Source organism: Citrobacter sp. Cm046, from assembly GCF_030333065.1.
Lineage (GTDB): Bacteria > Pseudomonadota > Gammaproteobacteria > Enterobacterales > Enterobacteriaceae > Citrobacter > Citrobacter murliniae.
The window spans coordinates 230,686-288,356 of record NZ_JAOWGP010000034.1; the positions used below are offsets into that span (position 1 = coordinate 230,686).

At 47.9% G+C, this 57,671-nt stretch carries 49 protein-coding genes, 1 tRNA gene and 5 pseudogenes (2 of these 55 only partly in view); 34 read left to right on the forward strand and 21 right to left on the reverse strand.

Going from position 1 to position 57,671, the window contains the following annotated elements; genetic code table 11:
• On the reverse strand, positions 1-253 hold the beginning of the coding sequence (gene yccS / locus OGX98_RS05870; RefSeq protein ID WP_200013100.1) for a YccS family putative transporter. It extends 1,901 nt beyond the left edge of the window; only the first 253 of its 2,154 coding nucleotides appear in the window; its start codon is at positions 251-253; the stop codon falls past the left edge of the window.
• Positions 254-271: 18 nt separating this feature from the next.
• Entirely contained in the window at positions 272-718 is a 447-nt protein-coding gene (locus OGX98_RS05875) for a YccF domain-containing protein (protein ID WP_045449541.1), read from the reverse strand.
• A 125-nt stretch (positions 719-843) separates the two neighbouring features.
• Between OGX98_RS05875 and helD the strand changes: the two genes are divergently transcribed.
• A complete protein-coding gene (gene helD / locus OGX98_RS05880; RefSeq protein WP_286594959.1) occupies positions 844-2,898 on the forward strand; it encodes a DNA helicase IV in 2,055 nt (684 codons plus the stop codon).
• 32 nt (positions 2,899-2,930) lie between these two features.
• On the opposite strand, the gene mgsA is transcribed toward helD, so the two are convergent.
• Positions 2,931-3,389, reverse strand: coding sequence for a methylglyoxal synthase (mgsA, locus tag OGX98_RS05885; protein ID WP_045441354.1), 459 nt, complete (start codon positions 3,387-3,389; stop codon positions 2,931-2,933).
• 93 nt (positions 3,390-3,482) lie between these two features.
• Positions 3,483-4,145 (reverse strand): curli synthesis inhibitor, encoded by a 663-nt coding sequence (gene csgI / locus OGX98_RS05890; protein ID WP_045441355.1) that lies wholly within the window; start codon positions 4,143-4,145, stop codon positions 3,483-3,485.
• Positions 4,146-4,317: 172 nt separating this feature from the next.
• Here csgI and OGX98_RS05895 point away from each other — a divergent pair, with 172 nt between their 5' ends.
• The gene (locus OGX98_RS05895) at positions 4,318-4,731 is read left to right on the forward strand and encodes a CoA-binding protein (RefSeq protein ID WP_045441356.1); all 414 of its coding nucleotides are present in this window, start codon (positions 4,318-4,320) and stop codon (positions 4,729-4,731) included.
• Positions 4,732-4,836: 105 nt separating this feature from the next.
• Here OGX98_RS05895 and hspQ read toward each other — a convergent pair whose 3' ends face one another.
• Together hspQ and rlmI are read right to left on the reverse strand one after the other, a co-directional pair.
• Positions 4,837-5,154: a heat shock protein HspQ gene (gene hspQ / locus OGX98_RS05900; RefSeq protein WP_045441357.1), complete on the reverse strand. Its 318-nt coding sequence runs from the start codon at positions 5,152-5,154 to the stop codon at positions 4,837-4,839.
• A 57-nt stretch (positions 5,155-5,211) separates the two neighbouring features.
• Positions 5,212-6,423, reverse strand: a complete 1,212-nt coding sequence (gene rlmI, locus OGX98_RS05905) for a 23S rRNA (cytosine(1962)-C(5))-methyltransferase RlmI (RefSeq protein ID WP_284096512.1) — start codon at positions 6,421-6,423, stop codon at positions 5,212-5,214.
• Between the two features lie 212 nt (positions 6,424-6,635).
• Between rlmI and OGX98_RS05910 the strand changes: the two genes are divergently transcribed.
• The 3 genes from OGX98_RS05910 to yccX are packed head-to-tail and all read left to right on the forward strand — an operon-like array spanning position 6,636 to position 8,328.
• Entirely contained in the window at positions 6,636-7,184 is a 549-nt protein-coding gene (locus OGX98_RS05910) for a kinase inhibitor (RefSeq protein WP_286594960.1), read from the forward strand.
• 15 nt (positions 7,185-7,199) lie between these two features.
• Positions 7,200-7,988 carry a helix-turn-helix transcriptional regulator gene (locus OGX98_RS05915; protein ID WP_136345459.1) on the forward strand — a complete coding sequence of 263 codons (789 nt, stop codon included), beginning with the start codon at positions 7,200-7,202 and terminating at the stop codon, positions 7,986-7,988.
• A 58-nt stretch (positions 7,989-8,046) separates the two neighbouring features.
• A complete protein-coding gene (gene yccX, locus OGX98_RS05920; protein WP_045441361.1) occupies positions 8,047-8,328 on the forward strand; it encodes an acylphosphatase in 282 nt (93 codons plus the stop codon).
• Here yccX and tusE read toward each other — a convergent pair.
• Positions 8,325-8,654, reverse strand: coding sequence for a sulfurtransferase TusE (gene tusE, locus OGX98_RS05925; protein WP_045441362.1), 330 nt, complete (start codon positions 8,652-8,654; stop codon positions 8,325-8,327). The two genes, yccX and tusE, sit on opposite strands and share 4 nt — an antisense overlap.
• 88 nt (positions 8,655-8,742) lie before the next feature.
• On the reverse strand, positions 8,743-9,402 hold the full coding sequence (gene yccA / locus OGX98_RS05930; RefSeq protein ID WP_043015806.1) for an FtsH protease modulator YccA: 660 nt from the start codon (positions 9,400-9,402) through the stop codon (positions 8,743-8,745).
• Positions 9,403-9,672: 270 nt separating this feature from the next.
• On the opposite strand from yccA, the gene OGX98_RS05935 reads away from it, so the two are divergent.
• From OGX98_RS05935 to OGX98_RS05980, 10 genes and pseudogenes are all read left to right on the forward strand, one after another.
• A complete protein-coding gene (locus OGX98_RS05935) occupies positions 9,673-11,301 on the forward strand; it encodes an ABC transporter substrate-binding protein (RefSeq protein WP_286594962.1) in 1,629 nt (542 codons plus the stop codon).
• A 143-nt stretch (positions 11,302-11,444) separates the two neighbouring features.
• Positions 11,445-11,532, forward strand: a tRNA-Ser gene (locus OGX98_RS05940).
• Positions 11,533-11,683: 151 nt separating this feature from the next.
• A protein-coding gene (locus tag OGX98_RS05945; RefSeq protein WP_286594963.1) for an IS3 family transposase occupies positions 11,684-12,939 on the forward strand; the annotation gives its coding sequence in 2 pieces (ribosomal slippage) (positions 11,684-12,035 and positions 12,035-12,939; 1,257 coding nt in all).
• A gap of 259 nt (positions 12,940-13,198) precedes the next feature.
• On the forward strand, positions 13,199-14,044 hold the full coding sequence (locus OGX98_RS05950; RefSeq protein WP_286594964.1) for a DUF6387 family protein: 846 nt from the start codon (positions 13,199-13,201) through the stop codon (positions 14,042-14,044).
• A 207-nt stretch (positions 14,045-14,251) separates the two neighbouring features.
• Entirely contained in the window at positions 14,252-14,458 is a 207-nt protein-coding gene (locus tag OGX98_RS05955; RefSeq protein ID WP_286594965.1) for a helix-turn-helix transcriptional regulator, read from the forward strand.
• Positions 14,459-14,880: 422 nt separating this feature from the next.
• Positions 14,881-15,177: a hypothetical protein gene (locus OGX98_RS05960; RefSeq protein WP_200012058.1), complete on the forward strand. Its 297-nt coding sequence runs from the start codon at positions 14,881-14,883 to the stop codon at positions 15,175-15,177.
• Between the two features lie 101 nt (positions 15,178-15,278).
• Positions 15,279-15,516, forward strand: a pseudogene (locus OGX98_RS05965) (H-NS family histone-like protein).
• A 221-nt stretch (positions 15,517-15,737) separates the two neighbouring features.
• Positions 15,738-16,544, forward strand: coding sequence for a class I SAM-dependent methyltransferase (locus tag OGX98_RS05970; RefSeq protein ID WP_200012055.1), 807 nt, complete (start codon positions 15,738-15,740; stop codon positions 16,542-16,544).
• Between the two features lie 78 nt (positions 16,545-16,622).
• Positions 16,623-16,973, forward strand: a complete 351-nt coding sequence (locus tag OGX98_RS05975; protein WP_200012052.1) for a DUF6404 family protein — start codon at positions 16,623-16,625, stop codon at positions 16,971-16,973.
• Between the two features lie 44 nt (positions 16,974-17,017).
• A complete protein-coding gene (locus OGX98_RS05980; protein ID WP_200012049.1) occupies positions 17,018-18,145 on the forward strand; it encodes a tetratricopeptide repeat protein in 1,128 nt (375 codons plus the stop codon).
• A gap of 553 nt (positions 18,146-18,698) precedes the next feature.
• Here OGX98_RS05980 and OGX98_RS05985 read toward each other — a convergent pair.
• Together OGX98_RS05985 and OGX98_RS05990 are read right to left on the reverse strand one after the other, a co-directional pair.
• Positions 18,699-19,103 (reverse strand): H-NS family histone-like protein, encoded by a 405-nt coding sequence (locus OGX98_RS05985; RefSeq protein ID WP_001621674.1) that lies wholly within the window; start codon positions 19,101-19,103, stop codon positions 18,699-18,701.
• 160 nt (positions 19,104-19,263) lie between these two features.
• Positions 19,264-19,743: a DUF4756 family protein gene (locus OGX98_RS05990; RefSeq protein ID WP_286594966.1), complete on the reverse strand. Its 480-nt coding sequence runs from the start codon at positions 19,741-19,743 to the stop codon at positions 19,264-19,266.
• Positions 19,744-20,020: 277 nt separating this feature from the next.
• Here OGX98_RS05990 and OGX98_RS06000 point away from each other — a divergent pair.
• Together OGX98_RS06000 and OGX98_RS06005 are read left to right on the forward strand one after the other, a co-directional pair.
• Positions 20,021-20,266: pseudogene (locus OGX98_RS06000) on the forward strand (hypothetical protein).
• A 141-nt stretch (positions 20,267-20,407) separates the two neighbouring features.
• Positions 20,408-21,148 (forward strand): hypothetical protein, encoded by a 741-nt coding sequence (locus OGX98_RS06005; protein ID WP_286594967.1) that lies wholly within the window; start codon positions 20,408-20,410, stop codon positions 21,146-21,148.
• Between the two features lie 204 nt (positions 21,149-21,352).
• Here the strand turns inward: OGX98_RS06005 and OGX98_RS06010 are convergent, their stop codons facing one another.
• The 5 genes and pseudogenes from OGX98_RS06010 to mobQ all read right to left on the reverse strand — a co-directional run bounded on the left by OGX98_RS06010 (position 21,353) and on the right by mobQ (position 25,917).
• Positions 21,353-21,919 (reverse strand): DUF8453 domain-containing protein, encoded by a 567-nt coding sequence (locus OGX98_RS06010; RefSeq protein ID WP_286594968.1) that lies wholly within the window; start codon positions 21,917-21,919, stop codon positions 21,353-21,355.
• Between the two features lie 46 nt (positions 21,920-21,965).
• Positions 21,966-22,460 carry a hypothetical protein gene (locus OGX98_RS06015; RefSeq protein WP_200012041.1) on the reverse strand — a complete coding sequence of 165 codons (495 nt, stop codon included), beginning with the start codon at positions 22,458-22,460 and terminating at the stop codon, positions 21,966-21,968.
• A 78-nt stretch (positions 22,461-22,538) separates the two neighbouring features.
• Positions 22,539-23,425 (reverse strand): annotated as a pseudogene (locus tag OGX98_RS06020) (MobQ family relaxase); the annotation flags it as partial.
• A 413-nt stretch (positions 23,426-23,838) separates the two neighbouring features.
• Positions 23,839-24,342: a hypothetical protein gene (locus tag OGX98_RS06025; RefSeq protein WP_286594969.1), complete on the reverse strand. Its 504-nt coding sequence runs from the start codon at positions 24,340-24,342 to the stop codon at positions 23,839-23,841.
• 79 nt (positions 24,343-24,421) lie between these two features.
• A pseudogene (gene mobQ / locus OGX98_RS06030) lies at positions 24,422-25,917 on the reverse strand (MobQ family relaxase).
• Positions 25,918-26,562: 645 nt separating this feature from the next.
• Between mobQ and OGX98_RS06035 the strand changes: the two are divergent.
• From OGX98_RS06035 to OGX98_RS06050, 4 genes are all read left to right on the forward strand, one after another.
• Entirely contained in the window at positions 26,563-26,868 is a 306-nt protein-coding gene (locus OGX98_RS06035; RefSeq protein ID WP_284096494.1) for a conjugal transfer protein TraD, read from the forward strand.
• Between the two features lie 391 nt (positions 26,869-27,259).
• Positions 27,260-27,817 (forward strand): type 4 pilus major pilin, encoded by a 558-nt coding sequence (locus OGX98_RS06040; protein WP_286594979.1) that lies wholly within the window; start codon positions 27,260-27,262, stop codon positions 27,815-27,817.
• Between the two features lie 359 nt (positions 27,818-28,176).
• Positions 28,177-28,416 (forward strand): transcriptional regulator, encoded by a 240-nt coding sequence (locus OGX98_RS06045; RefSeq protein ID WP_502873560.1) that lies wholly within the window; start codon positions 28,177-28,179, stop codon positions 28,414-28,416.
• A gap of 48 nt (positions 28,417-28,464) precedes the next feature.
• Complete coding sequence (locus OGX98_RS06050) at positions 28,465-28,620, forward strand: glutathione S-transferase N-terminal domain-containing protein (protein ID WP_284096505.1); 156 nt, start codon at positions 28,465-28,467, stop codon at positions 28,618-28,620.
• 176 nt (positions 28,621-28,796) lie between these two features.
• On the opposite strand, the gene OGX98_RS06055 is transcribed toward OGX98_RS06050, so the two are convergent.
• Together OGX98_RS06055 and OGX98_RS06060 are read right to left on the reverse strand one after the other, a co-directional pair.
• Positions 28,797-28,994, reverse strand: coding sequence for a hypothetical protein (locus OGX98_RS06055; RefSeq protein WP_286594970.1), 198 nt, complete (start codon positions 28,992-28,994; stop codon positions 28,797-28,799).
• A gap of 158 nt (positions 28,995-29,152) precedes the next feature.
• Positions 29,153-30,378: pseudogene (locus tag OGX98_RS06060) on the reverse strand (tyrosine-type recombinase/integrase).
• A gap of 638 nt (positions 30,379-31,016) precedes the next feature.
• Between OGX98_RS06060 and iroN the strand changes: the two are divergent.
• Positions 31,017-33,191 carry a siderophore salmochelin receptor IroN gene (gene iroN / locus OGX98_RS06065; protein ID WP_156184447.1) on the forward strand — a complete coding sequence of 725 codons (2,175 nt, stop codon included), beginning with the start codon at positions 31,017-31,019 and terminating at the stop codon, positions 33,189-33,191.
• 56 nt (positions 33,192-33,247) lie between these two features.
• On the opposite strand, the gene OGX98_RS06070 is transcribed toward iroN, so the two are convergent.
• From OGX98_RS06070 to iroB, 4 genes are all read right to left on the reverse strand, one after another.
• Positions 33,248-34,195, reverse strand: coding sequence for an alpha/beta hydrolase (locus OGX98_RS06070; RefSeq protein ID WP_225760728.1), 948 nt, complete (start codon positions 34,193-34,195; stop codon positions 33,248-33,250).
• A gap of 82 nt (positions 34,196-34,277) precedes the next feature.
• Complete coding sequence (locus OGX98_RS06075) at positions 34,278-35,519, reverse strand: alpha/beta hydrolase-fold protein (protein ID WP_286594971.1); 1,242 nt, start codon at positions 35,517-35,519, stop codon at positions 34,278-34,280.
• A 104-nt stretch (positions 35,520-35,623) separates the two neighbouring features.
• Positions 35,624-39,280, reverse strand: coding sequence for a salmochelin/enterobactin export ABC transporter IroC (gene iroC, locus OGX98_RS06080; RefSeq protein ID WP_286594972.1), 3,657 nt, complete (start codon positions 39,278-39,280; stop codon positions 35,624-35,626).
• Between the two features lie 145 nt (positions 39,281-39,425).
• Positions 39,426-40,541, reverse strand: coding sequence for a salmochelin biosynthesis C-glycosyltransferase IroB (iroB, locus tag OGX98_RS06085; RefSeq protein ID WP_045441427.1), 1,116 nt, complete (start codon positions 40,539-40,541; stop codon positions 39,426-39,428).
• Positions 40,542-42,086: 1,545 nt separating this feature from the next.
• On the opposite strand from iroB, the gene OGX98_RS06090 reads away from it, so the two are divergent.
• From OGX98_RS06090 to OGX98_RS06145, 12 genes are all read left to right on the forward strand, one after another.
• Complete coding sequence (locus OGX98_RS06090; RefSeq protein WP_284096488.1) at positions 42,087-42,923, forward strand: alpha/beta fold hydrolase; 837 nt, start codon at positions 42,087-42,089, stop codon at positions 42,921-42,923.
• Between the two features lie 214 nt (positions 42,924-43,137).
• On the forward strand, positions 43,138-44,148 hold the full coding sequence (locus OGX98_RS06095) for a LacI family DNA-binding transcriptional regulator (protein WP_048221711.1): 1,011 nt from the start codon (positions 43,138-43,140) through the stop codon (positions 44,146-44,148).
• Between the two features lie 140 nt (positions 44,149-44,288).
• Positions 44,289-45,740 carry a Na+/H+ antiporter NhaC gene (gene nhaC, locus OGX98_RS06100; RefSeq protein WP_045441430.1) on the forward strand — a complete coding sequence of 484 codons (1,452 nt, stop codon included), beginning with the start codon at positions 44,289-44,291 and terminating at the stop codon, positions 45,738-45,740.
• Between the two features lie 12 nt (positions 45,741-45,752).
• Positions 45,753-46,955 carry a MalY/PatB family protein gene (locus OGX98_RS06105; protein ID WP_045441431.1) on the forward strand — a complete coding sequence of 401 codons (1,203 nt, stop codon included), beginning with the start codon at positions 45,753-45,755 and terminating at the stop codon, positions 46,953-46,955.
• A 726-nt stretch (positions 46,956-47,681) separates the two neighbouring features.
• Entirely contained in the window at positions 47,682-48,179 is a 498-nt protein-coding gene (tssB, locus tag OGX98_RS06110; protein WP_045441433.1) for a type VI secretion system contractile sheath small subunit, read from the forward strand.
• A 32-nt stretch (positions 48,180-48,211) separates the two neighbouring features.
• Positions 48,212-49,759, forward strand: coding sequence for a type VI secretion system contractile sheath large subunit (tssC, locus tag OGX98_RS06115; RefSeq protein ID WP_045441434.1), 1,548 nt, complete (start codon positions 48,212-48,214; stop codon positions 49,757-49,759).
• Positions 49,760-49,776: 17 nt separating this feature from the next.
• Positions 49,777-51,117, forward strand: a complete 1,341-nt coding sequence (gene tssK / locus OGX98_RS06120; protein WP_286594973.1) for a type VI secretion system baseplate subunit TssK — start codon at positions 49,777-49,779, stop codon at positions 51,115-51,117.
• Positions 51,114-51,803: a type VI secretion system protein TssL, short form gene (tssL, locus tag OGX98_RS06125; protein ID WP_045441437.1), complete on the forward strand. Its 690-nt coding sequence runs from the start codon at positions 51,114-51,116 to the stop codon at positions 51,801-51,803. The genes tssK and tssL overlap by 4 nt, the downstream gene beginning before the upstream one ends.
• Positions 51,800-53,509 carry an OmpA family protein gene (locus tag OGX98_RS06130; protein WP_284096485.1) on the forward strand — a complete coding sequence of 570 codons (1,710 nt, stop codon included), beginning with the start codon at positions 51,800-51,802 and terminating at the stop codon, positions 53,507-53,509. Before tssL ends, OGX98_RS06130 begins: the two co-directional genes overlap by 4 nt.
• Positions 53,510-53,513: 4 nt before the next feature.
• The gene (hcp, locus tag OGX98_RS06135) at positions 53,514-54,005 is read left to right on the forward strand and encodes a type VI secretion system effector Hcp (protein ID WP_045441440.1); all 492 of its coding nucleotides are present in this window, start codon (positions 53,514-53,516) and stop codon (positions 54,003-54,005) included.
• Between the two features lie 301 nt (positions 54,006-54,306).
• On the forward strand, positions 54,307-56,961 hold the full coding sequence (gene tssH / locus OGX98_RS06140) for a type VI secretion system ATPase TssH (protein WP_045441441.1): 2,655 nt from the start codon (positions 54,307-54,309) through the stop codon (positions 56,959-56,961).
• Positions 56,958-57,671: the 5' end (the start) of a DUF2345 domain-containing protein gene (locus OGX98_RS06145; RefSeq protein WP_286594974.1), read on the forward strand. It continues 1,788 nt past the right edge of the window; only the first 714 of its 2,502 coding nucleotides appear in the window; its start codon is at positions 56,958-56,960; its stop codon lies off the right edge, out of view. The genes tssH and OGX98_RS06145 overlap by 4 nt, the downstream gene beginning before the upstream one ends.

Here is a 57,671-nt window from a genome sequence, read left to right on the forward strand (position 1 = left end):
AGAGCAGTTCGACGGAGGCAGAGGCAATAAAGAAGCAGATCAGCGTAATGATCAAATTGCGTAGTCGTCCCGCAAGACGATCGTCCAGATCGGTAAGCGCAGCAGCAACCATGCCCAGTGTGAGTGGGATAGTGAGTTTTACGTCGCCCAACCACCAGGGCAGAGCCGTTGTGCCGCAAAGCGCGATGAATATCCGCACGTAATACAGCCAGGTGCTGTTCCAGGTATAGCGTTTGAGCAGAGGACTTAACATAAAGACCATGCGTCCTGATTATTCAAAGCGGCGACGCGCATTGGCTTCGCGAGCTGCGCGGGCAGTTTCTACTGACACCACGCGACGTCCGACGGGCCAGAGTGCAATCGCGGCGATCTTAAAGTTCGCAATGCCTACAGGAATACCAATAATCGTAATGCACTGGGCAATACCGGAGACAATATGCATCAGGCACAACCACCAGCCGAAGAAAATCAGCCAAAAAATATTGAGTAATGTCCCGCCGGTATTCATCAGTACACTTTGACCTGCTGGGTTGAGTTCATCAACATGAATCGCTTCGTTGCCAAAAGGGAACAATGAGAGGCGAGTTATCTCCCAGCACGAACGGGTCAAGGGCAGGGTGAAAATAAGCACGATACTGACCAGCGTAGCCAGTAACCAGGCTAAGGTAGTGGCGAACCCGCCCAGCACAAAATTTAAAATATTCAGAACAGTACGCATAAACTCTCGGTTAACTCTGGTTTTCAGTGAATTTGGCAATTGTAACGTTTTTTTGGGCTGGAGCACGTTTTCTCTGGCGGTTACACTGATAAGTAAACCTCTTCGTGTGGATCCGCGTAAGTCTTATGGAACTGAAAGCAACTTCTCTTGGAAAACGTCTGGCGCAACACCCTTACGATCGAGCCGTTATTCTCAATGCCGGGATAAAGGTTTCCGGCGATCGTCATGAGTATCTTATTCCATTCAATCAGTTACTGGCTATACATTGCAAACGAGGCCTTGTCTGGGGGGAGTTGGAGTTTGTGCTTCCGGAAGATAAGGTTGTACGCCTGCACGGTACAGAGTGGGCTGAAACTCAGCGTTTCCATCACCATTTGAATACACTCTGGCAGCAGTGGAGCCAGGAGATGAGCGAAGTGGCAGCCGGTGTTTTGCAGGAGCAACTGCAGGCGATAGCCGTTCGTACCGGGGAGAATAAATGGCTGACGCGTGATCAAACCTCTGGGTTACAACAGCAGATCCGCCGCGCCTTTGCCGCGTTGCCTCTACCGGTTAATCGATTAGAAGAATTTGATAATTGTCGTGAGGCATTACGACAATGTCAGGCCTGGTTGAAGGACATTGAAGTGTGTCGTTTACAACATAATCAGGCGTATACCGACGCAATGTTGGCGGAGCATGCTGAGTTCTTTTCACATATCGAATCCTCGCCGCTGAATGCGGCCCAGGCGCGAGCGGTAGTAAATGGTGAGAAATCACTGTTAGTGCTCGCGGGAGCCGGAAGCGGCAAGACCTCTGTTTTGGTGGCTCGCGCTGGGTGGCTGTTGATGCAGGGGGAAGCCGTTGCTGAACAGATTCTGCTGTTAGCCTTTGGTCGCAAAGCAGCCCAGGAGATGGATGATCGTATCCGCGAGCGACTGCATACAGAAGAGATCAGCGCACGGACGTTTCACTCGCTGGCGCTACATATCATTCAGCAGGGCAGTAAAAAAGTTCCAACGGTAAGTAAGCTTGAAAACGATACTGCCGCGCGGCATAAACTCTTTATCACCACCTGGCGTCAGCAGTGCAGCGAGAAAAAGGCGCAGGCCAAAGGCTGGCGGCAGTGGTTAGAAGAGGAGATGCAGTGGACTGTGCCTGAGGGCAATTTTTGGGACGACGAAAAGTTGCAGCGTCGTTTGGCCACAAGATTAGATCGTTGGGTTGGACTTATGCGCATGCATGGCGGAGCGCAGGCTGAAATGATTGCCAATGCCCCGGAGGAAATTCGCGATCTGTTCAGTAAACGCATTAAACTGATGGCGCCGCTGCTTAAGGCCTGGAAGGGAGCTCTGAAGGAAGAAAATGCTGTCGATTTTTCCGGGTTGATCCATCAAGCAATTGTCATTCTGGAAAAGGGGCGCTTTATCAGCCCCTGGAAACATATTCTGGTCGATGAATTTCAGGATATTTCCCCACAGCGTGCCGCTCTGGTGGCTGCATTACGTAAGCAAAACTCGCAGACCACTTTGTTTGCGGTGGGGGATGACTGGCAGGCGATTTATCGTTTTAGCGGCGCGCAGCTTTCGTTGACTACCGCATTCCATCATACCTTTGGCGAGGGTGATCGCTGTGACCTGGATACTACATACCGTTTTAATAGCCGCATTGGCGAGGTCGCAAACCGGTTTATCCAAAAAAACCCACATCAGCTTGCGAAACCGCTCAACAGCCTGACGTCAGGGGATAAAAAAGCGGTGACGCTGTTGGAGGAAAGTCAGCTGGATTTATTGCTGGATAAGCTTTCTGGATTTGCGAAAGCTGAAGAGCGAATTCTGGTGTTGGCGCGTTACCATCATCTAAAACCCGCCAGTCTGGAAAAAGCGGCTACTCGCTGGCCCAGGCTACAGCTTGAATTTATGACTATCCATGCCAGTAAAGGGCAGCAGGCAGATTACGTTATTGTCGTCGGGCTGCATGAAGGAAATGATGGTTTTCCGGCGCCGGCCCGCGAGTCAATTATGGAAGAGGCGTTGCTTCCTGTTGTTGAAGACTTCCCTGATGCAGAAGAGAGAAGGTTACTGTACGTGGCGCTAACACGTGCGCGGCATCGGGTATGGTTACTGTTTAACAAAGACGCGCCGTCGTGTTTTGTCGATGAACTTAAACAACTGGATGTACCGGTAAGCAGAAAACCCTGATAAGCAGGCGGCATGTACCGCCTGCCTGACGATTATTTGAGGCGCTCTGCCAGGTAACGGGCGTAATCCGGGATCAGGATTTCTGTCGCATCGCTGAAGTTTGGCGACTGGATGATAAAATCGGCGGTAGAAACGTTGGTCGCGACCGGAATGTTCCAGACTGTGGCCAGGCGCAATAGGGCTTTTACATCAGGATCGTGAGGGACGGCATTGAGCGGATCCCAGAAGAAGATCAGCACATCGATTTTCCCTTCAGAGATCAGCGCGCCCACCTGCTGGTCGCCGCCCATTGGGCCGCTCAGCATAGCATTTACATCCATACCAGTAGCGCGTTGAATTAAGTTTCCTGTCGTTCCTGTCGCGTAGAGAACGTGTTTTTCCAGCAACGGTTGGTGGCGTTCTACCCAGCTCATCAACATCTGTTTACAGTGATCATGTGCAACCAGCGCAATATGCTTGCGCGCTGGCAAAGTGCGAGTCGTCAATTCCATAGTACAGCTCCCAAGTTAACCTCGTTACAGAGTACTGGAAGCACTTGACGCTGCAAGAGAAAGACAAAAAAAATGCGTATATGAACATAAATGTCATGAAGGTGGCTGTTTTTGCGCCCATTGCAAAAAGTTACTTCGCGTTTGTGAGTCGGCTTGCTGAAACCAATATTTTAAACGCTGCTCGGTGAGTGTCTGCGACTGAGGCGGAACCCGGTCCAGTTCAGAAACTCCGGAGAGCAATGAGCTGTCATCTGCCATCATGGGGGCAAATTGCGGTAACGAGGCATGCCTGGCGGCTTTGTTATAGCGCTCAGTCTCAATTTCATAATCCACGATTTTTGCCTTTGAAGTGATCGCCATAATATCCAGTTTCACTGGAATGGGCATGGAGTCCCCGTCAAGCAATTCGACGCGCGGGGCGCTATCAAAATGTGTTGCGTCACGCTCGTTGCTCAGGCGCGGAAGATGAAAATTAACCTGACTGACCATTTGAGTATTAAAGCTGATGACCAGTGGTGGGGAAATATAGAGGCGTTCTTCATGGCTGGACAGGCGGATAGTTTTCTCTACGCGAAAAACAAGCTGATGGGGGCCATTCTCAAGCTCAATACTGTCGGCACCACGCAGTAATGAGCTTGAGACCTTTTTTCCGTCCAGTACCAGTAGATCAATATCATTAGACAAACGTAGTGAGGTGGCCAAAACGGTTACCGGCAAACACAGGGCAATCAAGACTGTCACAATGCCGGCTCTCATAGGTTTCTCCTGTCCAGAAAATGCCTGAGTAAGATGTATCAAAATTTTTCGGTAATCATGTTTACTAACATATAGACATATTTGTCAGTTTAGCTCTCATGCGCCAGTATGGGATGAATGGTTGCAACGTCAGGTTTGTCGTAAACTTTGCAAAACAGCCTGGAGGAAGATAATGAAAGAGACCGATATTGCTGGCATTTTGACATCCACCCGTACGATTGCGCTGGTGGGCGCGAGTGATAAACCCGAGCGCCCTAGCTACCGGGTGATGAAATATTTGCTCGATCAGGGCTATCACGTTATCCCCGTTTCACCCAAGGTTGCCGGGAAAACGCTGCTGGGACAGCAGGGCTATGCGACCCTTGCAGATGTTCCTGAGAAAGTGGATATGGTGGATGTCTTCCGTAATTCAGAAGCAGCCTGGGGCGTTGCGCAGGAGGCAATTGCCATTGGGGCGAAAACTTTATGGATGCAGCTAGGGGTGATCAATGAACAGGCGGCTGTGCTGGCACGTGATGCCGGTATGGCGGTGGTGATGGATCGTTGTCCGGCAATTGAGATCCCTCGACTCGGGCTGGCGAAGTAAGCCTGTGTTATTGCCGAATGGCGCGTTACTTATCCGGCCTGCGGTTCGTGGCCGGATAAGACGCGTAAGCCCGATAAACGAAGCGTCATCGGGCAAGTGCTAAAATCAGTTGCGCAGGCGTGGAGCCTGAAGCTGTTTGCGGATTGTTCGCGCCAGTTCATCCATTGAGGGTTGCTCCGGATGCTCTTCCTGTAGCTCACTGCTCAACTGTGCTTCCGCCAGATACGTATGTACTGGCAGGCCATTATCATCTTCCATCACCACGTGATACCAGGGAGCGGCGCGAAGTTCGTCGTTAACCGCCAACTCATCGGGTGACGGTTCATCAAGCGAATATTCCGGGTCGATATCCACGACCACTCCGAGGTAACCTAACAGGGAATGGCGGACCTGCTGGCCGATACCGAATTTGCTGGCAATCATAGTCACCTCCCGGGAAATAGATACCCTTTATGTAAGGGTAATATTCCACTTTTCAAGTTACATGATGCGACAGGCAAACCCTTTCAGATACAGCCCTTCCGGGTAGGTAGCGATCACCGGATGATCGGCGGCCTGACGGAACTGCTCTATAAATTGTATATCACGACCAGCATCTATTGCGGCATCAGCGATGATTTTCTGAAATAAATCGGTGGTCATCAGGCCGGAGCAGGAGAATGTCAGCAGCACACCGCCAGGATTCAGAAGCTGAATAGCCAGCATATTGATGTCCTTATAGCCACGACAGGCGCCCATCAGCTGGTTTTTGTTTTCGACAAACTTCGGCGGATCCATCACGATGACATCAAATTTCTCTCCGCGATCGCGATAGGCTCGCAGTAGTTTGAACACATCATCACGCACAAACTCGGCTTTAGTCAGATCCAGTTTATTCAGTTCAACGTTTTGTCTGGCGATGTCGAGCGCTTCCTGGGAGGTGTCAACGCTCACGACCTGGCTGCATCCCCCCATTAATGCCGACACGGCAAAACCGCCGGTATAAGAGAAACAGTTCAGAACGCGCTGATTTTCGACGTAGCGACGCGTCGCCAGACGGCTGTCACGTTGATCCAGGTAATAACCTGTTTTGTGACCGCGCTGAATATCAACCAGCAACTTCATACCGTGTTCTTCGATTGGCAGCAGAGCAGGGGGCAGTTCGCCGGTAACAGGTCCCTGCGTAAGCTCCATACCTTCTTTCTTACGTACGGCAACGTCGCTACGGTCATAAATGGCGCATTCAGGGAAAACTATCTGCAGGGCGCTAATCAGTGCGGCACGTTGATATTCGGCCCCTGCGCTGAGCAGTTGCAGAACCAGGAAGTTAGCGAAGCGATCAATGGTGACACCGGGCAGCCCATCAGATTCACCGGCAATCAGACGGTAGCTGTCCAGCCCGTCTTTCTTCGCCAGCCAGTCGCGCCACTTCTGCGCTTGTTGCAGACGACGGACAAAGAAATCAGTATCAATGGATTCAGATTTGTCGAATGTCCAGACACGCGCACGGATCTGTGATGCAGGAGAATATGCACCGCGTGCTAACCATTTACTCTGATGGTCAACAATATCGATGGTCTCACCAAGGTTGGCTTTGCCTTCAATACGTGCGACGGCACCGGAGAATACCCATGGATGGCGGCGAAGTAATGATTTTTCGCGCCCTTTAGCTAACACCATACGGGGATATTGCGGAAATTTAGATTCAGTCATGCGGAGCAACCTCTCACAAACAGCGATGCGGGTTGGATGAGAACCAACCTGATACCGTTAAAACAAAATGGCGCGTAGGGTAGCACAGATGAAGGGGGCAATCATCAGAGTATGGTTGCGAGCATTTCAGCACAAAATGGAATCACAGCAGCACAGTTTCCTTAAAGCATAACCATTACATTGATATTTCTTCATATGGTTAAGGAAACACAATGAAAACAGTCTCTTCTCTGCTAGCCATGACGATAACGGCGATAAGTTTTAATGTAACTGCGGCATCAGCGTTCCGTATTAGCAGTACGGATATTACAGATAACCTTCAATTAACACAGAAACAGATTTTTAATGGTTTTGGCTGTAATGGTGAGAATATCTCGCCGCAACTGAGCTGGCAAAACCCGCCAGCCGGGACCAAAAGTTATGCCATTACGTTATTTGATCCAGATGCCCCAACAGGAAGTGGTTGGTGGCACTGGACGGTGGTGAATATTCCAGCACACGTTCAGACTCTTCCATCTGGCGTTGGAAAAGATAAGTTACCCGCAGGGGCTATTCAGGGGAGGAATGATTTCGGTTATTCTGGATTTGGCGGTGCCTGTCCACCAGCAGGCGATAAACCTCATCGTTACCAGTTCACCGTGTGGGCGCTGAATACGGAAATGTTGCCCATCGATAGTAATGCGAGCGGTGCGCTGGTGGGTTTTATGCTTAACGGCCATGTCATCGCTAAAGCTGAATTAACGGCCACATACGGAAGATAAACTGAGGGACACACGGTGCAGGACGTATATTTCAAACATAATGTGCTTACCGCGGCAGAGGTAAACTCCAGCCAACTGCACCGCTTGCATCGTGTTAAGCTTTTTTCTGCGGCGATATGTCACATCACTCACGGTAGTAAAGTCATCATCCAGGATGATAACCGTCTGGTTGCCGGCACAGGCGAATTGCTTATTATCCCTGCAGATTCCTGTCTTGAGATTATCAATCAACCCGCACAGGGTGCTTTTCGTTCAGATTTGTTGCTACTCTCGCCTGAGATCATTACGCGATTTAAAAGTTCGTATGTGCAGGATTATCCCCCCGCGAAGCTAAGATCGTTATGTACACCAATGAGCCATAGCCTGGCGTTTATGTGGGCGAGTTTGCTGGATGCTGTGCGTCAGGGCCTGCCGGTAAAACTACAGGAACATCAGGCGATGGGATTACTTCTGGCTCTCTTACATGAAGGAGCTGCCGGACCACTTCTGATTGAGCGCAGTTTTAAGCTGGCGGAACAGGTGAGGCAACTCATTATGTTGTCGCCTGCTAAGCTATGGACAGCAGATGAAATTGCCGGTCGTTTAGCGATGGGCACCTCTACATTACGTCGAAGGCTACAGCAGGAATCACAGAGCTATAGACAAATTGTCGAGGAAGTACGTATGTCATACGCTCTTTCTCAGTTGCAGTCGACGAAATTACCGATTGGTGAGATTGCAATACGCTGTGGCTATATGTCTGGTTCGAGATTTACGGCAAGATTCCGCCAGCATTACGGGTGTCTGCCGAAGCAGGTACGTTAATGGTATTCACATTTACAGTGTGAAAGTATGCCCATTTACAATAAGAGGGAGAACCTCCATGTCGAAAGTCTGCATCATTGCCTGGGTACACGGTCGGGTACAGGGAGTGGGATTTCGCTATACGACGCAGCATGAAGCGCAGCGACTCGGATTAACCGGGTATGCGAAGAATATGGATGATGGCAGCGTAGAGATTGTCGCCTGTGGTGAAAGCCAGCAGGTGGAACAACTGATGAAGTGGTTAAAAGCCGGTGGGCCACGCAGTGCCAGGGTAGACAGGGTTCTCAGTGAACCGCATCGCCCTGGCGACGAACTAAAGGGATTTAGTATTCGTTATTAAATACATTTTACCGGTTTTGGCAGGCCTGCGATTTTTGTCGCCTGTTTTGCCGGACCTTTGGGAAACAGGCGATAGAGATAACGACTGTTGCCTTTCTCTTCGCCAAACTTATTAGCCATCGCTTTTACCAGCATGCGGATTGCTGGAGAAGTATTAAACTCCAGATAGAAATCGCGCACAAAACGCACCACTTCCCAGTGTTCAGCCGAAAGGGTGATGCCTTCATTCTCAGCAATGACAACTGCCAGCGGTTCGCTCCATTCTGTAGTGTCTTTTAAATAGCCTTCGCTATCGGTACTGATTTCTTTACCTTCAAAGATCAACATATTTCTTCACTACGTTAGTCAGACTGGCGGCAGTTTACCAAAAAAGAAAGCCCCGCATAAGCGGGGCCTGGTAATACGTTTTGACGTCTTAGTCGCGGCTGGCGAAGCCCAGAATGCTCAGCAGGCTGACGAAGATGTTGTACAGCGATACATACAGGCTGACTGTCGCACGGATGTAGTTGGTTTCACCACCACGGATGATGTTGCTGGTTTCGAACAGGATTGCACCTGAGGAAATCAGAATAAACACCGCACTGATGGCCAGATGAAGAGCTGGCAGTTGCAGGAAAATATTCGCAACCATACCGATCAGCACCACCACAATACCAGCCATCAGCATACCGCCGAGGAAGGACATGTCTTTACGGGTGGTCAGCACATACGCAGAGCAACTGAAGAAGACCAGTGCAGTACCGCCCAGGGCCATAGCGATAACATCACCCATGCCTGCCGACAGGTAGGTGTTCAGAATTGGCCCCAAAATGTAGCCGAGGAAACCGGTGAAAGCGAAAGCTGACAGAATGCCAACCGGTTTATCTGCCGTTTTATACGTCAGGAACATCAGCCCGTACATACCTACCAGCGTCAGGATAAGACCTGGAGATGGCAGCATCAGTACCGTACTGGCGGTCGCCGTGATCGCTGAAAATGCCAGCGTCAGGCTCAACAGGAAATAGGTATTGCGCAGCACTTTATGCGTGCTGAGTAGCGATGTACGGTCGCGCGAAGAACTAATAATACGATCCATGAGTCACTCTCTTATGACAGATGTAATTAATGAAGGAGGATAATTAAATCGCTGGAAATGACACAGCGGTTTTACCCATCTTTACGCATTTTAACCCGCCAGGCTTAAGCATTTTATTTCAGCAAAAGCTCCTGAATTAGATGTTATCACTTATTGTCTGCAAATGTCAGATCGACATCTTATAGGTGGCTGAAAAATATTGCGTTATCACCTGAATCCTTTAAGAGTTACAGCGGTGTCATCATATAACAGAACAATAAGGTGAAGGGAATGGCTCAACATAGACCGAAGGTATTGACGTTTACGCTGTTGGCTGTCTGTTTGATGTCTATAAACGGTGTGGCATGGGCAGCAAATGTTCCTACAGGGACACCGCTGGCAGAACAACAGGAACTGGTCAGAAATAACGGCAGCGAGCCTGCATCGCTGGATCCACATAAAGTCGAAAGCAACGTTGAGTTTAATTTAATCAGTGATATGTTCGATGGGCTGGTTTCTGTCAATCTGCAAGGGGAGATTGAGCCGCGCCTGGCGTCATCGTGGGAGAATAAAGACAATACCGTCTGGACCTTTCATTTACGTCCAGGTATTACCTGGTCAGATGGTTCAGCCATTACCGCACAGGATGTTGTCTGGAGCTGGCAGCGTCTTGTTTCACCACAAACTGCTTCGCCGTATGCCTCTTATCTCGGCAACATGCACGTCGCGAATGCACTCGACATTGCGCTTGGGAAAAAGGAGCCCGCTACACTGGGTGTAAAAGCACTCAATGACACCACCCTGGAGATTACCCTGACGCAGCCAACGGCTGCATTTCTGGCTATGTTGGCTCACCCGTCGCTGGTGCCACTGGATAAAGTGCTGATTAGCCGCTTTGGTGATAAGTGGACCAGGCCAGAGCATTTTGTCAGTAGCGGTGCATACAAGCTTTCTCAGTGGGTGGTCAATGAGCGGATTGTTGCCGTACGTAATACGCACTACTGGGATGATCAGCATACGGTAATTGATAAAGTCACTTATCTGCCCATCAGCTCAGAAGCAGCTGACGTTAACCGCTACAAGGCCGGGGAAATTGATATTGTCTTTAGCGTGCCGGTAAACCAGTTCGCGCAGTTGAAAAAGACGATGGGAGATGAGCTGCGCGTTTCACCTCTGCTTTCAACCTATTACTACCAGTTCAATACGACTCGCGCGCCGTTTAATGACCGGCGTGTGCGCCGGGCGCTGAATATGGCGCTGGATAAAGAGATCATTGCCCAAAAGGTCATGGCGCAGGGGCAGCGTGAAGCGTGGGTAATCAGCCAGCCTGAAATTGGCGGTGTCAAACTGCACGCACCGGAGTATGCCGCGTGGCCGCGCGATAAACGCATTGCTGAAGCGAAAAAACTGTTAGCCGCAGCCGGTTTCGGTCCGGAGCATCCGCTCTCGTTAAATTTGCTCTACAACACTTTCGAAACGCATCAACGTATTGCGATTGCCGCATCGTCGATGTGGAAGAAAAACCTCGGCGTCGAGGTAAAGCTGCAGAATCAGGAATGGAAAACCATGCTGGACACCATGCACACCGGCAATTTTGATGTCGTGCGCTATGCGTGGATAGCCGATTATGACGATGCCTCGAGCTTCCTCAATATTTTCCGTACCGGTGATAGTGAGAACACCACTAAGTACAGTAACCCTGCCTATGATGAAGCGATGCTCAATGCGGCGAAAGCAGGCTCGCTGGACGAGCGAGGGAAATACTACCAGCAGGCTGAGGACATTTTGGGCGAAGATGTTCCGGCAATACCTGTTTATCACTATGTCCATACGCATCTGGTGAAGCCGTGGGTTGGGGGATTTGCTCCTGATAACCGTGGAAATTATTACACCAAAGATATGTTCATCAAAAAACATTAAACCAAAGAGAGCAAGATACGTGCTGAATAAACGGTCAATTTGTTGTTATTTCAGTCAATTAACATTATTTTGGCTGTTTTTCAGGCAAACGAACACTTTGGTGCTTTACAGGTCCGTTCGGGATGTTTATAGTGCGCCTCATTGGAAGCGTGGCCGAGCGGTTGAAGGCACCGGTCTTGAAAACCGGCGACCCGAAAGGGTTCTAGAGTTCGAATCTCTACGCTTCCGCCAAATTTGTAATAAAATCAATAACTTAAGACATGGTTTTGATTTTATGGTGCATAAAGTGGTACAAAAAAGCCCGTTTATACGGGCTTTTTTTACATCTATGACCCGTCCTGAATAGCGTTGACACGTTCCTGACTTAAATACGGAGAACGTGATGATGACTGAGTTCAAACGCACCCAACGTGATTATCCTCTATCCTTTAAAATAGCTGTTGTTGAGCAGGTTGAAAAAGGCGAGATGACCTATAAACAGGCCCAGCAGCGGTATGGTATTCAGGGGCGCTCCACCGTTCTTGTCTGGTTGCGTAAGTATGGCCGACTTGACTGGAGTCCCGGACTTCCTGACCTGGTGAAGAGGAAACTGCCTGTGGCTCAGACGATTATCCCGCTTACACCCGAGCAAAGAATCAGGGAACTTGAAGAACAGCTTGAGCTGGCGAACCAGAAAGCTGAGTTTTTTGAGTCGGTTATCAACGTCCTGAAAAATGATTACGGGGTGAGCGTTGTAAAAAAGCGGCCCGGCAAGTCCTCGCGCAAAGTCCGGCCACAAAAATAACTGTTACGCGTGCATGCCAGTTCCTGGGGCACAGCAGACCGGCGTGGTATCAGGACAACACAAGACGCATAAAAAGACAGGAACATCATGCTCAGGTTCTTGAGTTTGTTGCCCGAGTCAGGTGTCGTCAGCCGCGAATCGGTACGCGTAAACTGCACTATCTGCTGAACACTCAGTCCGATAAAATGCTGAATATCGGACGAGACCGTCTGTTTAACCTGCTGGATGAATACCGGCTCCTGGTGCCAGTGAAACGGGCATATCACAAAACCACTAACAGCCATCATCGCTTTTACCGGCATCCTAATCTGCTGAAATCCGGCCCTGAGCAGGTTACCCCCCTTGAGCCAGAGCAGGTCTGGGTCGCTGATATAACTTACCTTCCACTACGCAGCGGCACGGCTTATCTGAGTCTGGTCACTGATGCCTGCTCCAGAAAAATCGTGGGTTACCATGTCGGGGAAAACCTGCAGACAGAAAGCGTGGTAAAGGCGTTCAGACAGGCTCTGAAGCGGAGAAAAACGAGAGGTCCGCTGGTACATCACTCTGACAGAGGACTGCAATACTGTTCGGTACTTTATCAGTCAGTTCATGAGCGAAACGGAATAACCTGTTCAATGACCGATGGTTACGATTGCTACCAGAATGCGCTGGCTGAGAGAATAAACGGGATACTGAAAAATGAGTTTTTACTCTCGCGCCCGGAGGATCTTGCACAAGCCCGGATGATGGTAAAAGAGTCCGTGGCAATTTATAACCATGAACGGCCACATCTGGCCCTGAAATACAAAACGCCCGATGATGTTCATCAGGCGTTTTACAGACAAAAAACTGTCAACCTATATCAGGACTAGTCACTATGACCCATCCTTTCTCACTAAAAATCCTTTCAGATACTCATCTTTCGGATGAGGGCAAATTCATTTCGAACCGTGCTCTGTGAAGAAATCAGGGAACAATCCTCCCAGCGTTTAGTCCTCTAACATACTCCGAGCTACATATCAGCATGGGGATCCTGTAGCCCAAACATGTTGCGCTGATGGTTTACTGGACAACCGATTGTTATGTCGGTTAAAACAGCTAAAGAGAGCGTAATGGATTGCTGAAGGATGGATGAAAAGAAGTGAAATCAGAAAAGCACTGGAAGCATGGTTTGATGTCGAGCGCTATGAGGCGATAGAGAAGCTAAGCCTTCAACAGTTTTATGTGGAGATTGAGCGGCGTATCTTGGCCTACAGGATGTTGTTGAGCCGGAATACCATACCGACCCTGAACAGACTTTTGCTGGATGACTACCGCTATAAAATTTTGCGAGGCGAAATCTTTTTCAGTGGTGATACCGCGACCCTTGGACATGAGCTTGCCAGAACCTACTCAGTAAACCCTACGACACGAAGCCACGCGCAATTTTATGCGAAAACGCTGGCATTAACCGAAGCCACTCCCGACCTTTCCGCGTTAAGCGAATCCGAATTTCTGTCAGAGTATCTCAAAGAAACATCGCTGAAAAACCTTGCCCGTATCACTGTCGATATTCATCTGGAAGAGGCATCAACCAAAGAGATCATTGAACATCTGAAAGTGCTAATCCCCCAATGGAAGAGGCAGCTAAAGATGAAAGCTCCTGCGGTACGGGAGTATCGTTTCGGCAAAAGCACGTTCAGAAAAATTATTGAATATCGTCTTATTCCGATGATGGACCTGATTTTCTGGGGTGAGGACAATGGCGTCAAAATCCCGCTTTCACTGATTTCTTCGCTGCTACACGAAGACAGCGACAACGATCGTGATGAAGGAATGCTAAAGGCAACGGACTACCCGCTGGCAATGGCTTTTCTGACAGATACAAGCTATCTAAAATCGCTTGAAGATTACATTATGCAAAACAATCACTTAAAAGACTCATCTGTAGATAAGCATGTTGAGGACGATAAGAAGAAGAAAAAAGCAGCCAAGTAAAAAGGGTTACGTTCGCTGTGAGCGAACGTGATCGCATCCAGCCTTAACGAATCTTTTTCCGTTCACGTCCCTTCGTATTTTTCAAAAAAATCTTTTATGAACGCCCCTAAAACGTCATAAGTGAATTCGCTATTATTGTTCTCGTCGCAACAACATAGAGAAAAACGAAATCTCGTCGAGATTACGTAAAAAAATAGAGGACAGACAATGAAAAATAATATTAAACGATTTATTCGGGTGCCTGAAGTGCTTAATCGGGTAGGATTCAGTCGCACTACCTTATATGAGCGTATTAAGGAAGGGAACTTTCCAGACAGGGTAAAAATAGGTCCAAGGTGCGTAGCTTTTGTCGAGAGTGAGATAGATGAATGGATTGAAACTACTATTCGAAACTTACGTCAGAACGCAGCATAAAACATAAATACCGTTTCCGGGCGAATAGATGTTTTTCGCTCAGGGACTCTTATTATCTTAAACAATAAAAGGGCGATATATGAAAATAGAACTTAATACGACAGAGCAGTTTATTAGTGAAGCCGAATGTTTGTATAACCATTATATGAATAAACGACTACGAAACCAGTCAGTGCATTCATACCATTTTCTGAAAAATAAGGAGGATATGAACGAAGTGATTGAAAATATTATCGAGAAAACAAAGGTCTTTTTTTATGGGGCCGAAGGTGAACAAAAATCGGAACGGATCTCCGGGAGTGTTAACTATGTGAAAGTAAAACAGCATCTTCGTCGGCTTTGCATTATCTATAAGTGTATATATCGTTGATAGTGCTATAAACATTTGACTATTTTAATATTAAACTAAAGAGGAAATAAAAATGAATACATTTAAGAATAAATCTACTGAAATCTTTTATGTTGTGTCCTTGCATATCTATGCGGAGCTTTTTAGCTCAAAGGATAAAACGACCAGTAATATGATTATGACACATGTAATGGATCATGAGTTTGTCTGTAAACTAATCGATCTGGCGATAAGAAATGCTGAGAAGCATCTTCTGAAAAAAGCATGGAAAAAGAACGCTGCTGGAAAACTGGCTGAAGTGGATTTTAAAGGGGTTAAGCAGGCATTAGCAAAAATGCATTACACCGTTCTGGCGGAGTCAATATGTTGATGTGTTCTGACGTCTATCTGCCCCTTCATGGGACTGATAAAAAATCTGATATGAAGGCTAAAAACTGACAGTGAAAATATACTCTACACATGGAGCCAAAAATGATTGATGAATTTCATGTGATGTATATGTATAAAAAAAATCCTAGCAGAAGCCGCAACTACCGACATCAAAATATTGGAACAGCTTCTAAAGAAGTTCCGTCAAGTTGTTGGTGAGCGCCGGGAAGAATACTATCAGGAAATTGGTGAGAAAAAATCACATAAGTTGAAAATGAAAAGATTAGAAAAGTTGATTACGAAAATGGTGTGTGACCGGATTTCACCAGAAGACCTCTGATAACGACAAGATTCTGGAGGAAATTGTATCGGGAATATGCTGCGCTTACGATGAAACTGTCAGAGTAAATCTTTCACATATGCTTCTTTTTGAGATTATTTATAGAAGTAGTGATTGACACACAAGTCTCCTATCGTGAAAATGATAATCATTACCATTTGTGTTATTGGCAGGTTGTGTAATTGTTATGAGGTGTTAACTTTGACAGGGGATTGAAACAGATGAATAAGTTACTATTTGATGACATAGTCTCTGATACTTTGCTTATTCCTTTATGGATGAGGGCCGAAGAGAGTCGTAGACCGGATCGTCTCTTTGAAGATAAGGAAGCTGAAGAACTGGTGAAATTATTGTCTGTTGATTTTTCGAAATTTGAGAATAAGAAACTCACCAGAGTAGGCACTGCAATCCGTGTTCACCTGTTTGACCGTTGGGCGCAAAGAACCTTACGCAGGAAAAAACCAGTTCTGGTTCATGTAGGATGTGGTCTGGATAACCGGTTTAGCCGTGTTGATAATGGTGAAGGGATACATATCAATATTGATTTGCCAGAAGTAATTTCATTTAGAAATAAATTAAATGCAAATAATAATGAACGTAACATATTTATGGTCGGATCAATTCTGGAAACAGAGTGGATGGATTCCTTACTAGACAAATACCCTGAAGGTTCATTTTCTTTCTTAATAGAAGGTGTTCTTGTCTATTTTACCGAGCAACAGGTTAAGCAGCTATTTATTGAACTGATCAAGCGTTTCCGGGGAGCAAGCATCTGCTTCGATGGTTACTCGAATCGACTGGTGAAAAAATCAGACAAGCACGAAACAGTAGGACAGATGAAGGCGCGTTTTAAATGGGGTATTGATGATATAAAACAGCTTGAAAGCTGGAGTCCCCATTTAAAGCATGTCTCGACAGATTATATGATGAAACTTCATCCGAGAAAGTGGGGAAGGTATTCGCTGGTTCGCTTGATTCCGGGCATGGCGAAATGTGCTTTTGTCTCTGTTTTCCGTATAACGCCCTGAATCTGTCTCGTGTGATCAGGTGTTTTTGATAAATTTGTCGGGCGGACGCATTCATATGTTCTAATTATGGAAAAACACATGAATTTTGATGAGAAAAAGGAACGCGCCATTGCCATCATGGAAAGCAAGAAAATGTGGCGTAGTAACTATGCGCCTCTTTTGCTACGCCTCGCATGGAAAGCTGGTCTTAAGATCCCACCGTTACCTTTTGCCTCGTTCTGGCAAATTACCCTGCTAATGGGAGGATGGTTCGGTTCGGTATGGGGGATTTTTATGTGGTTTTTTATATGGAGGAGTACGGGGATGCAACCGGGCATAGCATTGGTCTTAAGCATAATCGCAGGTATTTGCTTTGGTATTTTTATGGCTGGGTATTATAGTCATCAAAAGGTAGCCAACAATCTGCCAGACTGGAACAGTCTAGGGTAAACATCTCATTAAAACTATAATGTGTTTAAATGGACAGGGACAGAATGGGAAAAATAAAATATTGGTTAATAGCGGGATTTATTATACTTCTTGTAGTGGTTTATACTGCTATCAGTGACAGGGATTCTACGTTTTCTAGGTTGAAATCAGCAGGTGAAAACGGAGATGTAGAAGCTCAGTATGCTTTGGGTCTCATGTATTTGTATGGAGAAATACTGGATGTCGATTATCAGCAGGCAAAGATTTGGTATGAAAAAGCCGCTGCCCAAAATGATCCGCGTGCGGAGGTTAAACTCGGTGTTATGTATGCAAATGGTCTCGGGGTAAATCAGGATTATCAACAGGCCAAATCTTGGTATGAAAAAGCATCGGTTCAAAATGATGTTGATGCGCAATTTTTGCTTGGAGATATGTATGACGATGGTCTCGGGGTAGGCCAAGACTACCAACAGGCAAAGATGTGGTATGAAAAAGCTGCTGCTCAAAATGATGAGCGTGCTCAGGTCAATCTCGCTGTTCTATACGCAAAGGGTAACGGGGTAGAACAGGATTATCGTCAGGCCAAAAGCTGGTATGAAAAGGCTGCAGCTCAAAATAGCCCTGATGCGCAGTTCGCTCTTGGAATTCTGTATGCCAATGCTAATGGTGTAGAGCAGGACTACCAGCAGGCAAAAGACTGGTATGAGAAAGCAGCAGAACAAAATTTCGCCAATGCTCAGTTTAATCTTGGTATGCTCTATTACAAAGGTGAGGGAGTTAATCAAAACTTTCAGCAAGCCAGAGAATGGCTTGAAAAAGCCGCGTCTCAAAATCAGCTGAATGCTCAATATAATTTAGGTCAGATCTATTACTACGGTCAGGGCGTAACTCAGAGCTATCGAAAGGCGAAGGAATGGTTCGAAAAAGCAGCTGGGGAAGGTCATGTCGATGCCCAGTATAACCTTGGCGTAATATACGAAAATGGTGAAGGGGTTAGGCAGGATTTTCATCAGGCGAGAGCTTGGTATGAAAAGGCTGCTGCTCAAAACGATGCGCAGGCACAGTTCGATCTTGGTGTGATGAATGAACGGGGTGAAGGGGGAGGTATCAACACAGAGCAAGCAAGAACTTGGTTCGGGCTGGCATGCAAGAATGGGCATAAGGAAGGTTGCGAACGTTATGAAAATAACTGAAATGGTTTTTTAGGGGATTTTTTGTCATAACTAAATTTAATTTTAGCATTATAATTTATTTTGATTCTTTTTTGATATGCAAAAATATAGTGTGAGGAGAGGGGCGATAAATAATATACTAAACATTAATACGAATAAGAATAAATTCCTTGATGAGCCAGTGTCACTAAAAAATCTATCCCAAGATTTCTTTGACATTATCTTTTGCGCTGATATTTCTAAAGCATAATATGCAAACGGGTATGCTACAGCACCAATCGCAAGGTATGCTGCAACATAAGGCATATAAGGAACATAAGAATGATATATTTGCCCATTAGACAAATCAGTCAGGATGTTGTAAACCAAGTATCCGCAACCGACTAAACTCCATAAACAATGTCTGAGGTAGTATCTAAACGTCACATTCTTAACCTTAGTAGCGTGAAACAGTAAATGCTGATCCACATTACGATACCGTTCTAATAAAAGGTTTTTCAGTGGAAGCGTCTAAGGTAGAGCGTAAGACGCTTGGGTTTAAAACCGCCAAATTAGGTTGACGGTTTTATTGTGATCAGAGCGCGAAGTCTTCCAGTGTTTTACCAGCTTCGATAGCAGCAGCTATTGCTTTAGGAGTGCGGCCCTGACCCGTCCAAGTCTGCTCATTGCCGTTTTCATCTGTATATTTGTATTTAGCTGGTCGAGGAGTGCGAGTTGATTTTGCTTTAGGCTGAGATGAGCCAACAGCAGCAAGGAGTTCAGCCGGGTCAATACCATCTTCTAACAGTTTCTGACGGAAGGCTTCAAGTTTAGCCTGACGTTCTTCTTGTTCTTTACGGACGGCACTTTCTTCCTCACGACGATCTTCAACGACAGCAGAGAGCTTTTCCAGCATCTCTTCCAGAGTTGCCAGATCTGTTTCACGAGCATGTGCGCGAAGTGTACGAATATTGTTTAGTGCCTTGAGAGCTTCACTCATAGTATGTTATCCGGTGTTTTAAAAGGGGCGTTTAATAAAAATAGTGTATGCGGTGTTGTTGAACAGTCAAAAAATACCAACCAGTCAATAATATAGTAAATATTGTCGGTTAAGCAATCTTAAAAAATCCTATTTGACATGGATAACATAAGATAGTTCTTTAAAGAGACATTTTTTTGCGCTTTTGGCTTGATGGTTCGAACTCTGACGAGATGTGAGAGAGTTGCTCAAGACTCTGTTCAATAGAACGCTGAAACTCCAGAGCGACTCCTGTACGCTGTTTTATGACTAAGGCAAATATTTCATCATCACTTTTTTCTGAAAGTGCTTTACGATATAATGAACGTTCGTTAAATAGATCAAAATTACCTGATGATTTTGCTGATGTGTTAGCTTTTGAACTACTGATAGGATTTAATTCATCAATAAAACATTCAATAAAGGATTCTCTCTTTTTATCCATTCTGCGAAGTTCAGTATGTTCAGACTTAAATTTCTGAACTTTGCTCCATGGAATATCATCAGAACGTAGCCTACGGTATTCATTCCTGTATTCTTCTATCGAAATATGATTTTTTAGTTCTTTGATTGTATATAAATACTGGATTAAATCACTGTTGTCTGTTTTTACTTTTCTCATAAAAATACCTCGTTAACAAATAGTGGATATATTTATATTACGAGATATGGTGTAAGTGTCAAATGGTGTAATATATAGGAAAAAGTTTTATATGTTTTCTTCTTCATCAAACTCATCTTCTTGAGAATAATCATCAAATATGTTGCCTTCTGAAACAGAGTCCCAATCAATATCTTCATCGGGCGTAGAAAGCAAAGGTTTATCATCTTTTTTATTGATTGTTTTCTTTTCGTTTTAAAACCAGTAATGGCTGGAAAGCTAACTAAAAGGATGCTGGATCGTTAAATGCCCTGTTGCTCTGTGGAAAAACAGAGTAGGGGCATGTTTACTCAGGTTGTTTAGCAACAGTTTTATATGATGCCTACCCCAAATGGTATGCCTTCGTAATCTTTTGAGACGTATTTTCTCATTGGCATGTCTACGGGGTATAGAAGAAGCTTATATCAGTCTGCCGATAATGGCTATAGTAGAAATTATTGCTGGCAAAGCTATTTGCTCTGATAACATTTCATTCAGTCAGTGAATTATTTTAGCTGGCGTATTGCATATAAGGTATGACTGCTCTAAGACGGTAGGTTGTTATATGTACGTAAAAGTAATTGATTTGACTAAGTGAGTTATTTTAATATGCATTAATCCAGAATCGATAAGGCATCAAAAAATAATGAACGTCATAGATATTGTAAAAGATTCATGGTTATTCGATGAGCATTTCAAGGGGATCACTGGGCCGCTAATCGTAGCCATTTCTTTCTGGTCAGTAAGATCTATAAGACGACTTTTTTTTCCATTCTTTTGGATCTTCAGGAACAATCTTTCATCCGGTTTTTTAAAACTATCGGTAGATGATAAAATTGATGCCTTAAAAATAATAGGTGAATATAGAGAGAGTGATGAAGAATATAATGTTTTAATTAAAGAGTTAAAGCTAAAACAATATGGTCTGTTTTATCCTCTACCAATACTACAAGCGTTATTCAGTTATATTCATGATAATAATATTCGTATGAATAGCACGGGTTTTTTGTCCTTTTTAGATTGCAATCAGATTTTTGATTACGATAGAGATAAAATGCCAACACATTCATCAAAAAAAATAATTCTTCATTTGATTGCTTATGCCGTATTTATGGTTTTTCTAATCTACTATATCTTGGGCGTATTTAAGTTAATTGGTTCACTATATCATGCGTCTGAAAATTTTATTAATATAATAACATTATTAGCAATGCTTGCTATTGTTATTATAATATTTAGAATCATTTATATTATTTTTGAGAATTCAATATCTTTTATTTGGGCTATTAATTTTTCGAAAAAACTTCGGAAGTATTCATGTTCAATGAAAAGAAAAAAATTACTAGAAAAATATAAAGTAACACCTGAATGTTTTGAGAGGAAATAGTTAACTTATTGTATTGGTTTTTGATGTTGCAAGAATTCTTAACAGAAGATCTCAGTTCATTGACGTTTAAGATGGAAAAATTTAAAGATGGTGTTATATGTCAGAGGGGGACGTCTAAATAGGATTGATGATAGGAGATGGGGAGCGATTATTCGTTCCTCATCTTAGTTTGAGAGTATTATACCAATGTATTAAATAAGGCATTTATTTATTAAACGCGTTTAGAAATTTCTCTTGAATTTCCCTTGTTTTTTTAAATTCTTCGACAATTGGATTTTTCTCGCCTTCACTTTGCATGAAAGGGCTTAAGTCTATATTGTTTTTTTCAACAACTTCTTTATTCATATAACTGTACGTTGCGGTTATTGTAAATTGTTGTGGTAAAGGATTTTTCGATTCGCCAAAAATAACCCAACCTTGACCAAGGGCGAAGAATAACTCTTGATTGGGCGCTAAGCTGTCAATAGTTGATGTAAAAACACTTGTTTCTTTAAGGTTTTTAGTTGGCTCATCGAATTGATAAAAATCCTTATCTAATTCTAATTTTACATTCAAGGCTGGTGTCTTACCGCTATTATAAATTTTCAGGTATAGGAATTGCGAGTGAGGTCTTACCATTGGCTGGATTATTATATAAGGACGAGACATTGACTCGGTTTGCTCATTCATTATCTGAGCTGTTCGTTCGCTTATTCTCGACATCTTGTATGTCAAAAAGGCATAAATTCCTGTAATGATAACAAGAATTGCTGTAAGTATTTCCATTGTCATGGTTAACTCCTAAGTATAATGATTCATACCAGTAAGGTATAATATTTTAACTATTATTGCATTCTTTTCTGTTGAATAGTTGATTATATCCAAGTTCCATTTCTTCAATAAAATCTTCACTAAATGTTGGAAATCCATGTATAATAGGTTCTTTATCTCGAATTTTAAATAACTTATAAAGATAGCTACTTTCTTTGTGTGAGATATGTATGACAGGGAATGGCCTATTTTTTATAATGTTATTATTTAGTTCTTTATCATCAATAATGTTATATTGATCCCCTGTTATATCAACTACAATGTTATCTATCTCAAGCCAGTAATGAGTTATTTGGCTATTTTTCCCGGTAGCTGCGCTAACTCCTTTTATCACAAGTTCAGGCCATAGTGTAAGGAAATGGTAAGAAAGAAGCATTGATGTAAGCTTACAACTCATAACAGGAAAACAGTCTATAACAAGACTGGTGTTCTTTTTATCACAACTTTCAATTAATCTACGAAACTTAACTGCTTCTTCTTTTATTTCGTTGATAGTTGGCAAGATAAACTCCCTAATCACATGATTTGCTGAACTTTTAATATATACAATACTAAGATCATTAAAAAGTATGCTCTATATTTAATGTCTTTTATGGCTCGGTGGACTCAGTTTTGGCGCGCTTCCTTGCCTAATGTGTTCTGGTGGCATTGAAGGTGTGAGATCTATGCTTTTATTAACTTCCGGCTGTTCCTGATTAGGACGGCTTGGGAAACGCTTGATCTTATCAGGTGTTAATTTATAGTCACCATTGTTAAATTTGGTACGTTTTTCAAACTCCGAGCGTGGAACATTGACACCCAGCACTTCATCATAGACATAGTTCTCTGAGATACGCTTATCATGGTCAGCATCAGTGGTATCGGGTTTCCTTTTGGCCCATATAAATTTCTCTCTTATATATCCTACTATCAGTAGCGTGAAACGTTTAAACAAACCGCTCTGGCGGGGCTTGGTCTGTTTCCTACTCCTCACTGGAGCACGGTTCATCGCTCTGGTGTTTTGAAGAGATGGGGTTTTCAATTGAGTGGATGTATTTGGTTCAGGGGCAACCAGAACAGGGGATTTCTTCCCTGAAACATTTACTTTACTGACCTTATTAGGATTACGGTAAGATTTTGCTGCTGGTCTTCTGCTTATGGATGGTGTCGCCATAGCAGGTTGCTGTTCTACTGTTGCCGGGTAGTCTGGAAGAACAATCTCTTCGGGTTCAGCAAGATGTGTAATCGTAAAGCTTCTGACATCAACCACGATCTCCAGTGGTAGCTCACTGAATGTGGTGTAGACCTTCTTGGCCTCTCAATTTGAAGATTGCGTAGGGCTTGTTCAGCAGCACGCTGTTGCTGTGCTTCCTTGGCACGATGAACACGTTGCATTGCTGGACGGTTTGTTTCTGTTGCCTTGGCAAGCCAGAATGCTTTCTCTTCAGCGCTGAATGCTTTTTCTGCTTGGGTCAGAGCATCAACACAAATTAACGATCACTTTCAGGTATTCACTTCCGCATCTTGAGGTTTATTGGATTATGAGTGGAGTAAAAGGAAATAACTCTATTGATAAATGCAAAAACAAAAATTTGGGGGTCTCTGCAGATTTTTATACAATTATTGACAAGGAGTATCAAACTTGATACTTGATTATTTAAATATTAGAAATTGGTGATGTGTGTGTTTTTTTTCGGAGGTTACAGTGGTACATTTTTTATCTTATTTATATCAAAAAAGAAGAAAGCATCTTTACTTTCTAGTTGCTATGCTTTCTTTGAATGTTTTAGCTGTAAGTCAAAGGGAATATGTTGTTAACCTAATATAGTTTTTTATTACGTTATTTGGGGGTGGTATCCTTAGCGCTGACATGTATAGCGATAAGGATACTGAGGAATGAGTTATTTTTTATATTTTGATATATGCATTTCCCATGCATCAGCACAACTTATAGAGAATCGAATGGATGCGGAAACAGCAAAAAAGTTGGTGGCTAAAAATCCTTTATAATCTCGCATATAGTTTTCAAAAAAATTAATTTCTGCGTTGCCTGTGTTAGTAACAAGATATGCAGATTTTATAGCCGCTAAACCATACAAGACACAATCGGAGCTATACTTCAATTCGTCTTTATAATCCTTGTATGTGTAAATAGTTAACATGCACCCCAAAATTATCGGCAGAAGAAAGAGTATTTGAATATAATAAATCAAAACACCACGACCTGCTAAATTAGATATGAATGCTATCGTTGTTAATATGACGATTTTTCTGAATATTAATCCTTTTTTTAATGGATGTGTTTTGAATAGAAGTATAAATTCCCCTTTTGAAAAAAGAAATAGCCTCCATGTTAACGAACAAATCTCTCCGTGCACTTTAAATATTGTATCTCTAAGGGGCATTTTATAACCTCATATGATGTAGTGAAATTTATAGTACGAAAAAATATCATGGTTTCAGGTCATAGCCTATATGTTATTATTACTTAGTAAGATTCCTCTGTCGTCTCAACTTAGGAGCACCTGCTTTGTGGATTTGTGATAGGGAAGGAAGGGGGTTCTCAAGATGATGCTGTTCTTTTTTTGGACGACTAGGGAAACGAACGGTTTCGCTACCATCTGATCCTTTGCCAGAGAATCCAGATTGTGTTGGTTTTTGACCACTGTTAAATTTGGCGCGTTTTTCAAACTCTGAGCGTGGAACATTGATACCCAGTACTTCATCATAGATATAGTTTTCTGCGATACGCTTGTCATGGTCAGCATCAGTGGTCTCTGGTTTCCTTCTGGCCCATACAAATCTCTCTTTGAAGAAGTCCACCACAAGTAAGGTAAATCGCTTAAACAGAGCATTTTGACGTGCCTTGACCTTCCTCTTTCTGGATCTAACAGGAGCACGGTTTATCGCTCTGAGGTTTTGAAGAGATGGGGTTTTCAATTTAGTGGATGCATTTGGTTCAGGAGCAACCAGAACAGGGGATTTCTTCCCTGCGGCACTAACTTTGCTGATCTTATTAGGATCACGATAAGATTTTACTGCTGGCCTTCTGTATGGTGCCGGTGCCGTCATAACCGGCGACTGTTTTTCTGTTACCGGGTAGTCATGAAGAATGATTTCTTCGGATTCAGCAAGATGTGTAATCGTAAAACTTCTGACATCAACGACGATCTCCAGTGGTAGCTCACTGAATGTGTTGTAGACCTTCTTCGCTTCCTCTATTTGCTGATCACGTTGAGCTTGTTCGGCAGCTCGTTGTTCCTGTGACTCGGAGTCATTCCACTTGGCACGATGAACACGCTGCATTGTCGGACGGTTAGTTTCTGTTGCCTTGGCAAGCCAGAATGCTTTTTCTTCTGAGCTGAATGCTTCTTCTGCTTGGGCAAGGGCATCAGCACATTGAGTTTTGAGAGAACGATGATCGATACGTTCTTCGCTTCCAGCAGCTTCAAGGTAGCTGTTTGAAATGGTGGCCCACGACTCACGCCACTGAACAACCATCTTCTTGTCATTCCAGCCCCTGTCTTTTTTACCAAAACCAGCAGCGGTGATAGTTTTCAGGGTCAACATAACATGTGCATGCGGGTTTTTACTCTCCAGATCATGAAATGCGATATCAGCAATCATTCCCTTATCAATAAAGTTCATCTGGCAGTATTCGGCAACTAATTTTTCTTGTCGTCATTGTTTAGTTCTACAGGAATAGCGACATCAAAATAACGGGCTGTTTGACCATTGTTCTGGCGTTCCACTCTCTCAACTTCATTCCATAGTGCTGATGAGCTTTCGATAATATGAGAAGTAGCGGAAACAGGGGCTAATATAATATGACCATGTAGATCTGTTCTGTGGCTGAAATCGAAAACCTGTCCAATGCGATCATCTGTAATACGTGTACGGGCATGGTAGGCAGCTTTCGCAACGGAAGTCATGCCTTCGCTTCGTTTCACAATTTTAAAATCCAGATGAAAAATCGCCATTACAAATATAACCTCAAATATAAATGCTGCTGTTAGTTTTTCGCCAGAAAAACTTCGGTGTTGACGTTGACCTAGGTTTTGCTTTTAGCCTGCGGCAGGCAACCGTCGGTAGACCCCACACGCTCACGAAGTGAGTGTATAGGTGGGCATTGTCTTTATAAAAAAAAGCCAATGTAAAAACTCCCCCTTAGTTAATTAATACGAAATATACTGATGGTTGTAAAATGATGCGTTAAATTAAACGACATAAACTGGATTAAAGGTGTAGGTTTTACGTCTGAAGGACAAAATAGTAAAGAAAAGGCCCGTCAGGGCAAAAGAAGTACTAATTGTTCCCGCCGTAAGGCGGGATAGCTGAATTTGATGGAAAAGTCAATAAAACAGAAAGTGTTATGTGTTGCACAATTCGTAGGTTGAGGTTAGAAAACAGAGTTTAAAATTGATAGGTGAAAATAAAATAACAAAAGTACAAAAATAAGTAACACGGAGAGTGCCGGATGTTTTTGGTTAGTGAACACTATCAAATGCGTTTCACTATTTTATTTATGTACGTTCCAAGTTTTTTCTTCTGACAAAACGGTGTAAATTTGACGTTATTTATCTTTGTGGTAATTAAAATAAGATATAACAATCTAAGGAGGTAGTATGGATAATGAAAGTAAAAGATCAAGAACAGAAAAAATATTAAAGCAAAAAGTGGCATTTGCTCAACTTGAACTTAACCGCCTTAAGTCAATGGAAAAATCAGAGCAAAAGAAAGTTGAAACAAGACTCAAGATTATTCTTGGGGCGGAAGTAGCTAAGGCTATGAATTGTGGCGTCGAACAGGTGGATAAAGAACTTGTTATGGGGATTTTACTTTCAGCGTCTGAGTTGAATGATATTGAAAGAATCAGATATATAAAAGCAGGGAGATGGTTTCTTGCTCAAATGGATGGAAGACAAAAATAAAAAAACAAATAAATTTTATGACAGGGGTTGATATCTAATAAATCTCTGTTATCTATATAAAAGAACAGAACGCTGAATGATCTTTTTATTAATACATATTTTTTCCTTTCAACTCATGCGTTCTGTTCCACACAATAATTGTTTAATCTTTATTTTGTTTTATCATTATTATCACTTTTCATGAGAAACGTTAGTCTTTTATGATTAAGTGATGATAGATAAGAAGTGATAGTAAATGTTGTTTTTAAGTCTCCAGAAGGGCAAAGAGAAATCTTTGCCTTTTCTAATGTAATCCACTCGTCGGGATAATTAACATAATATCATTGAACAGGGTTGTTTATTTATCTTCATCGTTTATATCTCTTTTTGCCATTAAAACAAAAAGGAGATGATGATGATTTTATTGAAAAAAAGAAAAAGTAAGAAAGGTTTCTCACTACTTGAATTATTACTTGTGTTAGGGATTGTTGCAGCATTAGTGGTTGCGGCTTTTATTGTGTATCCCAAGGTTCAGGCTTCACAAAGAGCGCAAGCGGAAAGTAATAACATTGCCACTATACAGGCAGGTGTTAAAGCACTCTATACGTCAGCATCCAGTTTTACCGGACTAACGAACACCGTTGCTGTTCAGGCAAAAATCTTCCCTGACAATATGTTGAGTGGAACAGGTAATACAGCAAAGCCCATTAACGCATTCAAAGGGAATGTCACGCTGGTGGCTGCAGCTACAGGACCATCATCAGCGGCTGGGTCTTCTTTTACCATTACCTACAGCAATGTGCCTGCAGCGGAGTGTGTGAAGATTGCAACCGCAGCAGCAGGGAATTTTTATATTGCTACGGTCGGAACGAAGGTGGTTAAATCTGCTGGCGGAATGCTTGATGTAGCAGTGACAGCAGCTGCTTGTAATAGCGCAACGAACAACACATTAGTATTCACTTCTATTTAAATAAATATATTTATTTCGTTGATACAGAAAAGGGTTGTATGGCTCTTTTCTTTTTGTAAATCAACGGAGCCAAACAGCATCATTCATTATAATCGTTTCATTTATGGGACAATGCTAAGTTTATAACATGATTGTCTTTTAGTTGACAAAAACACGAATAAACATAAAAGGTTTATATTTTTATCTATTGTGATAAGAATATGTCAGTATAAATTATATTGTAATGATTTTTGAAGTAGTGTAGATTGATTATGAACTAATAAAGACATGACAGGTGATACGGAGATGGCCTCAACAAAAAATATCTGGAGTTCATATTAGGACAGTTATCATCATTAGAAGAAATAACTTCACGCGCAATGATGGGGGAGTTCATTATTTACTATCTCGGAAAGATTGTTGGCGGTATCTATGATGATCGTTTTCTTATCAAACCCGTTCGTTCTGCAAAAGCTTATATGCCTGTCGTTTCATATGAGTTGCCTTATGAAGGGGCAAAGGAAATGCTGTTGGTGGATAACGTCGATGATAAAGAATTTTTAGCAGGATTACTTGATGCAATGTATGATGAACTGCCGTTGCCTAAAGCCAAAAAATAACAGAGGAATAGGACAGTACAAATATATACATACCCTAAAAGCCGTTCACTGAGAGTTCTATGGGTTTTAGAAGAGCTTCGCATATCTTATGAAACAATAAAGGTTGATCCGCTCGAGCCTAATCCAGCCATAAAATCACCACATCCGAGAGGAAAGGTTCCGTATCAGATTGATGGCAATAATCATCTATTGATGAGACATTAGCAATTTGTTGCTATCTTTGTGATAAATATAATGGAACAGCGCTTTATTCTTCTGACTTAAAGACTAGAGCTTCGATCGACAGGGCAATGAGTAGGACTGCTTCCAATAAACCTCAAGATGCCGTTTAAGAGCAACCTAACCAGCACAGCCCTTATCATGCCTCATGTCAAAAGAAGTTAGTCTTCTTCTCTGAACAGCGTCGTCTTACATTTAGCACAAAGAATTCTTCTGTGATTATCCCACACTTGTATCAAACCAACATCGCTGAATTTTTCATGACCACAACTGTAGCAGAATATTTTACTCATATTGTGCATTTTAATATATTCATCTTTAGTCGGAAGTTGTTTCCAGTAGCCTAACAGTCCGGGCATAATTTCTCCTTGAGCTGTGTTCTGAAATTAATATCTTCTATCTATTACATTAACCCAACTGATTTAGTAAGAAATTATGCTTTATCACATTTTGGAGTGTGTAAGCTACTACCATTGCATTTGTAGCACTGTTATCGATGATAATGCTTACAAGTAGCTTAGCTGTTGGCAATACAATACCCCGACCAATCATCCATCAGCGCCACCCGCTTAGGCCACAACGTCCCACGCTGATACGCTGCCTCAGCCTTATCTGCCAGCTGGTGCGCCAATGCATGTTCAATAACCTCACGTTGATAGTCCGTTGCTTCACCAGCCCACTCGCGGAAAGTAGAACGGAAGCCATGCTGCGTTAAGCCACTATGTCCCATTCGTTTCAATACAGCTAATAACGACATATCAGAAAGGGTTTCAGCGCGAGGGGCGGGGAATACATGATTGTTATCTTTCAATCGTGGTAAATCCTTTAACAGAGCAACAGCAGCATCAGATAGAGGAACCCGATGTTCTTTTGCTGCTTTCATACGACTGGCGGGAATAGTCCATGTTTTACCTTTCAGATCGATCTCTGACCACTCTGCGCCACGAACTTCACCAGATCGAGAAGCCGTCAGGATAGAAAACTCCAACGCACGGGCTGAGATTCCTTTACGTTTGCGCAATTCAGACATAAAAGAACTGATTTCTTCATAAGGTAATGACGCATGGTGTTTCTGATCTTGCACTTTGCTTGGTAAGGGGAGGAGGAGTTTAAGCATCCCTTTCCATGCTGCTGGGTTATCACCTTCAAAATACTCTTTAGCCTTTGCGTAATCGATGATGGCTTCAATACGACCACGAAGACGACTAGCCGTCTCATTCTTGGTTAACCAAATAGGTTCCAGTATTGCCAGAAGATCAACTTTAGTGATTTCACCAATCACTTTTTGCCCAATGAATGGGTAGGCATAGGTTTCCAGTGTAGATCGCCACTGTGCAACATGCTTTTTATTCTTTAGCTCGCTACTTTTGATTTCTATCACGGCATCAGCGCATTCACGAAATGTCTTTTGCTTACGTGCCAGAGCTTCTTGAGCCGCTTTTCGAGCGTGTTTTACTGCTAGGGATCAATGCCATTACGGATCTGCTTACGGAGTTCACGCGCCTTATCGCGCGCTTCTGACAACGAAATTTCGGGATAGGGACCTAATCCCATGTTGAGGCGGCGGGGAACTGTTTTACCCGCTTTATTGATGCGGGTCCCCATTACAATACGCAAGCCCCAAACTCGTGAGCGTCCGATAATCCGAAGATATAGGCCATCAGCGCCACCAACGTAATATTCTGCATCGGCCTTAAGTTTAGAAACAGCCAGTGCAGACTGTTCTTTAGCTTTCTTTGGCATAAGTAGTATTTCATCGTGGTGCATTGGATGGTGCATAAAATGACAGATTTTAGACTGTTCAGCAATACATTACCGAACACTAAATAATGGCAATATATTGTTTTATATCCAAAAAATAGCATTTATTTAGAGTTGGGCGGTTGTATACTGTTGGTATCTTTTCAATATTATGAAGCCTACTACCGGGCTTTTGGGTGTGAATTTTCCTGTCCTTGCTCGTTCAAAACTGGCGTGGTTTTTATCTTTCGAACATAAGCCAGAAGCTGGTTTTCTGTTTTATCGCCTAAGAAACGTTATTTCTCCCGGCTACTGCTTTCGTAATTCGAAACTCTTTTGACTTTAGTATCGTGAAATGTACATCCACTGTGCACCAGTTGTATGGCGCAGCGCAGACGTGTTGACCATTCTTGTAATCTGCTTCGTGTCGGTTTTGTTCACCTCAATAATCGTACCTGTCAGCACGATTCTTACTTCTCCTTGTACACAAAACAAAATTCGCTAAAGGTTGCCTTACTTTTTATTAAATGATATTAATTATCATTATCATTGACGAATAATTATAATAATAAGAATACCTGGGAAGGGTGTGAGCTTAACGAACAACCACTTTAAAGTTAGGCATTTATTAGGGAATGGGTATGAGAATTAACAAGATCCTCTGGCCGCTAACCGCGATCCTTGTAGGGTTGAATAGTCAAGTATCAGCAGCCAAATCCACCGATGATAGCGGCGAGACCATGGTGATAGAAGCTACTGCTGAGCAGGTACTAAAACAACAACCTGGCGTATCGATTATTACCAGCGAAGATATTAAAAAGAACCCTCCGGTCAACGACCTTTCCGATATTATTCGCAAGATGCCAGGGGTAAATCTGACCGGTAATAGTGCATCGGGTACACGCGGTAATAACCGGCAAATTGACATTCGTGGCATGGGGCCGGAAAACACCTTAATTTTGATTGATGGTGTACCAGTGACGTCGCGCAACTCTGTGCGCTATAGCTGGCGTGGGGAACGCGATACCCGCGGTGACACCAACTGGGTACCGCCGGAACAAGTCGAACGCATTGAGGTGATTCGCGGCCCTGCGGCGGCGCGCTACGGTTCGGGTGCTGCGGGTGGGGTGGTGAACATCATTACCAAACGTCCCACCAACGACTGGCATGGTTCCCTGTCGTTATACACCAATCAGCCGGAAAGCAGCGATGAAGGTGCCACGCGTCGTGCCAACTTTAATCTCAGCGGGCCGCTGGTCGGCGATGTGCTGACTATGCGCTTGTATGGCAATCTGAATAAAACCGATGCCGACAGTTGGGATATTAACTCCGCAGCCGGAACTAAAAATGCGGCCGGGCACGAAGGGGTACGTAATAAAGATATTAACGGTGTGGTATCGTGGAAATTAAATCCGCAGCAAATCCTTGATTTTGAGGCTGGATATAGCCGGCAGGGAAATATTTATGCTGGCGATACGCAAAACAGCTCTTCTAATGCGGTTACCGAAAACCTCGCCAAATCCGGGGAAGAGACGAATCGCCTGTACCGTCAGAATTACGGCATTACGCATAACGGTATTTGGGACTGGGGACAAAGCCGCTTTGGTGTCTATTACGAAAAAACCAATAATACCCGTATGGATGAAGGGTTATCCGGTGGTGGTGAAGGGCGCATTTCGGCGGATCAGAGGTTCACTACCAACCGTCTCAACTCCTGGCGAACCAGCGGGGAACTCAATATTCCGCTGAATTTGCTGGTTGATCAGACGGTTACCGTTGGTGCGGAGTGGAGCCGCGATAGACTCGAAGATCCTTCTTCTACTGGCTTAACGGTGAGCGATAGTAATATCGGTGGTATTTCTGGCTCGGCTGCGGAACGCAGCAGTAAAAACCATTCCCAAATCAGCGCGCTATATATTGAAGATAATATTGAGCCTGTTGCCGGCACGAATATTATTCCCGGCCTGCGCTTTGATTATCTCAACGATTCCGGCGGTAACTTCAGTCCCAGTCTGAACCTCTCGCAGGAATTAGGTGATTACTTCAAAGTCAAAGCGGGGATTGCGAGAACCTTCAAAGCACCAAACCTTTATCAATCCAGCGAAGGTTATCTGCTCTACTCGAAAGGCAATGGTTGCCCAAAAGATATTACGTCCGGCGGTTGTTATCTGATTGGTAATAAAGATCTCGATCCGGAAATCAGTATTAACAAAGAAATCGGTCTGGAGTTCGCCTGGGAAGATTACCACGCCAGCGTGACCTACTTCCGCAATGATTACCAGAATAAGATCGTGGCCGGGGATAATATTATTGGGCAATCCTCATCCGGCGCATATATCCTCCAGTGGCAGAATGGCGGGAAAGCGCTGGTTGACGGTATTGAAGCCAGCATGGCGATCCCACTGGTGAAAGATCGTCTGAGCTGGAATACCAATGCCACTTATATGATCACGTCGGAACAAAAAGATACCGGCAACCCGCTTTCGGTCATCCCGAAATATACTATTAATAACTCTTTAGACTGGACTATCACTCAGGCGTTCTCTGCCAGCGTTAACTGGACATTATACGGCAGACAAAAACCGCGTACCCATGCGGAATCGCGCAGTGAAGATACTGGTGGTCTGTCAGGCAAAGAGCTGGGGGCTTATTCACTGGTAGGTACCAACTTCAATTACGATATTAATAAAAATCTGCGTCTTAATGTCGGGGTTAGCAATATCTTCGATAAACAGATCTACCGCTCTTCCGAAGGGGCGAATACCTATAACGAGCCTGGCCGGGCTTATTATGCCGGTGTTACTGCGTCATTCTGATCGCATTGTTACAGTCATACTGCCCGCGTATTAGCGGGCAGTATTTAGCGACTGGATTAATGACAGCTTGGGGTGTTATCCGCATTTTCACCGCTGATATCCAACAGTGCGCTGCGGAAAGAGGCGTTGAACATTGGGCCGTGCCCTTGCCCCGGGAAGTCCCAAAAGGTGGCATTGACACCTTTATCTTTCAGTATGGCGAGAGTGGTATGAATTTTCGTCAGCACCCCGGCAGCATGCGTTTCCTGGTTATCGCCTGGCGCCGCTGACCCTTCCATTATCGTCAGGTGCTTAGCGCAGTTTTGTGAGGGCTTGATCGCCGTGATGCGGTCCAGCAGAGAATCGTTGCCTCTGCCCAATGACGGGCTGGCGCTGTAGTATGCCTGGAAGTAAGAGGATGTCAGCCAGGAATCCAGTACGAACAGTCCGCCGTAGGAGTGTCCCCACAGGCCACGACGCTGTCGATCGATATTTAATCCTTGCTCCGCTTTTGCCGCAATACGTGTTTCAAGTAACTGACGGAAGTCATTGCTACCGCCGCTCTTACGACCCTGGCGACCACTTCTGGCGTTTGTTTTGCCGTTTTCTGTCGCTGCCGGCGTATAGTCGTAGGCCCTGCCATTGAGATCGAAGGGGAGGTTGGTCTGATATCCGACGACCACTATCACCGGTGGTGATTTGTCTGTCAGCTGTTCGAGCAGTTCGTCATTCAGGCGATCCATCACTGCGTTGCCGTCGAGCATATATAAAACAGGGTAGCCTGACGCTGGCGCGGTTTTATTCGGTACTGCCGTCCATACGCGATAATGGCGGGTGCCATCGGCGGAGTCGAACTGGTTGATGCTAAAGCGGTAAAACGCGGAGCCTTTATCGGCGATATTTGGCCCCAGCGGTTGCATATCCGGCTTTGCAAAAGTGTGCGCGCTATAAATGAGAGTGAGGCAAGAAAGAAGAGAAAAAAGCGCCTTGCGTGGGCGTGTCGAACGATACTCGCGGGCATACATCTGATAATTATTCCTTTTCCGCAGGTGACATTTTATTTTTTCATGAGCACATACAGTTGCCTGAAAGTGCTCGCGGGTCAAGCTAACCCTGCAGTAAGCCGAGCCCGTCAATCAGCGCGCCGCGCCACCATGCATAATCGTGGCCGCCGGTATAAATTGCGCAATGGCTGTCAACGCCGGCGTCAAGCAACCGCTGATGGAGTTGCTGAACGTGCGGCACCGTCGAACCCTCCAGAGAGCCCACGCACAGGCGGATACGCACGCCCTGCGGCGGGGCAGAAAGCAGATGCTCGCTCACCCATGAAATATCGCTTTCGCTAAATAGGTTTGGCCGGCTGGCGCCATCTGGCGTCCACCACATTGACGGGGAGTGGCTGAGCGCAAGACCGAAGGTTTCCGGCGCGTGGCGCGCGGCCATCAGCGCGCTGACCCCGCCGAGGCTCTGCCCGGCCAGTACGGTGCGTGAACGATCTGCCCAACGCCGCTGCGGTTGTTCAGCACGGATCGCCGGTAGCAGATGTCTGGCGATATCTTTTATCAGTTCGCTGCGTCCGCCGAGTATTGCAGTCCGTTCGCACTCATCGATGTTATCGATGCCCAGCACGGCCACGGGAACGATACGCCCGTTATTGATGGCGGCATCAATTGCCGCGCATACGCCAAGGTGATCAAACCAGGTTTCGCCATCGGGCAGCACTACCAGGCCGAGAGGCTGTGTGTTATCAACATCAGGAAGATAGAGCCGAATCCGGCGGGATTGCCCGGCGACAATTCGTACTGAGGTAAGCAATTGCCCGGCGTGGGCGCTACCGCTCCATTCGGCCTGGGCGGGGGCCTTATCGAGCGCCAGAACAGATTCCTGCGCACTTCCCCGTACGTTGATGCCTGGCGTCTTGTTTAGTGGATCAGCCTGCCCGGCGAGGGCGGCAAAGCGACCTCCCAAATGAGCAATCGTCTCATTTGACGTACCGGGGGGAATTTCTACCAGCGAATAGGAGCCGCAGTAGCTTGCAGGCAAACGCAGCGTCAGAGTCCAGATACCCGTGTCGGGAATGGCGGTCATCAGCCCCTTTGCCACGTACTCTTTATCCGTCACCCGATTCAACCGCAGATAAACTCCCTGCAGTGGATGTCGGGCGTGCCACAGGAAGGTCACTTCACGCTCATCTTCCACGCCTTCAGCCGGCACAACCATCGGTATATTCAGCGACTCAGCTTCGCGCCAGAAACGAGAAGGGTTGGTAATGCGGCCCGCGGCCAGCTGGTTGCTCAGGCTGGCGATGGCAGAGGGAGAGGCAGACGGATGTTGTGGCATATTCAGCATTCTATCTCGTTAAAAAATTTGGATACCAGTATGGAAAACTCAAGCGGCTATTCCCGGAACAGCCGCTTGAGAGCGTGTTGATTAATGTCTTACGCGTGTAATAACTATCCCACGATATCCCCCGTGATGTCGCGTTGGCGATGTGGTTTATTACTGCCGACGCTGTCGTGCCATAAGCGGGTATAGAGGCCGCCCGCGGCTAACAGTTGTTCGTGGGTGCCGTATTCCACCAACTGGCCTTTATCGACAACGGCAATCAGGTCGCAGCGTTGCGCGGTGGTCAGACGGTGCGCCACAATCAGCGCCAGGCGCTTCCCGGTATGTGCTACCTCCGTTAACGAGGACATTAATCGCTCTTCGGACGTACGATCCAGACGCGACGTGGCTTCGTCGAGCAGCAGGATGTGAGCATTTGCCAGTTGGGCACGGGCCAGTGCAATCTGCTGGCGTTGACCCGCGGAAAGATCCGCGCCGCCGTTATTCACCGGCGTACGGAATCCTTGCGGCAGATTTTGCACGGTCTCAAACAGTCCCACACACCGTGAAGCGATCTCAACTTCGGCGTTAGTGCTGGAGGGTCGCGAATAACGAATATTTTCCGCGATATCTCCGCTAAACAGCACCACATCCTGATCGACCAGCCCAACCTGGCGACGGTAATCGGCAAGCGAGGCATCCTCAATTAGCTTCTCGCCGATGCGGATCCTGCCGCTGGTGGGGGAATATAACCCGGCGATCAGCTTAATCAGCGTCGACTTACCGGCACCGCTGCGACCGACGACCGCGACGACTGTTCCCTCGGGGATAGTCAGGGTAAGCGAGTTTAGCGCCGGTTCAGGGGTATCGGGATAGCTGAACGTTACCTCTTCAAGGTGCAGCGCGCCGGTGGCTGGCTGTGCGGAAGAGGGCTCGACGTTCTCTGTGCCTTCGGTCGTCAGCAGTTCATCAATATGTTTACTGCTGGCTGTCGCTTGTTGCCAGGCGTCGACTATTCCTGATAGCTGCTGCACTGGTCCATAGAATTGCCCCAATAGCAGGAAGAAGGCAGCCAGCACCCCGGCAGTTATCTCACCTTCGGCGACTCGTGACGCGCCAACCAGCAGAACGGCAGCATAGGAAGCCTCAGTACAGAAGGTCAGGAACGGGAAATAGACGGCAAGGTATTTTTGCGCACGCACGCGGGTAGCGCGGAAGCGGTCTGATAACGCGCGCAGACGGGCGGCCTCCTGCTCCTGCTGGCCGTGCGATTGCACGACGCGCAAGCCGGAGACTTTCTCCTGCAGGGTGCTATTTACTTTACCTATTTCCAGCCGCGCCTGTGCATAAGCGGGGGAGCTCAGGCGACGATAGAGCCAGGTCGCCAGTGCGACTACCGGCACTGCGCTTAATGCCGTCAGTGCCAGAAGCGGGTCGAGCCAGAACATAGCTGCGGCGATGGCAAACATTGTCACCAGGCTGGTGGCCGCACCGGCAAGGCCGTTTTGCAAAAAGCGGGCGAGAGAGTCGACATCAACGGTCATGCGGGTCAGGCGCGAATCGACATGTTTTTCATGCCAGGGCAAGCCAAGATGCAGCATATGACCGAAGCTACGTAAGCGCACCGTATGCTGGACCGACTCCGCAGCCCTGGCGGCGAAGACCGTCTGCAGCGAATAACAGCACCAGCTCACAACTACCAGACACAAGGCGAGCAGGGCGCAGAGGCCGATAGTCGACATGTCACCTGCGGCGACGCCCAAATCAATGCCGCGCTGCAGCAGTATCAGTACCCCGACGCCTGCCGCGGAATCGATCGCGATCAGAAGGGCTGCGATGACGAACATCCACGCCACCGGCTTCAACAGTGAGGTAACTTTGCGGCCTTTACCGGCTAACGCTTGCTGTACTGCATTCTCCGGTACGTGGGTCATACGGGCGACAAAGCTTTTGCCATCCCCCTCCAGCGCATCGTTTTGCTCTACAGGTATTGCCGGCCATAATTCGCTGTGCCCACCAGGGGAAGGCGCGAGGAAATCGCTGTCGCCGGTTATAAGGGAGCGGAAGGCCGGACAGCGCGCTTCAAGCTCCGCCTGGGTTCCAATATCCACCACACGGCCTTTATCCAGCACCACAATCCGGCTGGCTAACTGAAGCGTTGAGCGGCGTCGGGCAATCACCAGCAGCATATGTTCCTCGTCGGCATAGCGACCCAGAGCGGTATTGATCTCCGCTTCGGTCCCGGCGTCGACTGCCGATGTGGTGTCATCGAGGACCAACACCTCTGGCGCAGTTATTAACGCCCGGGCCAGTGCGATTCGCTGCCTCTGCCCGCCGGAAAGATTGGTCCCGCGTTCGGTTAGCCGGGTATCAAAGCCTTTTGGCAAGGCGTTGATAAAACTGCTGGCCCCCGCTGCCGTCGCCGCGCGACGAATATCTTCTATCGTTGCCTGCGGGTGACCGTAGGCGATATTTTCCGCCACCGTACCGGCAAACAGAAAAGCATCTTCAAACACGACGCCCACCCGGCGGCGAAGTGCCTCCAGCTTGAGGTCGCGAAGGTTCTGCCGACCTGAGCGGGTGTTAAGCCATATCTCTCCGACGCTGGGATCGTAAAAACGCGCCAGCAGCATCAGTAGTGTCGATTTTCCGGAACCCGATGCTCCCACCACCGCCACGGTTTCACCGGCATGCAGAGAAAAGGAGACATCGCTAAGGATGCGTCTGCCATTACCGTAGTCGAAGCTCATTTTTTCCAGCTCCAGACCGACAACCTGGCCGTTGACTGCCTCAGTCCCGTCCTCCATTTGTGAACGGGTGTCGATCAGGGCAAATACCCGCTCCACGGAAGCCTGGGTTCGCTGGGCAATGACCAGAAACGACGCCAGCACACGAGTCGGCCCGGTCAGCATCGCGAGGAAACTGGCAAACGCCACGAAGGTTCCGAGATCAATCCGTCCGTGCATGACTGACCAGCCGCCGTAGCATAGCAGGACGATTTGCCCAAGTACTGGAAGCGCCAGCATGGTGGCGCCTGGCATTGCTTGCGAGATGGCCGCGCCGATGCGAACACGTACTATCTGCCGTGACTGGCGGTCCAGCCAGCGCGTTTCACGAAGCTCCGCCACGCAGGATTTCACCACAGAGATCTGTGCCAGCACTTCGCGCATATGTTCGGTGAGATTCGCCAGCCGGTCCGAGGCCAGACCGGTTTGTGAGAACACTCGCCGGCGGGCGCGTAGCGCGGTGATGGCCAGGCATGCCAGTACGCAAACGACGATTAGCGTCATTGCTGGTGACATCCACAGCATTACTGCAATTCCGGCGATGTAATAGGTGAATACTGCCAGCGGTACCGGGCACATCTGCAACAGAGTATGCACCTGCTGCAGATCGCTGTTGGTCCGTGAAATCACCAGTCCGGTGCGCAGAGCGTCCTGACCCGCGCCATCCAGTTTCTGAATACTGTCGAAGGCCCGTCCCCGCAGGGTGTGCTGTACCCAGAGCGATAGCTCCCCGGCATAACCGCGGCGCACGTAGTTACCGATGAAATCAAAAAAGGCGATCAGCAGTAGCCCGCAGGCCAGCCACGGCAGGCGGGTAGGATTGCCTGCCAGCGCGTCGTTCACTGCTTGCCGCGTCAATAATGGCGTCAGCGCAGCCAGCAAAATGGTCGATACCGACGCCACTACCACGATGGTGCTAAGTTTCTTACGTTCCCAGCACACGCGACCAAGGCGAACTATCCAGGAGCGCGCAGGGGTGGGAGAGTGAGTCGCAGGCATTAAGCCTCCTCCGTCTGTAAAAAATACGATCCGGAACGGATCGAACTGCAAAAAAAAGAGCGCCAGCGCGTTCCGGTCTCGTATCGGTACGGGAGAGTAGATCCGGGATTTGTGCTGGCGCATTATCTTCATGACAGCGTGGTGGCTATCCTTTTTGCGCCATCGCGATCAGGCTTTTCGCCACCTCAGTCGGGCAGGCTTGCGCCGCCATTTCCGCCGCCACCTCTTCAGAGGCGGCACGAAGCGCACGATTTTCAAGGAAGGCATTGATCATGGCGCTCGACAGGCCGCCGTCGCCGGGGATGATCCCGCAGCCGCGATCGACTACGGCGCGGGCATTCACTGGGCGATCGGCGCCTTCACCGAATACGATTTGCGGAATCCCGGTGTGGAGCGCCGTCAGAGTGTTACCAGCGCCGCCATGATGAATAAATCCATCGGCGCCGTTGAGGAAGACACCCATTGGGATCCAGTCGACCAGGCGAACATTTGACGGCAGCGAGCGCAGATCGGATCGCGCATTGGGCGACAGATGCAGGATGATTTCGGCATCGACTTCACTGGCGGAATCCATCACCCAGGAGATCAGGTCAAGACCGTCAACCATCGGTTTGACGGTCCCGAGGCTGACCAGCAGACGTTTACGATCGGGCGTTCTCTCCCACCATTCTTCCCATACCGCGCCGCCGTTGTAGGGGACGTATTGCATAGGAATAACAGGCTCGCCGTCGTTTTGCAGAATGCTCATACTCGGCGGCGTTACGTCGATCCATGCCATATCACGCGGCGCGGCCTCGACCCCGTGTCGGCGATAGGCGTCTGCGAGCGATCGCGTCACGCCTTTGATATGCCAGGGAGTATGGCCGAAGCCGACGGTCTGCATCACGACCGGTATGTTGTATTTGGCGGCAATCAGCGGCCCGACGACCCCAAGTGGAGGGTAGACGATGAGATCGGGTCGCCAGTGTCCGGCGAACTCCACCAGGTGGTCGGCCATCTCTTCGCTGAAGAACGAGAAGTTGCCCATTTTGGTACCGATGTTACTTTCCTTTCGCTGCGCTTCACGGCGGCGATAGTCGGCTTCAGAATCAAAACCGGGAGCGGCGTCAAACACCACCAGCCCAGCCTCTGCCGCTTTCTGGGCGAATTTTCCTCCGCTGGCGATCAACACTTCGTGGCCGTTTACGCGAAAAGCCTGTGCCAGAGACAGCACCGGATACAGCAGCCCATAGAGAGGCGGGCCTACAAACAGAATACGCATGAGAAAATCCTTCTCCGCTTGACGAATTAAATCAGGAAGTCGACGCAGTCATGTGCCAGTCAGCAGGTCGTTAATTTTCGTTAAACCTGCTTTGCCAGATGCTGCACCATTTTTGAGTTTCTCCAGCGTTACGCACGGCCCTGCCGACGACTATTTCGCAGCAGGCTATTCCGTGACGTACGCTGGAGAATCGGGAACTCCGTGTCCCGACTTCCATTAACGCTTGAGCGCCTTTGTCCTGTTGAACAGTCAAAACAGCGCCGTGCTGCCACGACGCAGTGTTCTGACGCATTTGTGCTGTGTGAGACCGGTCAACGAATCTGGAGATGTCCTTGATTCCTTAGACACACGGTTTGCATCATCCTGACGGAGTCGCCTTCGTTGGTCGGTAAGTGGAAAAAACGTCGTTGTTCAGGCGATGTTTGTTCCCTTACAGCCTCTGTATACCTTGCCAGATAAACCACAAACGCAAATGCTAATGATAATCATTACTAATATCATTTGAAGATTGCAACAATAATTTAGATCATTGATGAAATGGGAAACGCTTATCGGAAAAATCGTAGGTGGGTTTGAGGAGAGGAGACTGGCACGAAGCGCTGACCCGCTGCGGCCTGAGAAGAGGCTGAAGCGGTTACCGGTAACCTCAATGGCTGGTATCAGGACATGACCTTTCGAGGCATCCGTTATTCAGGTGCAGTGGCATAATAATCTGGGTAGAAAACATCATAGGGTATCGCTAAAGATTTACCGTTGATCGTTCTTTGTATTTATGTAGACAATTGTTGTGATAATTGTTGCGTAATTGATAGTGGCAACCATTACTACTCATGTGAACGACCAGCCATTGGTTGGAAGATAATCATCTGTATCATTCCAACTTTTTCCTGTTGGGGGATTGAATGTTTCTTTACTACATACACTCTTGGTCGATAGCTACTATGCCACGTGAGTTACATCGTGCCGATTGTTGGTACTTGTTAAGACAAGATCTAAATAACTTCACTCTGCTGGGGTCGTTCAAAGACTCTGCGGCAGCACTTAAAAAATCCCATGAAGTAGTAAGCAATAGAGTTATTCAATGCCCGTTTTGCAGCGAATAATGACTACAGCGCGATGGATAAGGCGGGTAAGTCCCGCAAAAAGTAACGGTGACCACATAGCCTGCTCATTGAGTGGGCTTTTTAATGACGGGTTTCTGCTGTAGATGAATAAGCGACTTTATGGCAAAGCTTCGGCAAGTTATGTATGGCTCAATCAGGGCACGTTTCACCCTCTGCATTGATAGTTCTCTCGTAGAATGGAGGTTGTTATTCAGATAAGTGGATGTTAGTTAATAATTATTTATATTCGTTGTTCTGTTCATCTTAGTCGCTATATATCCGAAAAACCAATAATAAAAGGTTACTTAATTTTGCGTCTATACTCACTAAGCCTTACAGATGTTCATATTCATTGATATGTAACATGCCAGTAAGACGTTGAGTGTTTGACTGATTTACCATCAAACTTTTGGCTGAATATCCTCACGAGGGAAATACAACTATGTCATTTGTAAAAACTAAAGATGGTGTAAACATTTTTTATAAAGACTGGGGAGCAAAAGAAGCTCAACCGATAGTATTTCATCATGGCTGGCCATTGAGTGCGGATGACTGGGATAACCAGATGTTATTCTTTCTGAATCAAGGCTATCGTGTTATTGCAATTGATCGTCGTGGCCATGGGCGCTCAGACCAGGTTAGCGAAGGTCATGATATGGACCACTATGCTGCAGACGTTTCTGCCGTTGTGGAGCATCTGGATCTTCGTAACGCTGTGCATGTTGGTCACTCCACTGGAGGCGGTCAGGTGGCTCGATATGTTGCCCAATATGGACAACCGCAAGGGCGTGTCGCGAAAGCCGTGCTGATAAGCGCTGTGCCGCCACTTATGGTAAAAACTGAAGATAACCCTGGTGGGACGCCAGTCAGCGTTTTCGATGAGTTCCGTCAGGCTCTTGCCGCAAATCGCGCTCAGTTCTATCTTGACGTGGCGTCCGGGCCCTTTTATGGGTTCAACCGGGAGGGTGTTGAGGCTTCAGATGGAACCATCCAAAACTGGTGGCGACAGGGCATGATGGGGAGCGCAAAAGCACACTATGAGGGTATTAAAGCATTTTCTGAAACCGATCAGACTGATGATTTGAAATCCATTACGGTGCCTGTTTTGGTCATGCAGGGAGATGATGACCAGGTTGTCCCTTATAAAAATGCCGCACTTTTACAGGATCAATTGCTCGTTAATAGCATTCTGAAAATATATCCGGGTTATCCACATGGTATGCATACCTCTCATGCAGATGTAATTAATAAAGATCTGCTGCAATTTATTCAGTCCTGAAAATGTTCTGAAGCTGGGGTTATTTTTTTCTCGGCTTCAGAATATGCATGGTATTTTCATGTTGCGCTTTAATTTTTAGCTATGCATGTTATGCACTAATTAGTGCTGAAATTAGTCATCGATTTTGCTATGTTACGTGGCAGATATACGAGTAAATCCTGAAAATAAGAATGCTATCAGCCAAATACGTAATATGAAAATATAAGGAACTGAAATGGCGACAATAAAGGATGTTGCATTGCTGGCGAAAGTCTCAACAGCAACAGTTTCACGTGTTATCAATCAAACCGCATGGGTCGAACCCGTCACGCGTGAGCGTGTGGAAAAGGCCATGCGTGAACTCAATTACCACCGTAATGCCGCAGCGATTGCACTGGCCAAACGTAGTGGTGACATGCTTGGATTATTAACCGGTAATCTTGCTGATCCCTTTTTCGCTCGCCTTGCGCGTGGTGTGGAGGAAGTTTCACGCAAACAGCAATTTCGTCTGATGGTTTGCAGCGGTGGTCATGATGAAGGAATGGAAAAAGCCGGGCTTGATTTTCTAATTAATCAGGGGTGTGAGGCTATTGTGGTGCATGCCAGTAGATTGTCCGAGAAAGAGCTCCTTCGTTATGCGGCTCATTTCCCGGCGATGGTGATCGTGAACCGTTATATTGCCGGGATGGCCAATCGTTGTGTATGGCTTGAAAATTGTAATGCCGCTAAAACAGCAACACTTCATTTACTGGAAAAAGGGCATCGTTGTATTGCCTGTGTGACAACTGATTTGCCGATTATCGATCGCCGCGAGCGTCTGGAAGGATATCGCCAGGCGATGGCTGAATATGGCATTACCCCGGAAAAAAACTGGGTGATTAGCGTACCTTTTAACGAAGAAGGGGGGGAGCGCGCAGCGCATCAGCTTCTTAACTGCAATATACCTTTCACCGCAGCGGTGACGTTTAACGATGTGATGGCAGCGGGTATCATGCGCATCCTTCATCAGAAAGGGATTAATCTGCCACGTCAGCTTTCTATTGTCGGGTTCGATGATGTGGTAATGGCGCGTTATCTCTATCCGGCACTCACAACGATGCACTACCCGGTTGAGCGCATGGCGCGCTGTGCTTCGCAACTGGCGATACAACTTTTCAAGGGCGCAACTCAGCAGCCCAGCATCAACAAGTTCACTGCAGAACTGGTGATCCGGGATTCTGTTCTTCCTCTCCAGGTCAATGACTAAGCCGTCAAGGATTTCAATTGTGATCTGGTTCAAATTTAGTTATCTCATGTAATCGCTTACATGAAGGCGAATGGACGATCACATCAGGGAAAAGGGGGCTCCTCTACTCTTGAGCGACCTTACAGACAGGAGATCCATTTATGAATGCCTCTCAAAATCAGAAAAAAACACTCTCATTTGGTTTAGCGCTGATACCCATTGCAGCCATGCTGCTATTGCTGATCATTGGTTACGGCATCATGGGATTACGCATTGAACCCCTGCTGCTCTGTTCTGCTGCTGTAGCCGCAGGTATTGCATGGTGGCAGGGCTATACCTGGGAAGACATCATCAGTTCGGTGGTTGATAAACTCGCTAAAGCGATGCCGGTCATCATGATTTTGATCTGCGTTGGCGGGCTAATCGGAACATGGATGTTCAGTGGAACCATACCCTATATGGTGTACTGGGGACTTAAATTAATAAGCCCTGAATACATTCTGATCGCCGCATTCTTTTTGACCAGTGTGGTGTCCGTATGTACCGGAACATCATGGGGTTCAGCAGGAACGGTGGGGGTTGCGCTCATGGGCGTAGCTGCGGGACTGGATGTGTCTCTTGCCGCAGCGGCAGGAGCTGTTGTTTCTGGTGCTTACTTTGGCGATAAAATATCGCCTCTGTCTGATTCCACCAACTTTGCTGCGATTGTCGCTGATACGACTCTGTTCGAACATATTCAGCATCTGTTGTGGACAACTATCCCTTGTTTCCTGCTTGCCGCTGTGGTTTATCTGATTGCCGGCCATAGCAGTATGCTCGGTGAGGTCGCTACGCCACAGCGCGTCACCGATATCGTGAACTCCCTTGAGACTTTATATCACTTTAATATCGTTCTGATTTTGCCACCTGTCATTGTTTTATACGGGGCGATTCGCAAGAAACCTGTTATTCCTTTGATGCTGAGCGCATGCGTGCTGGCTCTGATTCTGGGTGTGATGATGCAGGGACTGAGCATCAAGCAAGGACTGGATGCCTTTATTGATGGATTCAAAATCGAGATGTTCCCGACCGGAGCTGAAGGGATCATTGCTGATGTCCCACGCCTACTGAATCGTGGTGGCATGTTCTCAATGATGAGCACTATCCTTCTTGTCTTTTGTGCCTTTTCTTTTGCCGGCGCCTTAACACTGACGGGGGCGCTCAACATCATTATCAACCGATTACTGACGATTATTCATAGTGTTGGTCAACTGATCGCCGCGACCATAGCAACCACTATTCTGGTTACAGGGGCAACCAGCGACGGCAAACTGGCGCTTCTGGTTCCCGCTGAACTGTTCAAAGATGCCTACCGGCGCATGGGGCTGGATACCAAAAACCTTTCAAGGACAATTGAAGACGCAGGAACCGTCATTGAGCCTCTGTTGCCATGGACATCTGCAGGGGTATATATGGCCACTACATTAGGTGTCAGTACGCTGGATTTGCTGCCCTGGGCTGTGCAGTGCTATTCAGCCATCTTTTTTGCTTTGATTTATGGCTTCACTGGAATCGGTATTGCCAGGCTATCCCCCATGCCTGGAAAAGAGAAGACGACTGTGGCTGCAGAATAGGAAGGGACAATAATGGATTTTAATAAGATTATCGATCGCCACAATACAGGCTCGCTGAAATGGGATTTTATTGCGCGCTATTTTGGCGAGGATACAAATGAACTGTTGCCGATGTGGGTTTCTGATTTTGACTTTACCTGCCCGGAAGCAGTTCAGCATGCTTTATCCCAAAGAATTGAACACGGTATTTTCGGTTACAGTGAACGCCCGCAAACGTACTATGATTCCCTCATTTCATGGTTCTCGACACGGCACCAACTGAAGCTGCAGCAAGAATGGATCTGCAGTATTGAAGGCGTGGTTCCTGGGTTATCTTTACTGGTGCAAATGCTGAGTCATCCTGGGGAAGGGGTGGTGGTTCAGGGGCCTTATTATGGTTCATTTTCCAAAATAATATCTCTAAATGGCAGGCGGTTACTGGAGAATCCGTTACATGAGGATGCGGAAACGGGTTACAAAATGGATCTCATTCACCTGGAAATGTTATTCCGTACTGAACGCCCTCCATTGATGATTTTGTGTAATCCTCATAACCCTACCGGGCGTTGTTGGTCTGCCCAGGAACTGGAGCAACTACTCCAGTTGTGTGAGACCTATAATGTCACGTTACTCTCGGATGAAATATGGGCCGATCTGTTACTTCCTGGGGAACGATTCACCTCGGTTTTACATCTGGGAGAACGCTGGCATTCGCGAGTGATATCTGCAACTTCCGCCAGTAAGACGTTTGGTTTATCAACTTTACGCATAGCAAACTTTCTCATCCCGGCCCAGGGATTACGCGAACAATTTTTACGCCGTCTGGATGCTCATGGACTGGATGTTTTCAATGCGCTTTCTATCGAGGCGAGTACTGCAGCCTGGCAACATGGTGCTCGCTGGCTGGACGAGTTACTGGGTTATCTGGCAGAAAATCGCCGATGGTTTGTTACACAGGTTAATGAATATCTCCCATGGGCACGTATTGTCCCCGCCCAGGGTACTTATCTGCTGTGGATAGATTGCAAAGAACTGGGACTGGATGATGAACAGCTCAAATGGGTAATGGTTGATGTTGCAGGCATTGCACCGTCTATGGGCAATGGCTTTGGGTCGGCCGGCAACGGTTTTATCCGCCTGAACCTGGGGTGTCCACGCGCATATCTCGAAAAAGCGCTAGAGGGGTTGAAGCGTATTGCATACATGCCTTCAAAGAAAGGGCATCCCATCCGTTAATCCAGAATGATAATGCTTTTATTCTTCTGCATACCCGTTGAAGTCTTTAACGTAAGGCCTGGCGGGGACTCTCGATATTGAGTCTGTATATACCGGCAAGGGGGAAGATAATCTCCCTTGCCGATAAAGCCCCGTTTTTATTACCCACTGATTTTCACCCTTTAATAGCCTCAGCCGTTGAACTTCGTCGCCCTTAGGCGATAGATACCCGTTTTAATAACAGAAGTTACAGCACCTCGGATGCATTTTCTGATTGCTATTGTGGCTTCATTTTATGAGTTAGTGACGGGTAGAACATTACGAATTTTGATTGTTGGCGGTTGTGGTATTGATTGCTTTTATGGCCTGAGTTTTACGCCACGTCATTTATTGTTTATTAACGTTTGCCCTTACACTTTCTGTTGTTTAGTGGAAAATCTTTTTCATAAAAAATACGTATTGTTTTATTTTCATTGATTTCCATCATTATTGATTCTCTTCATTGTAAAAATTCCATTGTTTTTCACTCCCTCGGAATATGTTACCAGCGCTGAAGCAATCCGCAGGCAGAATATCCTGATTTGCAGTGTAATTATCTATTAACAATTAGCAGAAAATTCTTATTTTTTACTAGGAAATAGATCTTCGATCTGTAAATTTGATCAAAGATCATATATTGCTCTATTATGCGTATGAAAATGACATGTACTACAAATACTACACAGCAATATAAAGAGGGATGAACTTATGGCTGACAGCTTTCAGAGTGAGGTGCCTAAGGCACGTATCAATTTAAAACTTGATCTGCATACCGGTGGGGCGAGCAAGAAAACTGAGTTGCCGTTGAAATTACTGGTTACGGGTGATTTCAGTAATGGTCAGGAGTCTGCGCCGTTATCCGAGCGCGAAAAAGTGAATGTTACTAAAAATAATTTCGACGCTATTCTTTCCGAATATTCCCCAAAAGTGAATCTTACCGTTAAAAATACGCTTGCCGATGACGGTAGCGAGGACAATATTAAACTGACGTTCCAGAGTATGAAAGATTTCACCCCGGAACAGGTTGCCAGACAAATTCCACAGCTGAAGGCAATGCTTTCTATGCGTAATTTGCTTCGTGATTTAAAAGCCAATCTGCTGGATAACCAGACCTTCCGAAAGGAGCTGGAAAAAATTCTGCTGGACCCCGCATTAAGCGCAGAACTGCGCAGCGAACTCTCATCCCTGGCACCAAAACAGCCGTAACCATCACAAAGAAATAACGGATTAACCAAGGAATGCTCATGTCTGTACAAAATGAAAAGACTGCTGGTGGCGAAAGCGTTGTACTGGAACGCCCTTTAGCCGGTGGGGTTTATGCGTCTCTGTTTGAAAAAATAAATCTGAATCCGGTCTCAGAATTGAGCGCGTTGGATATCTGGCAAGATTCGCAGGCGATGTCCGATGCCACTGCTGATGAACGTCTGACTGCCGGGATGCAGGTATTTCTGGAGTGTCTGACAAAATCAGGTTCAAAAGTCGAGAAATTAGACAAGAATCTGATCGACCACCATATTGCAGAACTGGATTACCAGATTAGCCGCCAGCTGGATGCGGTGATGCACCATGAAGAGTTTCAGCGAACGGAAAGTACCTGGCGGGGATTAAAGTCGCTGGTGGATAAAACCGATTTTCGCAGGAACGTGAAAATTGAGTTGCTGGATATGTCCAAAGAGGATCTGCGGCAGGACTTTGAAGACAGCCCGGAAATTATTCAGAGTGGACTGTATAAACATACCTACATCGATGAGTATGACACTCCCGGCGGAGAACCGATTGCAGCGCTGATTTCTGCCTATGAGTTTGATGCATCCGCGCAGGACATCGCATTACTGCGTAATATTTCAAAAGTGTCCGCTGCTGCGCATATGCCGTTTATCGGCTCCGCTGGCCCGAAATTCTTCCTTAAAGACTCGATGGAGGAAGTCGCGGCGATTAAAGATATCGGCAACTACTTTGACCGCGCTGAGTACATCAAATGGAAATCTTTCCGCGATACTGATGACTCACGTTACATCGGACTGGTGATGCCGCGTGTACTGGGACGTCTGCCTTATGGCCCGGATACTGTACCGGTACGTAGCTTCAACTACGTGGAAGAAGTCAAAGGCCCGGATCACAACAAATACCTGTGGACCAACGCCTCCTTTGCTTTTGCCGCCAATATGGTGCGCAGTTTCATCAACAACGGATGGTGCGTACAGATCCGTGGCCCGCAGGCCGGTGGTGCGGTTCAGGATCTGCCAATCCATCTGTACGATCTCGGTACCGGTAATCAGGTGAAAATCCCGAGTGAGGTGATGATTCCGGAAACCCGCGAATTTGAATTCGCCAACCTGGGATTCATTCCTCTCAGCTACTACAAGAACCGCGATTATGCGTGTTTCTTCAGCGCAAACTCGACTCAGAAACCGGCGCTGTACGATACCGCAGATGCGACGGCAAACAGCCGCATCAATGCGCGCCTGCCCTATATCTTCCTGTTGTCACGTATTGCCCACTACCTGAAGTTGATCCAGCGAGAAAATATCGGTACCACCAAGGACCGTCGTCTGCTGGAGCTGGAACTCAACACCTGGGTACGTAGCCTGGTCACTGAGATGACCGATCCGGGTGACGAACTACAGGCGTCACATCCACTGCGTGATGCCAAAGTTGTGGTTGAGGATATCGAAGATAACCCGGGCTTCTTCCGCGTGAAACTGTACGCCATCCCACACTTCCAGGTGGAAGGTATGGACGTCAACCTGTCACTGGTTTCCCAGATGCCGAAGGCGAAATCGTAACCTAAGGCAGGAAGCCGATGAAAACGGAACAACCGTTATGGGGCAGGGGCCAGATGGTCTCTCCCCAACACTTCCAGCAACAGGCCGCGTATGCGGCCTGGTCAGTGGAATGCATCGCCCGCCTGGGCCTGGCTCATCCCTGGGGAATGATTAATGCCACTTTTGAACCGGATGCGCTGAAGCTGGGTCGCCTGCAGGCACGTCATCTGCACATCCGTTTCCCGGACGGAACGCTTATCGATACAGACAATGCTGACGCCCTGCCTCCGGCGCTGTCGCTTGAGAGCGAATCGCATGACGTGGTGGTGGAGTTGGCACTCCCGCTGCTGCGGGCGAACGGCGGCAATTGCTTGAAACCCGATGAAGTGGCTGAGCGCCCGGTACGTTTTCGCCAGCGCTGGCGGGATATCCGCAACACTTTTGGGGAAGACACACGACAGATCGCCGTAATGCAACCGGAACTGACGCTGAGGTTTGCTCATCAGAACAACAGCGATTACCTGACCTGTCCGGTCGCTCGTCTGCAGCAGGACTCTCAGGGGACCTGGGAACTTGATGAGACGTTTCTTCCTCCGCTGCTGACCATTCAGGGCAGCCGCTGGCTGGTGACACAACTGGAACAACTGATGATGCAACTGCGTGCTCGTCTGAGCCGCCTGATGGCCATGCGTCGTGAAAGTAACGAGCGGATGGCTGATTTTGCGGTGGCCGATGTGTCCCTGTTCTGGCTGCTCAATGCCCTGAACAGTGCAGAGCCTGTGCTGGGACAGTTTCAGCGCAATCCGCAAAGTCCGCCTGAACGTCTGTATCCGGAACTCACTCGTCTGGCGGGTAGCTTGCTGACGTTCTCGCTGGAACATCAGGTGAGTGCCATTCCAGTCTGGCAGCATGAACAACTGAATACCGTTTTCCCGCCGCTGTTTGACTTACTGGGCGATCTGCTTGAAGCCAGTCTGCCATCGCGGGTGGTCTCGCTTGAGCTGGACTATGACGCACGTCTCCACTTCTGGCAGGCCCGTCTGCATGATCCACGTCTGCGCGAAGGGGCTGATTACTACCTCTCCGTGCGCTCACCGATGCCGGTGGCGCAATTGCAGGAGCAGTTCCCACGCCAGTGCAAAGTGGGCAGCCCGGATCATGTCCGGAGCATTGTTAACTCTTCCCGGGTGGGGGTTCCACTGATGCCGTTGCGACATGTCCCGGCTGCCATTCCGTTGCGCTTGGAAAACCAGTATTTCAGCCTTGATGTCTCTCATCCTCTGGCCACAGAAATGCTCCAGAGCGGCACCTGTATGTTTTACGTTCCGGGGATGCTCGGCGAGCCTGAACTTGAACTCTTTGCGGTACTGAGAACATGAGTGAGCGTAAACGCGGCACCGCCGCGTCCATTGATATTGATGCCCTGTTACAGGACACCTGGCTGCAGGTGATCAGCCTGCGTCACGGCCCAAAATTCCAGGATGGGGAAGGGCGTAAGCTGTGGGAGCGTTGTATCGCCGATGTCGAGCGAGTGCAGAGTGAGCTAAAAGCGAGCGAACTCGATGAGATCAGTTGCCAGCATATTCTCACCGCGCAGTGTGCGCTGCTTGATGAAGCAGTCAAAGGTCGCGGTGTAGACGACGACGCCTGTGTGCAGTGGTATGACATTCCCCTGCAGGGACATTTTCTGGGCACGATGGATGCCGGTGACACTTTATGTGACCGGATGCGCGATGTGCTGCGCGAAACGGCACCCGAGCATGTCGTTGTGACCTGCTTCCAGCGAATAATGATGCTGGGATTCCTCGGCAGTTTCCGCTCATTAAATGATCCTGAGCGCCAGAAACTCGTCAGCGCACTCAATGAGCATGTCAGGCCCTTCAGCTATCCACAAAACCATCCTGTTCTGGCGGAAAGTCGTTCCGGGTCAGGGATAGGCGACTGGCTGTCGTCGTGGCCTGTGCGTATTGGCCTGAGTGTGATTGTGGTCGCGGCCTTGTGGTGGGGGCTGAGTCACTGGCTCGATCAGATGCTTCTGACGCTGTTGCCGGGAGCCGTGAAATGAGTCCTGCACAACAGCGTGGACTTGCGTTGTGGGCCGCTCTGCTAAGTACGGTGGTCAGCCTGAGCTTTCTGCCCGTTTCCCGGCTGGTTTCTGTTCTCGTTTTGCTGGCTGCTCTGGGGCTTATTGCCGCACTCTGGTACGTCGCGAGCCGTCGTGCTGAACACGATATTACGCTGCGCCTGGATGACCTCCCGGAAGCCACATACCACCAGCCTGTCGTACTGGTCTGTGGCGATCTGCCGCTGACCTGGCCGCATCTTTCACAGGTGCTGACTGTCACGCAGGGCTGCTGGATCCGTGTAGAGGATTTTCAGGATCTGGAGCAGGTTGCCCGCCAGGTGCTTTGGCTGCGACCGGACTGGGGCCGACAGTTGTCGGTGATGGTCAGTGTCTGTCCGCAGAAACACGCTGACAGCGAAGCGTTGACCAGTCGTCTGCTGGCTCTGCGTTGGCAAATAAGCCAGTTGCGTAAGGAGACCGGGCATTCTGTGCCACTGGTTCTGAATGGTCAGGTCGGCAGTGCGATGACAAGTGACATGCTCTGGCAAGCGGCAATCCCTGGCGAAGGCGTGAGGGTCTGGCGTGAATCTACCGCGCCCTGTTCGATTGCCGCGTGGGTCACCACTGGCGGAGCACCTGCGATGCAACAGCAAGTGCTGATGAACAGCCTGATGAGCTGGTTTCATCAGCATGTCAAAGCGGTTTTTATGGATGAGAATCCTGATGTTCCGGCCATTGCGCCCACGGCGGTGCTGTGGGGGATGGGACCTATTCTTGCTGGTAGCCTGGCGTCTTCGTCGTGGACCGCGTGGTTGTCCCGTCACACCGCTATGCAGCATGTGGCTGGCTGGCAACCGGTAGGAACTGACAGTACGGTGATAGCGCCGTTTCCGGATTTCGTTCTGCCTTTGTTGCCAGAAGGACGGGGCTTAACCCCGCGGGGGCGAACCTGGCGCTGTGCGCTCGGGATCTTTACCCTGGCCGCTATTGCGGCGCTGCTCAGCAGCGGCTGGAACAATCGTCAATTGCTGCACCGCGTGAGCTTCGATATTGCTCGTTATTACCGTATCCCGATGGATGATTACGGTCTGAAAGCCGACGCCGTCGCGGTTCTGCGTGAGGATGCCGCACAACTGGATGACTGGACTCGTAATGGTGTACCGGCCCGGATGGGGCTGGGGTTGTATCAGGGTGAACGCCTGCGCCTTACGGTGCTGGATGCTATCCGCTCTTACGTTCCGCCGCCGCCGCCCAAACCTCAGCCGAAGCCAAAACCTGCACCGAAAATTGTGCGCCTCGACAGTATGTCGCTGTTCGACTCCGGCAAGTTCGTACTGAAGGCAGGCTCCACCAAAATGCTGATTAACTCCCTGGTGGGCATCAAAGCCAAACCGGGCTGGCTGATCGTCGTCGCCGGACACACTGACAATACCGGCAACCCACAACTGAACCAGACGCTTTCACAGAAACGTGCCGAAGCGGTACGCGACTGGATGCGTGACACCGGTGACGTGCCGGAAAGCTGTTTTGCGGTCCAGGGTTATGGCGCAAGCCGTCCTGTCGCAACTAATGACACGCCGGAAGGGCGCACGCTCAACCGCCGTGTCGAAATCAGTCTGGTCCCGCAGGCCAATGCCTGCCGGATACCAGGCAAACACCCGGCGCCATCGCAGGATGATGGCGCATCACAATTAAATGGAGAGTAATTCCATGGCAATTCCTGTTTATCTTTGGCTGAAGGACGACGGCGGCGCGGACATCAAAGGGTCTGTGGACGTTCAGGATCGTGAAGGCAGCATCGAAGTGGTGGCACAGGAGCATAACCTGTATATCCCGACCGACAACAATACCGGCAAGCTGACTGGCACCCGTATTCACACGCCGTTCTTGTTTACCAAGGAAATCGACTCCTCCAGCCCGTACCTGTACAAAGCGGTGACTACTGGCCAGACCCTGAAATCTGCGGAATTTAAGTGGTACAAGATCAACGACGCGGGCCAGGAAGTGGAGTACTTCAACACCAAACTTGAAAACGTGAAAGTGGTGAAAGTGAATCCGGTGATGCACGACATCAAGGATCCTTCTTACGAGAAGCACAACCACCTCGAAGCCATTGAGTTGCGTTACGAGAAAATCACCTGGACCTACAAAGACGGCAACATCATTCATTCCGATTCATGGAATGAGCGCGCCACCGCGTAAGTTACTCGTCATATTTCGCGCTGTAGCGGCGTTGGCGGCGTTCATGCACCCCGGTCACTTACTTATGTAAGCTCCCGGGGCTGCACTCGCTTGCCGCCTTGCTACGGCACGAACTATTTAGAGTAACAGCCTGACGGGCAGCCCATTCTGCCCGCTTTTTCTTCTTTGCTGAATGTCTGCAACGAGCGGGCTTTCAGCAAAGAACCCACAATCTGCCAGCCGACCGTATGCGCTTTGGTCCCCTTAACGGGAAACAGCGAGGGGCGGTAGCGTGTCCAGGAACCGACAAAGAGAGAGAGTCATGGAAAATCCAGCCATCCTGCTGCGACGTCTGAACCCTTACTGTGCCCGTGCGATGGAAGGGGCGGCTTCGCTCTGTCAGATCCGCGCCCATGCAGAAATTCTGCCGGAGCACTGGCTGCTGAAGCTGCTGGAGCAGGGCGAAGGCGACCTCACCGTACTGGCGCGCCGTTACGAATGGGATATGGATGCGCTATGGCAGGATTTGCTCGGCTGGCTGGAGAAACAGCCCCGTTCGGTACGTAGCCGCCCGCAACTCTCGGCAAGTATCCAGACACTGCTGCAGGAAGCCTGGCTGCTGGCATCACTGGCCGGGGAAGAACACATCCGCAGCATCCATTTGTTGATGGCGCTGGTTGATAAACCCAAACTGGTTCGTTGTGATGGCCTGTGGCCGCTGCTGACGCTGGGGCAAAGCCAGATGGAACGTCTGCGTCCGCTGCTGGATGCACAATCAGACGAACGTCCGGACGTGCAGCTTGAAGCCGAACTGGCGCAGAGTCACGGCGGCGAGGTGGAATTTGCTGGTCGCCCGGTTGGGGCAGATCTGAAAGAAGGCGAACTCAATCCGGCCTTGCAGAACGCGCTGGACAAATTCACCCTCGATGTCACCGCCAAAGCGAAGGAAGGCAAAATCGATCCGGTGTTTGGCCGTGATACGGAAATTCGCCAGATGGTGGATATTCTCTCGCGTCGTCGTAAGAACAACCCGATCCTGGTCGGTGACCCGGGTGTCGGTAAAACCGCGCTGGTGGAAGGCCTGGCGCTGCGCATTGCCGAAGGGAATGTGCCGACATCGCTCAAACCGGTTATCCTGCGGACCCTCGACCTTGGTCTGTTGCAGGCGGGGGCGGGCGTGAAGGGGGAATTTGAACAGCGTCTTAAAAACGTCATCGATGCCGTACAGCAGTCACCGGTGCCTATTCTGCTGTTTATTGACGAAGCGCACACCATCATCGGGGCCGGTAATCAGGCCGGTGGCGCTGATGCAGCCAACCTGCTGAAACCGGCTCTGGCGCGTGGTGAGTTGCGTACTATTGCCGCCACCACCTGGAGCGAATATAAGCAGTACTTTGAGCGTGATGCGGCACTGGAGCGCCGCTTCCAGATGGTGAAAGTCGATGAGCCGGACGACGACACTGCGTGTCTGATGCTGCGTGGCCTGAAATCCCGCTATGCAGAACACCATAACGTACACATTACCGACGACGCGGTCCGAGCCGCCGTCACGCTGTCGCGTCGCTATCTGACGGGACGTCAGTTGCCGGACAAAGCGGTTGACCTGCTGGACACAGCAGCCGCTCGCGTGCGCATGAGCCTTGATACAGTCCCTGAAGCCATTGTGCGCCTGAAAGCCCGTCTGACGGCGCTGGAATTTGAAGAGCAGGCGCTGCTGGAGGATATTGCGGCCGGTTGCAACCGGCATGGCGATCGTCTGAGTGTTATAGAGCAGCAGCGTACGGAACTGGAAAACCGACTTCAGGAGCAGGAAAGCCGCTTCAGCAAAGAACAAACGCTGGCGCAACAGTTATTAGTCAGTCGTCAGGACATCAGCAATCAGGCTGAAATGCTTGCGCTTCAACAGCAACTGGAGCAGGAACAGCAGGGGGATGTGCTGGTGCAGGTGGATGTCGACACCCGCACGGTCGCCAACGTGATTGCGGACTGGACGGGCGTGCCATTGTCTTCCCTGATGAAAGACGAACAGGCTGAACTGCTGACGCTCGAAAATGAAATCGGCAGCCGCGTCGTAGGACAGGATCTTTCCCTCACTGCCATCGCTCAGCGTCTGCGTGCGGCCAAAACCGGCCTGACGTCTGAGAACGGCCCGCAGGGTGTATTCCTGCTGGTCGGCCCGAGCGGCGTCGGCAAAACTGAGACCGCACTGGCGCTCGCAGATGTGCTGTACGGCGGCGAAAAATCCCTTATTACTATCAACCTGTCGGAATACCAGGAGCCGCACACAGTTTCCCAGTTGAAGGGTTCGCCTCCGGGTTACGTCGGCTACGGGCAGGGCGGTATTCTGACCGAAGCGGTGCGTAAGCGCCCGTACAGCGTGGTGTTGCTCGATGAGGTGGAAAAAGCCCACCGCGACGTCATGAACCTGTTCTATCAGGTCTTCGACCGCGGTTTTATGCGCGACGGCGAAGGGCGTGAAATCGACTTCCGTAACACGGTTATTCTGATGACGTCGAACCTCGGCAGTGACCCTCTGATGCAGTTGCTGGATGAGCAACCGGGTGCGACTGAAAGCGATGTACAGGAACTGCTGCGTCCTGTTCTGCGCGACCACTTCCAGCCTGCCTTGTTGGCGCGTTTCCAGACAGTGATTTACCGACCGCTGAGTGAGATTGCGATGCGCACCATTGTCGAGATGAAACTCGGCCAGGTCAGTCAGCGTCTGAAGCGCCACTATGGCTTGAACACGCATATCGACGAGAATTTGTACGATGCGTTGACCGCTGCTTGCCTGTTGCCGGATACTGGGGCTCGTAATGTCGACAGCCTGCTTAACCAGCAGATTTTACCGGTGCTGAGCCAGCAGTTGCTGACCCACATGGCCGCAAAACAAAAACCGCAGTCATTACGCCTTACCTGGAGTGAAGAAGAGGGGATTGGGCTGGAGTTTGACCGCACACAAGGAGTGAGCGCATGAGCAGTAATCTCCCGATAAGATTCAGCCATAACCACCATCTGCTGTCAGTAAAAGGCTGTGAGTCAGAGCCCGATGTTCTGGCGTTTGAAGGCGATGAAGCCCTGAGCACGCCGTTCCGCTACCGTATTGAATTCACCAGTGCAGACCATGCCATCAGCAAAGAGATGATGCTGATGAAGGCCGGTTCACTGACGCTGCAGGCGCCGGCTGACCAGGGCTACGGTATTAAAATACAGCAGCCGGTGCGCGTCATTCAGGGGGTGGTGAGCGGCTTTGAACGTCTCAGCACCTCTAAAGATGAAACCCATTACGCCCTGACGCTTCAGCCGCGCCTGGCGCTGCTCGAACGTTCTCGCCAGAACGCCATTTACCAGGATATGTCGGTCCCGCAAATTGTGGAAAAAATTCTGCGTGAGCGCCACAACATGCGCGGCCAGGATTTCCTGTTCACACTGACCAGAGAGTACCCGCGCCGGGAACAGGTCATGCAGTACGGTGAGGACGACCTGCACTTTATCACCCGTCTGCTGGGTGAGGTCGGCATCTGGTTCCGCTTTACCACCGACACGCGCCTGAACATCGACGTGGTGGAGTTTTACGACAGCCAGCAGGGGTACGAGAAAGGCCTGACGCTGCCATCGGTCCCGCCGTCAGGCCAGCATTCAGAAGGCGTGGACTCGGTGTGGGGAATGGAGAGCCATCACCACGTG

What these genes read in the sequence shown, in the direction of transcription:
- tssC (WP_045441434.1), top strand. Translation starts at nt 48,212, where the DNA reads ATGCTCATGTCTGTACAAAATGAAAAGACTGCTGGTGGCGAAAGCGTT.
- yccA (WP_043015806.1), bottom strand. Translation starts at nt 9,402, where the DNA reads ATGGATCGTATTATTAGTTCTTCGCGCGACCGTACATCGCTACTCAGC.
- hspQ (WP_045441357.1), bottom strand. Translation starts at nt 5,154, where the DNA reads ATGATTGCCAGCAAATTCGGTATCGGCCAGCAGGTCCGCCATTCCCTG.
- OGX98_RS06045 (WP_502873560.1), top strand. Translation starts at nt 28,177, where the DNA reads ATGATGGGGGAGTTCATTATTTACTATCTCGGAAAGATTGTTGGCGGT.
- OGX98_RS06075 (WP_286594971.1), bottom strand. Translation starts at nt 35,519, where the DNA reads ATGCTGAATATGCCACAACATCCGTCTGCCTCTCCCTCTGCCATCGCC.
- rlmI (WP_284096512.1), bottom strand. Translation starts at nt 6,423, where the DNA reads ATGACTGAATCTAAATTTCCGCAATATCCCCGTATGGTGTTAGCTAAA.
- OGX98_RS06090 (WP_284096488.1), top strand. Translation starts at nt 42,087, where the DNA reads ATGTCATTTGTAAAAACTAAAGATGGTGTAAACATTTTTTATAAAGAC.
- OGX98_RS05985 (WP_001621674.1), bottom strand. Translation starts at nt 19,103, where the DNA reads ATGAGTGAAGCTCTCAAGGCACTAAACAATATTCGTACACTTCGCGCA.
- OGX98_RS06070 (WP_225760728.1), bottom strand. Translation starts at nt 34,195, where the DNA reads ATGTATGCCCGCGAGTATCGTTCGACACGCCCACGCAAGGCGCTTTTT.
- OGX98_RS05980 (WP_200012049.1), top strand. Translation starts at nt 17,018, where the DNA reads ATGGGAAAAATAAAATATTGGTTAATAGCGGGATTTATTATACTTCTT.
- tssB (WP_045441433.1), top strand. Translation starts at nt 47,682, where the DNA reads ATGGCTGACAGCTTTCAGAGTGAGGTGCCTAAGGCACGTATCAATTTA.
- iroC (WP_286594972.1), bottom strand. Translation starts at nt 39,280, where the DNA reads ATGCCTGCGACTCACTCTCCCACCCCTGCGCGCTCCTGGATAGTTCGC.
- iroB (WP_045441427.1), bottom strand. Translation starts at nt 40,541, where the DNA reads ATGCGTATTCTGTTTGTAGGCCCGCCTCTCTATGGGCTGCTGTATCCG.
- OGX98_RS06055 (WP_286594970.1), bottom strand. Translation starts at nt 28,994, where the DNA reads ATGCCCGGACTGTTAGGCTACTGGAAACAACTTCCGACTAAAGATGAA.
- helD (WP_286594959.1), top strand. Translation starts at nt 844, where the DNA reads ATGGAACTGAAAGCAACTTCTCTTGGAAAACGTCTGGCGCAACACCCT.
- OGX98_RS05990 (WP_286594966.1), bottom strand. Translation starts at nt 19,743, where the DNA reads ATGAGAAAAGTAAAAACAGACAACAGTGATTTAATCCAGTATTTATAT.
- OGX98_RS05950 (WP_286594964.1), top strand. Translation starts at nt 13,199, where the DNA reads ATGAAAAGAAGTGAAATCAGAAAAGCACTGGAAGCATGGTTTGATGTC.
- csgI (WP_045441355.1), bottom strand. Translation starts at nt 4,145, where the DNA reads ATGAGAGCCGGCATTGTGACAGTCTTGATTGCCCTGTGTTTGCCGGTA.
- OGX98_RS06010 (WP_286594968.1), bottom strand. Translation starts at nt 21,919, where the DNA reads ATGACAATGGAAATACTTACAGCAATTCTTGTTATCATTACAGGAATT.
- tssH (WP_045441441.1), top strand. Translation starts at nt 54,307, where the DNA reads ATGGAAAATCCAGCCATCCTGCTGCGACGTCTGAACCCTTACTGTGCC.
- OGX98_RS05975 (WP_200012052.1), top strand. Translation starts at nt 16,623, where the DNA reads ATGAATTTTGATGAGAAAAAGGAACGCGCCATTGCCATCATGGAAAGC.
- yccX (WP_045441361.1), top strand. Translation starts at nt 8,047, where the DNA reads ATGTCGAAAGTCTGCATCATTGCCTGGGTACACGGTCGGGTACAGGGA.
- OGX98_RS06005 (WP_286594967.1), top strand. Translation starts at nt 20,408, where the DNA reads ATGAACGTCATAGATATTGTAAAAGATTCATGGTTATTCGATGAGCAT.
- iroN (WP_156184447.1), top strand. Translation starts at nt 31,017, where the DNA reads ATGAGAATTAACAAGATCCTCTGGCCGCTAACCGCGATCCTTGTAGGG.
- OGX98_RS05955 (WP_286594965.1), top strand. Translation starts at nt 14,252, where the DNA reads ATGAAAAATAATATTAAACGATTTATTCGGGTGCCTGAAGTGCTTAAT.
- OGX98_RS06095 (WP_048221711.1), top strand. Translation starts at nt 43,138, where the DNA reads ATGGCGACAATAAAGGATGTTGCATTGCTGGCGAAAGTCTCAACAGCA.
- OGX98_RS05910 (WP_286594960.1), top strand. Translation starts at nt 6,636, where the DNA reads ATGAAAACAGTCTCTTCTCTGCTAGCCATGACGATAACGGCGATAAGT.
- tusE (WP_045441362.1), bottom strand. Translation starts at nt 8,654, where the DNA reads ATGTTGATCTTTGAAGGTAAAGAAATCAGTACCGATAGCGAAGGCTAT.
- OGX98_RS06040 (WP_286594979.1), top strand. Translation starts at nt 27,260, where the DNA reads ATGATGATTTTATTGAAAAAAAGAAAAAGTAAGAAAGGTTTCTCACTA.
- OGX98_RS05970 (WP_200012055.1), top strand. Translation starts at nt 15,738, where the DNA reads ATGAATAAGTTACTATTTGATGACATAGTCTCTGATACTTTGCTTATT.
- tssL (WP_045441437.1), top strand. Translation starts at nt 51,114, where the DNA reads ATGAGTGAGCGTAAACGCGGCACCGCCGCGTCCATTGATATTGATGCC.
- OGX98_RS06035 (WP_284096494.1), top strand. Translation starts at nt 26,563, where the DNA reads ATGGATAATGAAAGTAAAAGATCAAGAACAGAAAAAATATTAAAGCAA.
- OGX98_RS05895 (WP_045441356.1), top strand. Translation starts at nt 4,318, where the DNA reads ATGAAAGAGACCGATATTGCTGGCATTTTGACATCCACCCGTACGATT.
- OGX98_RS06130 (WP_284096485.1), top strand. Translation starts at nt 51,800, where the DNA reads ATGAGTCCTGCACAACAGCGTGGACTTGCGTTGTGGGCCGCTCTGCTA.
- tssK (WP_286594973.1), top strand. Translation starts at nt 49,777, where the DNA reads ATGAAAACGGAACAACCGTTATGGGGCAGGGGCCAGATGGTCTCTCCC.
- OGX98_RS05875 (WP_045449541.1), bottom strand. Translation starts at nt 718, where the DNA reads ATGCGTACTGTTCTGAATATTTTAAATTTTGTGCTGGGCGGGTTCGCC.
- mgsA (WP_045441354.1), bottom strand. Translation starts at nt 3,389, where the DNA reads ATGGAATTGACGACTCGCACTTTGCCAGCGCGCAAGCATATTGCGCTG.
- OGX98_RS05960 (WP_200012058.1), top strand. Translation starts at nt 14,881, where the DNA reads ATGAATACATTTAAGAATAAATCTACTGAAATCTTTTATGTTGTGTCC.
- hcp (WP_045441440.1), top strand. Translation starts at nt 53,514, where the DNA reads ATGGCAATTCCTGTTTATCTTTGGCTGAAGGACGACGGCGGCGCGGAC.
- nhaC (WP_045441430.1), top strand. Translation starts at nt 44,289, where the DNA reads ATGAATGCCTCTCAAAATCAGAAAAAAACACTCTCATTTGGTTTAGCG.
- OGX98_RS05935 (WP_286594962.1), top strand. Translation starts at nt 9,673, where the DNA reads ATGGCTCAACATAGACCGAAGGTATTGACGTTTACGCTGTTGGCTGTC.
- OGX98_RS06025 (WP_286594969.1), bottom strand. Translation starts at nt 24,342, where the DNA reads ATGCCCCTTAGAGATACAATATTTAAAGTGCACGGAGAGATTTGTTCG.
- OGX98_RS06105 (WP_045441431.1), top strand. Translation starts at nt 45,753, where the DNA reads ATGGATTTTAATAAGATTATCGATCGCCACAATACAGGCTCGCTGAAA.